We start from the raw sequence: 56,538 nt of genomic DNA on the forward strand, positions 1-56,538 counted from the left end.
AACAAGGCAGAATGAGCTTGTTTAGGGGCTAAAAGTACCGAAGTGAGTGACTTTTTGTGGTTTTTAACCAAATTAGGCATTCTGGGCACAATGCGAATTCTTAATCGCAGTTTCCCAAGCCAAGCAGCATTAAAAGACAAAAAGCCACAAATAAGCTCACCGAATATGTCACTCCTTAAAAATCTTATTGTGGTTATTTCTTCACCTATTATTAATGAAGAGGGCGAATACTTTGGATTTATCGGTGGTACGATTTACCTAAAAAACTTCAATATTCTGAGTAAAATTTTGGGTGAGCATTATTACGAAAATGGCTCCTATATTTATGTTATCGATGAAAATAAAAATGTGCTTTATCACCCTTACGTTGAAAGAATAGGAACGCAAGCTGGAAATAACAGCGGTATTGACGAGATGCTAAGTAAAAAGGAGGGCGGAATGGTCCTAACCAACAGCTATGGCGTTGAAATGCTGGCAGGGTATTCTACTATTCCTAGCACTGGTTGGATTATAGTTACACAAAGCCCTGTCGAATCCAGTTTAGTACCCCTTACAGGGATTATGCAGAAAGTCATCATTCGAACATTGCCTATGGCATTTATTGTTTTCATTTTCATTTGGTTCTTTGCTCGCGCTATATCACGTCCACTGCAGCAGTTAGCTGACAAGGCCAAATTGTTAAACAGCCCAACCGTTGGCAAAGAAATCAGTGGTATTCGATCTTGGTATGTGGAGAGCATAAAGCTGCAAAAAGCATTATTAACGAGCGTAAAACTCATTCAAGACCAAATTATGGATTTACGCAAAGACGCCGAAACGGACCCTTTAACTGGTGCCAGTAACCGACGAGCATTAAAACTAAAACTGGGCCAATTAAGCCTTTTGGAAACGCCGTTTAGTATTTTGGCGTTGGACATAGATCACTTTAAACACGTAAATGACACCTTTGGTCACCCAGTTGGCGATGAGGTTCTTAAGCGAACCACGTATGTTATAAATACTTTTTGTCGTGAACACGATTTGGTGTCTAGAACAGGCGGCGAAGAGTTTGTTTTGTTGCTTACCAACACGACAACAGACGATTCGCTGTTGATTGCGGAACGCTTACGCCTTGCCATCGCCAATACCAAATTTAAAACTGTTGGTCATATTACCGTGTCGATTGGTGTCGCATCATGGAAAAAAGAAACCACGGCGACGTATGAAGAAACCTTGTCTGTGGCGGATGAAGCATTGTATGAAGCAAAAGGAAATGGCCGAAATCAATGTGTCTATAAAGAATAAAAAAGCTATTTAACAGGCCAAAAGGCCTGTTTTTCTAACATTATACTATTTCCGATAATAACATTTATCGGAAATAGTGAGTGTATATTCATATGAGTAAATACCTCTGTTGATACCTTTGCCTTAGATTTTATCGATTTTAGTTTTGTATCAGCACGTCGTGCAATTGTTTTAATGAACTCACTTGAAATGTCGGTGCCTTGTTTTCAGTTAAGGTGTTTTCTGGAAGTAATTTGTTGTGATGATTAAGCCAGCAAGTATCCAGGCCTATTCGATTACCTCCAAGTACATCGGACTCCAGTGTATCTCCTACCATGAGAACCTGATGTTTTTCGGGGTTACCCATTTCTATAAGCGCTTGTTCGAATATTCTGGGATGAGGTTTAGCAACACCAACTAATTCAGAAATGATCACAGGAGAAAAATACGGCAAGAAACCTGTTTTTTCTAAACGTATATGCTGCAGCTGTTTAAAGCCATTAGTAATGATGCCCATACGCACGTTATTTTGATGCAAGTAAGCCACCAGTTCTCGAGCGCCGGCTAAAGGCTCACAAATATCAGCCATAGCATTTAAAAATTGTGTATTTAGTGTGTGCGTGGCGATGTTCAGTCGATCACTCCATTGCTGGAATCGTCGTGTTTGAAGCTGTTCTGCGCTGATCGTACCGTTTTGATACTCTACCCAAAGTGGTTTATTTAGTGACTGATATTCATCGAAGTCTTGCTGTTCAAATGAAACGCCATGAGTGGCAAACATGTGTCGTAACCCAGAAAAATTGTCAAAAGAAAACAAGGTTTCATCGGCGTCAAATAGAATCCACTGGTACTTCATTGCTGTCCTTTAAAATCGTTAGTTTGTGTAATGCTCTGGGTGTAATACAGGCGCTAAGGCAAGTACCAAAGCCTGCGTATAAATGCTCTGCCTAGTCGCAACATTATTGGTCAATAAACCGATCGCGCCGCCCTTTTGTTTTATGTTGCTGGTTTTAAACGCATCGTCCATCAGTGACCCAAGCTCTTCGTTAGCACATAAGCGCTGATAAAACGGCTGAGGTAATGGCAAATTAGCGGTACGACCAGTTAATAATCGACCGCTTTTGTCTAAAATAGCCACATAGGCAAAGGTTGCTGGCCCTTCTTCGAATAGATCAACGCCCCCTTCCATCGCTACGTAAAAATCACTTTTGCTTTGGCTATCAGCTTGCAGACAATAACGAATACGGTTTTGTGCGCCAAGCCGTGTTTCGGCCTCAGTCATTGGTTGATCTGACACACCAGATAATGCATTGATGCCGTCACAATCCAGCGATACTGTAGGAAACATAAGCTCAAAAGCTTCCTTTGCGGCTCGTATTTTTACTGGGTTAGTTGAGCCTACACAGATAGAATAAGTCTGTGTTGTCATGTGTTTGACCATTGAATTTATTATATAAAAAAGTGAATTTAGACAGCGAATCATCAACAAAAAAAGCCGTTATTATTGTCAATAACGGCTTTTAATGATCAAGCATTTATTTACGCTTGACCGTTAATAATCGGCGTCGGGCAAACGACGTCTGCGTTTTGGCCTCTGTGTCGCAACAAATGATCCATTAGGGTCAAAGCCAGCATGGCTTCGGCGATGGGGGTAGCTCGAATACCAACACAAGGATCGTGGCGTCCTTTGGTAATCACATCAATCGCTTGTCCTTCACGATCGATGCTTTTCCCTGGGATAGTAATACTTGATGTAGGCTTTAATGCCATGTGTACGACAATATCCTGACCCGATGAAATGCCGCCTAATACGCCACCGGCATGGTTGGACAAAAATCCTTCTGGGGTCATTTCGTCACGATGCTGGCTGCCTTTTTGCTCTACGACATCAAAGCCGTCGCCAATTTCCACGCCTTTAACCGCGTTAATGCTCATAATAGCCTTGGCGATGTCCGCGTCTAATCGGTCAAAAACAGGCTCGCCTAAACCAGGCATGACATTTTTGGCGATAACCGTGATTTTTGCCCCGACCGAATCTCCCTCACGACGAAGCGCCGTCATGTATGCTTCCAGTTCTGGAATGGCATCAGGATCTGGGCTAAAAAAGCTATTGTCATACACTTGAGTTAAGTCTTTTACGGCCAACTTAATAGGGCCAAGTTGAGACAAGAAGCCTTGAATTTCAATACCAAATTGTTGCTTTAGGTATTTCTTAGCGATGGCACCGGCTGCCACCCGCATGGCGGTTTCGCGCGCCGAAGAACGACCGCCACCACGGTAATCTCGAAAACCATATTTCTGATCGTACGTATAGTCAGCATGGGCGGGACGAAAAGTATTGGCTATGTTGCCATAATCTTTCGAGCGCTGATCGGTGTTTTCAATTTGTAAACCGATAGAAGTGCCTGTGGTTTTACCTTCAAATACACCAGATAAAATTTTGACTTCGTCCGCTTCACGGCGCTGTGTGGTGTGTTTTGATGTGCCGGGTTTGCGTAGATCGAGATCTCTTTGTAGATCCGCTTCGCAGATTTCAATTCCTGGAGGACAGCCATCAACAATTGCACCCAACGCGATGCCGTGACTTTCACCAAATGTGGTGACCTTAAACAGTGTTCCAAATGTATTACCAGACATAGGTTCTATTTACTCTTGTAATAGTTCGATAAGTTGTTCTTTTGTAAGAATAAAAACGCCGTTCCCACCCTGCTCTAACTCAACCCACATAAAAGGGACATCGGGGTAAGCCGCTTGTAAAGCCACTTCTGAATTGCCGACTTCGTAAACTAATATGCCGTTATCTTGCAAATAATGGGCGGCTTGGGCTAAAAAAGCCCGCGTAAAATCTAAACCATCTTCACCCGATGTCAGGGCCAACTCAGGCTCATTATGAAACTCAGCGGGGGCGCTATGAAAATCATTTGCATCCACGTAAGGCGGATTGCAAATAATCAGGTCGTATTGTTTTCCAACTAAGCCGGCAAACATATCCGATTGAATCGTTTGTACTCTATCTTCCACTTGATGTCGCTGAATATTATCATTTGCGACCACAAGCGCCGCCTCACTAATATCGCTTAAATCCACTTGAGCATCGTCAAAGACTAAGGCAGCCGCTATGCCTAAACAGCCCGACCCAGTGCACATATCTAATATATTGAGTGGATAATGTGCTAGCCAAGGTGCAAATTCACTCTCAAGTAATGAAATAATAGGCGAACGCGGAATTAAAGTATCTTTGGTCACTTTGAAAGGCAGGCCCATAAACCAAGCTTCACCCAACAAATAAGGCAGTGGTTCACGTTGTGTAATTCGGCGGTGAACTAATTTCAAAATATGTTTTTTTTCATTATGAGTGAGCGAGCAATCTAGCATGTCACGATCAAAATCTAGCGGTAGCTTCAGCGCTCCCATGACTAATTGAACGGCCTCATCCCATGGGTTATCGGTGCCATGACCATAAAATAAGTTTGAATGCTGGAAACGGCTGAAGGTCCAGCGAATAAAATCTTTAATACTTGATAAATCTTTAATGGCAGATTGTTTGTATCTCATGGTCTCTTCTTATTGATGATAACGCAATGGCGGTATTATATCGGTTATTGTTTCTCGTCTCTATGTTTGCCTTGATCGCTTTTGAGGGAAGCCGTCAATGCATCGAGCTTCTCAGTCATCAATTGCCAATGCTCATCAATCTTAATCGCATGCTTTTTTGTTAGTTTATCCAATAAGGATTCTAAGCGTCGGTTTTCAGATGTTAACAGTGAGAGCTTAGCGTCTTGCTTTGCCAGATCAACTTCTTTTTGTGAGAGGTTCAGTTGCAGCTCAGCACTCTGGCTTTGTTCTTGTTTTAATTGCGCGTTAACCACTTTATTTTGTGACAGTAGGTCTTGGTATTGCTGTTTAATATGGCTGTTTTGTTCTTGGCAAACAGCAAGCTTCTGCTCTGTAAGCGCAAGCGCATTTTGTGTTTCGTTATTTTGAATGTTTAATGCGTCCAGTTGATTTTGCGTTTCGACCAAAGCTGAAGACAAAGAATCATAGCTGCCATTGGCCGCATCTTGTTTGTTCGCATGATGCATTTCTATTTCAGCATTTTTTTCATCGAGTAATTGACCTAAGTGTTGAGTGGCCTCTCGCGAAAAACGCTGGAAGACGGGCAGTAACAAAGTATTCAGTTCTTGAAGTTGATTTTGCTGATGATTAGCGTAACTTTCTTCCCATTCTGTGATGGCGTTAAGAAAAGTGGTGTTCGAACAGCGGCGACCATCTTTTTGTAAAAAATGCTGGGTTAATCTTGGAATATTGGGGAAGCGATTCGTCTCGATCAGCTCCCAGCAGGCCTGGTGTATTTCTTCCTTGGAAATGTTTGCTTTACGCGCCATGAGATTATTAAAACCTTTTTATAAATAATTAAAGTATATATATTACGTATTTTATCTTTATAAATAAAGTACAAACTAGCTGCGTCGATTGAAAGAACACAACCCGGTAACGATGTCATAAAAAAAAGCCCCCGAAGGAGCTTTTTCTATAAACAAGAGCTTATTAGCTCGATTAATGAAGTTGAGGGTTACTCAGTACTTTTGTGGCTATTTTAACCCCCAACTCTTTAGCCAACACTTCCCACGCATTTTCACTTGGGCGGTAGAAGACCGGCAAAGCGTTAGGGAAACGATTGTTTAACAGTGTGTTCACACTGGATAAACCATCAATCAAACCAATGTCCACCGCTTGCGCGCCGGTAAATACCATGCCAGAAAATACATCGTCAGTGACCGTAAGGCGTGAGCCGCGCCCTTCTTTTACTGCACTGATAAACTGCTGATGTGTTTCGTTTAATACAGCTTGCCATTTTTGTTGCGCCTCTTCTGTCATAGGGGCAAACGGATCCAAAAAGGCTTTGTTGCGTCCCGCGGTAAAGGTACGACGCTCTACACCGATTTTTTCCAGTAATTGGCTGGCATCAAAACCTGATGAGATAACACCGATTGATCCAACTAAACTGGCCTTGTCGGCGTAGATTTCATTAGCCGCCGATGCAATGTAATACCCGCCAGAAGCCGCCATATCTTCAACAACAACCAAAATAGGAATCTGCGGATACGCTTGCTGCTTACTTCGAATAGCATCATAGATAATGCCAGAGTGAACAGGACTTCCGCCTGGACTGTTCATTTCAATGACTACACCTTGTAAAAAATGGTTTTGATAAGCGTCATCCAATAAATTCACAAAGGTAGAGGCCTCAATTGCAGCTTCGGAGCCAATGACACCACGCATTGGGATCATGGCCACCACGTCTCTTTCCAAACTGACTTCTTGAAAGTTTGCTTTTGCAAACCAGGCCGCGCCGGCGGCAATTACCAGCATGAATGTGAATAACCGAAAAAATATTTTCCAGCGACGCGCCCTACGCTTCTCAATTAAATTCTCACTAAGAGTCTTTTCAAGCAAACTCCATATTGCTTTATTTGGATCAAGCTCAGCACGTTCTTCTTGCTTTTTGCTAGCCTCGTTGTCTGTAGAGGCGTCTTGATTTGAGGCTTGCAGCTCAGCTTTTCGGTCTTCGTCTTCTGTCCAACTCATTATTTACAATCCTAAAATACGCGGTAATTGAGTAAAATCCTCGATAAGCCCCATCGGCTGGCACGCTTTGAGACGCGCTTCTTCATGTGCGCCGTACGTTACGCCAATACTTTTGATACCCGCATTGCTCGCCATGTTCAAATCATATTCTGTATCACCAACCATGACTGCCTCTTCAGAAGAAAGAGAAAGTTCATCTAGTAATTCATTCAGCATCAAGGGATCAGGTTTGGAGAGCGTTTCATCGGCACAGCGCGACGCAATAAAATACGCTTTTGTTTGGGTTAACGAAAATGCACGCTCTAACCCTCTGCGACTTTTGCCGGTAGCAACAGCCATTAATACGCCGGCCTCTTTGAATTGGTTCAGTACAGACATTACACCAGGGTACGCGCTCGGTGGCGTTTGATCAGCAGACACATAAAGTTGTTTGTAATGCTCTACGATACACCCTTGTTCGCGCAAGGAAAGTTCCGGCCAAACAACAGCGACGGCTTTATCAAGCGATAAACCGATGATATTTTTAATATCATCCTTATGCTTTACGGGGGCATGGGCCAACTCACCGGCTTTTAGCATGCTGTCACAGATTGTATCAATGGAGTCGAACAAGGTTCCATCCCAATCAAAAATCACCAATTTAACCATAGATACCTCTTAAGAATACGGCGACGAAAGTGTACCATAACGCAAAATGACACAATAAGGATTAGCAATGACTTCAGGTTATACATTAGAGCAACTGTCGATTGATCAGAGCGTTGAGTATCGTAAGATTGTTACACAAGAAGACGTACAGGCATTCGCAACCATAACAGGAGACACTAATCCTGTTCATTTAGATGCAGAATACGCGGCCACAACATCGTTTGGCCAACCAATTGCACATGGCATGCTCACTGCTGGGTTTATATCAGCGGCCATCGGCACCCAACTACCTGGGCCTGGCTGTATTTACCTAGAACAAACGTTGAAATTTCGAGCGCCCGTGTTCATTGGTCAAGAAGTTGTCACTGTTATTACGGTTACCGACATCAACACACGCCGTCGTCGCGCTACATTAAAAACTGTGTGTGAGTGTGATGGAAAAACAGTTGTTACAGGTGAAGCAACTATTATGTTACCCGCTTAAATGAATAAAAAGGTCTCTTAAGTGAATCTTTGTTCTGACATAATCGCACCAAAACAGATTGGATAGAGGAAAAAACTGGTATCTTATAAAAAACGCTGTGCTTTAGAATAAAGCGAGCTTATATTAAAAGCACAGCCAATGATTGAGATTGCCATGAAAATTCAGTTACTTATGATTATCGCCGTGATTGTATCGTCTTTATTGACGATCTCTCAGCGCGTGCATGGTCAAGAAGTAAATCAATTTCGTTGGCTTGAACCCAGTGTAGAGCAAACATTTGACAAATTAACTGCATCAGATAAGGAAACGGAATCTGATAATAGCCATATTCAAATCTCTACAAACAAGCATCTTGTTGGCAATAGACTCCAGATCGCTTTCGCGTCAAATACGGTATTTGCTACTGCAAATCGTTTCCGTAACACCATCAACCCAAGAGCTCCTCCGTTTTCATCGATTTAACTCATCCTACTCTTCTTTTTTATTATTAGGATTTATCATGAAAACATTAACTTATGTATCAACTAAAGACGTTAACGCATTAACTTGGCCTGTTGTTGTCAACGACATAACACTTTACAGCCCAGCAGTGTCGGTGTTTACAGACTTTGAAAAAGCGGGACCACGCGTAATAGAGGCTAACACTCGCGCTGATGAGCTTGTTCTGCTAATGCGCAAAGAGCACGTAAGAATGAAGCTGGTTGTTGATGCTACCAATCGCTTCATTGGTATCATCAGTCTTGAAGATTTATCGGAAGATATTTTTATCACAAAAGTAGCCGATGGTTTCACTCGATCAGAGCTCTTAGTCGCTGATTTAATGCGGTCAAAAGATGTGTTATTAGCGTTGTCATACACGTCTTTGAAACATGCGGACATTGAATCGTTATTGTTCAGTCAACGTGCTAACAAATTACAACATTTACTAGTCATTGATGAAGAAACCAAGGCTATACGTGGCGTTATCTCATCAAACGATATAGCACGCCAGCTCAGAATAGATGTAGACACGGCATTTTCCAATTTTGCCACACTTTATGAAAGTGTTGTCATGTCGCCAAATGAAAGAGAGCAAAAACGCAAAGTAGCTTAAGCCCTTTAAAACCAGCCTAGGCGCATTGCTTAGGCTGATTTTATTTACTTTTCTTTTCAATCCAATAGTAATACGTGCTCTCTTCCTGCTTTTGCTCTAAAAGCGTATGCCCAAGAAATTGACAGAATTTTGGAATATCCCGAGTTGTCGAAGGATCGGTTGCGATTACTTTTAATACGTCTTTCCCTGCTAATTTTCTCATCTCAACATGGAGCAGCATGACGGGCTCAGGACAAAGCAATCCTGTCGCATCCAATATGGCTTTATGGTTTATCACTCTTGTAATCCTTATTCCTTCGATTTGATGTTGTTCAAATTAGTGTGTGTAAAGCGTTTATGTAATTAAAGCCTGCTTTTCAAGCCAGCTCTCAACAACCGATGCCAACTCATTAACGATCTCTTGTTCACTTTTATTGTACTTTTTCAGCACTTTAAAGTCATGATCAGCACCTTCTATCCAAACTATTTTAACAAGCTCAGGAAGCGCTTGCATGCTTACCCATTCAAAAGCCCCCAACTTATCTCTAGTACCTTGAATGATGAGACAGGGCTTTTCTAGATGTTCGAGAAATGCCAGACGATGTTTTTCAGGCTTACCTACCGGGTAAAAAGGAAAGCCAAAGCACACTATTGCCTTCACGGATGGTAAATGGCTAACCTGAGTAGCTACCCTTCCCCCCATTGATTTACCAGCTATAATACAGCTTTGCTCATCAGTAATGGCATGTTCAAACTCTGGAATGAGAGTAGGAAACTTTGGTGGCGGGCGCTTTTTCCCTGTAATTTCTTGGTCTTTCATATAACCAAAGGTAAGGGGGGTAACGCGAAGTCCATTTATACTTGATAGGGCTTTACTAAGTCGGGTCAAAAAAGCACTTTGATGTCCCGCTCCTGCTCCATGCGCAAGATAAAAAGAAGATGATTCCATAGAAGCCTACTAATTTAATTATCATTAAAACAAATCGTGCCACAAAATGAATGTAACCAGAAGAAACTGTGCATTCTTTTGGTTCTTTTCTCATAACATACAAAAAGCTTTGATATGAATCAGAAAGCGATGATCAGCCAAAGAGTAGACTTCCATTAGAAAATTTAATAGGAATAACATCATGATCTGGGATTCTTCACTCATAGCAAAATACGATTTGTCTGGCCCCCGCTACACATCTTATCCAACCGCACCACAATTCAATCCATCCATCAGTAAATTTGCTCTAATCGATAAAATGCTGATGCCATCTTCAGCGCCATTGAGCTTATATTTCCACATCCCTTTCTGCGCTAATCTTTGCTACTACTGTGCCTGCAATAAAATAGTCAGCAAACAATACAGCAAAGGTGTGGAATATGTTGAGTTGCTTGGAGAGGAAATGCGCCTGCGTAGTTTGATGTTAGATCACACCAGAGAAGTCACGCAATTGCATTTTGGAGGCGGTACGCCCACTTTTTTAACAGAAGACCTTATACGCACACTTTTCGATACGATTAAACAGCATTTCACTTTGGTCAACGATGGCACTCAAGATTACAGTATTGAAATCGATCCAAGAGAAATCAGCCGATCAAAGCTTGAGTTATTAACTGAAATGGGCATCAACCGAATCAGTGTGGGCGTGCAAGATTTTGATATCAAAGTTCAGCAAGCCATACATCGTGTTCAGCCTTTGGATATGGTCAAAACCCTCGTCGATGACGCTCGCGAACTGGGCATTAAATCCATCAACTTTGATCTCATTTATGGCCTACCTTTCCAATCTATGGAAGGGTTCAGACAAACATTAGACCAGGTAATTGCCTTATCACCAGAGCGAATTTCACTGTTTAACTACGCGCACCTTCCTGAGCGATTCAAAGCGCAACGCCGCATTACAGACGACAGCCTGCCCATTTCCAGTATGAAGCTAGAACTGTTAAGAATGAGCATCGAGTACTTGATCAACGCTGGGTATGAATATATCGGCATGGATCATTTTGCTAAACCAGATGACACCCTTGCTCAGGCACAAAAGAAAGGTGAATTACAACGTAATTTCCAAGGTTATACGACTCATTCGGGTACTGATCTAGTCGCTTTTGGTGTATCTGCTATTAGCGATTTGAATGGTGTTTATATTCAAAACCACACAGATCTTGACGATTACCGAAACAGCATTGAAAAAGGCCAACTCGCTATTGCTAAAGGGTATATCAGCAATGGGGATGATCATATACGGCACGACGTGATTATGACGCTCATTTCACAGTTCAAACTCAATGTCGCTGACATTGAAGAAAAATATAACATTCAATTCTTTGAATATTTCGCAGTAGAAGTAGACAATCTAGCGCCTATGCTTGATGATGGGATGTTGAACATTGACCAAAGTGGAATGCAGACCACTTTATACGTTACAGAACGAGGAAGATTATTAATTCGCTGTATTTGTATGGTCTTTGATAAATATTTAAATAACACCATAAAGTATTCCAAAGTGATATAGGTAGAGATCAGGGAGATTCCAATGTCAGCCACACACACACAAACACGTTTCAACAGCACGCTTACGTCGCAATGTCAGAACTGCAGCTTAAGTGCACTTTGCCTTCCACTTGCACTTGCAGATGAAGACATTAATAAACTGGACCAGATTATTGAACGGAAAAAACCTCTCAAGAAAGGGGAATTCCTGTTTCGCCAAGGTGAAACATTCGACTCAGTCTTCGCCGTACGTTCAGGCACACTAAAAACCTTTAATATTACTTCCTTAGGAGAAGAGCAAATTACAGGATTTTACTGCCCAAGTGAGTTGGTTGGTTTGAGCGGTATAGATGAAAACATCTACCCTGTGTCCGCCAAAGCACTGGAAACGACGACCGTATGTGAAATTCCTTTTAGCCATCTTGAAGAATTGTCTTCACACATCCCTTCTTTAAAGCGTCAGCTGTTCAAAGTGATGAGTCGTAAAATTTCTGACGACCAGCAAATGATGGTGTTGCTAGGCAAAAAAAACGCCGATGAAAAAGTCGCGTCTTTTTTATTAAACCTGTCTAATCGCTTTAAAAAACGTGGTTATTCTGCAAGTTCATTCCGTTTATCCATGTCTCGTGGCGAAATTGGCAATTACCTGGGTCTAGCGGTTGAAACCGTCAGTCGAGTGATTACCCGCTTTCAGAAAAATGAGTTGATTCATGTAGACGGCAAAGAAATTGAAATCATCAACTTCCCAGAAATTCAAAAACTCGTTGGGGTTGCCAGTGATTGTGGTAAAATAGCTCATATTTAATTGATTAAAAAGGCTTTTATAGCATGCTATACGATGACTTCTATGTGAAATCCCTAATCCAAACTATCGAAGATTGGCCAAAACCTGGTATCAGTTTTCGTGACATCACCCCTATTTTCAGCGACCCAAAAGGTATGAGGATGGTGGTAGATGCTTATGTACACAGATACATGGCATCAGATATTACTCACATAGCTTGCATTGATGCTAGAGGATTTTTAATTGCCGCAGTATTGGCTTATGAGCTTCAAAAGCCTCTTATCTTGATACGCAAGAAAGGCAAACTTCCAGGCAAAACTATCTCTCAGAAATACGCACTGGAATATGGCGAAGCAGAATTAGAAATTCAACAAGGCGCGGTTAAATCAGGCGACCAAGTACTCTTGTTTGATGATCTTATTGCAACCGGCGGTACTCTTTTTGCGGCCATTGAATTGTTAACCAGCCAAGGGGCAAACATTAAAGAAGTCGCTGCGATTATCGACCTACCCGATCTAGGCGGCAGTCAAAAATTAATCGACAGTAACGTATCAGTATTTAGCCTTTGTGCTTACGATGGCGATTGATTCGACATAATTCCGTTGGATGCTAAAAAGGTGGCCTTGGCCACCTTTTTGTTTTTTACAGAACCTAAAATCAGTTCTTAGAAACTCACCGTTGCACCAACAGCTAAGTTATCGTCTGATTCGTTGCGGCTACCATCGTCATAAACGGTAACGGTTTTACCGTAGCTAACATAAACACGTGCATTTCGCATGGTCATGTATTCACCACGGAACTCATAGGTGTACATATGATCTAGATCGCCAAAAGACAGAACTTCAGGAGAGTAATACAAAGAACCATAAATACTGACACGGTTAGCTTGTGGAAGAGTGTATCGGTACCAACCACCCAAGCTTAACGCCATGGAAAAGTCGTTATCGTCTGCGCGGTTTTCATCAATGGCATAGACACGTGCACCCAAGCCCGCTTGCAAAGGACCACTGGTGTCAGAATCTTCCACCGTGACACCAGCATAAGCAGTAGAAGTGTCAGCATCATCGTCTCGCGTAATACCGGCATTCACCCCAAAACTGCCCATACTTAAATTAACATTACCTTTGACAGTCTCATTCGTTAAACTAACGCCAGCCGAAGACGCCATAATAACAGAAGAACTGAAAAGGCCAGCGGTCAATAACAAGGTTTTACAAGTAAATTGCTTCATAACTATTATCCTATAATGAAATAATATTTAGTCGATCAAAGGCCTCTTTAGACTGCTTTAATCCTTTAAAATCAAATAATTCCGTATCTGCCAAATGAGATGGAACCACATTTTGTATTGCAGAAAACATTGTCTCGGTACGACCCGGAAACTCTTTCTCCCACTTTTGTAGCATGTCTTTTACTACCTGACGCTGTAGGTTTTCTTGAGAGCCACAAAGGTTACAAGGAATGATTGGGTATTCCTTAATGGTCGCAAACGCCTCTATGTCTTCTTCCTTGCAATACGCCAATGGACGAATCACAATGTGTTTGCCATCATCGCTGAGTAACTTAGGTGGCATGGATTTTAACTTACCACCAAAGAACATATTCAAAAACAAGGTTTCTAGAATGTCGTCTCTGTGGTGTCCAAGCGCAATCTTAGTCGCCCCAATTTCTTCAGCAAAGCCATACAAAGAGCCGCGACGCAAACGCGAACACAAACCACAGGTAGTTTTCCCTTCGGGGACAATCTCTTTGACGATGCTGTAAGTGTCACGCTCCAATATGTGAAAATCCACACCGATGCTTTCTAGGTATGCAGGCAAAATATGCTCTGGAAAACCAGGCTGTTTTTGATCTAGATTAACCGCAATAAGCGTAAAATTAATAGGCGCACTGGCTTGTAAATTTCTTAAAATTTCAAGCATGGTGTAAGAGTCTTTACCACCTGATAAACACACCATCACCTTGTCACCTTCTTCAATCATATTGAAATCGGCAATGGCTTGGCCTGTCAATCGACGAAGGCGTTTCTGGAGCTTATTCAGCTCTAATTTTTCTTTAGGTCGGTTCGATAAATCCATCATAAATACGCTATAAACAAAACGATGCCATAATACTATAAGCATGCCTTTATCGCATTAAAAATGAAAAACAACCTACAAAACGACTTAAAAATTCATTTTTTAGAGACAAACTTTAAAACACAACGACAGCGTTTACAGATGTACTCTGTCCCTCGCAACGCCTTATTGTGGCGCAATTTGCTAAATTGATGCGTCTGGCAGTCACATTGATACTGAAAACTCTGTTTTGGCGGAGGCACATCAAAAGTGTGGGTTCTATCAGGCGACTGATCGTATACTTTACGCATCACAGCTTGCCATTCTTTGCCATGAGGCTTGACCGAATTGCCATAGATTTGAAAGACGATGATATGGGCGACTTCATGGGGTACGACGGATTGTAAAAATTGATCGGGGTGTTGTCGAAACATGAAATGGTTGAATCTAAGCTCATTTTTATGCAAGTGGGCCGTTCCTGCCGCTCTGCCCCTTTGTTTTAAATTATAGCTCGGCATTTTAAAACGATGACCAAAAAAAACATTTGCCTTACTCATGCATTCAGCCACTTTTTGCTCGATAAGAGCCAAGTCTTGCGCTTGATCATAGCTTAATGATGAAGAAGCAGTGGTCATACTGCAGCCTTTTCTTCAAAAAGATTTTTTGGATGTAGAAGAGCCAGAAGATCTTCCGCAAAATCAGCAATCGATTCTTTTGGTAAGCCTGTTATTCTGCTCAGACCAGCTACATTGGTGGGTTTGTGCAAGCAGATCATCCGTAGCTGACTTTCACTGATGCTTAAAGGACGAGCCGTATATTTCCAGGCTAAAATTTTGTGCCAATGCACACTGTCCACGGCCAGTTGATCTTCTTCAAGTCTTGGATAGTAATGCTCTGCTGCAATAATCACCTGCTTTTCACCACGTAAAATGGCGCGTGATGTTTCGTTCAATTGCACGGTAAAAAGGGTTGAATGACCAATGGTGATGTATTCAAAGGCAATTAGGTGTCGAACAACCGATTTCCACTGACTCTCACCCAGCTCTTTTCCCTTGCCGAATAGGGCTAAACTCTCGCCTTTAATCTCTTTAACTGGCTTACTCTTCTTCCCAAGTAATATCTGAATCAATACAGAAAAAGGCTGAACTCCCTTGGTGTAATAAATCAGCGACAACAACTTCTGGCTGGCAATGGTGACATTTTGCTCTGACTGGTTCGACTGACAGCGATCACAGTTACCACAGTCAGAGACTCTTTCATTGAAATGAGACAACAAATTATGACGACGACAGCCCCTCTTCTCCAATACTCGAAACAAATCACCTAGGTGACGAGCTTCCTTTACCGCAGACTGAGGTTGAGAGGTTGCCAACTGTCGAGCTTGAAGCATATCTTGAAGACCGTAAAGCAGTAAGGCCTTAGCGGCCTGCCCATCACGCCCTGCTCGACCTACTTCTTGAAAGTAAGCCTCTGGGCTATTCGGTAAATCCATGTGGACAACAAATCGAACATGCTCAATGTCGATTCCCATGCCGTATGCGGTGGTTGCCACCATGATAGAGCCTCGTTGAGAGACAAAAGTAGCATGGCTGTGTTGTTTTTCCTCATCGCTTAAAGCGGCATGATAGCAAACACTTGGAAACCCTAAGCCATTTAGCCAACAGGATAATTCTTCGGTCTTCTTACGAGATCGACAATAAATGATACCGGTTTGACCTGCTACTTCGTGGTGTAAAAAATAGAGAATTTGCTGCTTGGCTTTTCGTTTTTGTGCAATATGCAAATAGATATTGGCTCGATCAAAACTGCTTCGTAGCACCAAACAAGAAGACAATTTAAGGGACGATTGAATGGTATCAACGGTGTTTTGATCCACCGTTCCTGTTAAAGCAATAATAGGAACAAGAGGAAACGTTTCTCTTAATTGCCCAAGCTGACTGTATTCAGGTCGAAAAAAACCACCCCACTGGGCAATACAATGGGCTTCATCGATGGCAAAAAGCGCTATGTCCATACCCTGTAAAAAACGAATCACGCTAGGCTGAGTCAATTTTTCTGGTGACAAATACAACAAATCAATGTGGTCAGAGTGCAACGCCCACGCGAGATCGTCCTGCTGGTCTAAATTCAGGGTTGAGTTTAAAAACTTGGCTCGAATGCCTTTTGTATTTAATTCTTCTACTTGCTGATGCATAAGTGACAGCAGAGGACTCACAATCACGGCCACCCCAGTGCGCATTAATCCTGCCGCTTGGTACACCAAAGATTTACCGCCACCCGTAGGTGCTGCAAGCAATACATCCTGCCCAGCAACCAAAGCATCGATCGCCTCTTCTTGCAAAGGACGAAAGTCTGAATATCCAAATCGTGAAAGTGTCTGTGTCTTTATGTTCATATTAGAATTATCTCTTAATGCGTTGCTTTCTGCATCGATTTTTCATCGCCTTTTCGCTAGAATCGGTGACTTAATCTGCATTAGGAAAACACGAATATGGCACATCAACCGCTTGATGATCTTGAGTTAGAAACATTAGAAGCTTTTTTGGAGTCCGATCAAGTTCATGAAGAATGCCAGAACTTTGTCATGGCACACGGTTTTTTAACCGCTTTAGCTGTTTGCCCTTCTCATCCCCCTGAAGAGCAATGGCTTCCTGTTATTTTCGAAGACACGCCACAGTTCGACAGTGAAAAACAGGAAAAGCAAATCCTTCAGTTTTTATCCCGTCTGTTCGTTGATATTCAAAAGGAGCTGGAATCTGAAGATGAATTTTTAGTGCCTTGTGAACTTGAAATGGGTGAGTCAGCCGAAGAATTAAGCGAGCTGCAAGAATGGGCGTCTGGTTTCATGGAAGGGGTTTTCATGACAGAGCAACATTGGTTCGAGTCTGAAAAAGAAGAAGTAGTAGCCGAGTTGCTATTGCCTATTATGGTGGCTTCTGATCTTTTTGATGACGAAGAAGTCATTCAAATACGCTCTAGCGAAAAGTTAACGCAATCTTGCATCGATCAAATCCCTGACGTGATCACCGATCTGTTTTTAGTGTTGCGCACCGAGCCAGAAAAGCGCCCTTTTCCAAAGCCACAAGCTAAGGCTCAAAGCAAAGGTAATAAAAACAAAAAAAAAGGCGGTAAGAAATAACCGTTTTATAAAAAAGAGCTTCTGAGCGCAACAAGGGTGATGTCATCCAGTTGCGCTGCATCTCCACGGTATTCGGCCAACACACGCTCTGTTTTTTGTTGGGCAAGGATTAAGTCTTTATTTGCGTAGGCTTCAGTAATCAATCGCTCAACCTTGTCGTCACCCAGCATGTCACCCTGAGGGTTTTTTAGCTCTAACACACCGTCCGACACAATAATCAGCGTATCACCTGGATTTAAGTAATGGCTGTGTAAGTCAGCTTCGAATTCATTGGCTGGCAAAATGCCTAAAGGCATGTGACTGGATTGCAAATAGTCTATGCTGGCATCCGAACGCCGAATCAACGCATTTGGCATGCCACCACCCCAATACAATAAATGCCCATCTTTACTCATTAAAATCAAATAACCCGCGCAAAACATATAGTCTGGCAAGATACTGAGCAATATTCGATTGATACGCTCGGCTAACTCCCCCATTTCGACCAGCTCGTCAACCGCATCAAAGAATACCTGCATGACCGGTAAAGCCCCAATCGAAGCGGGTAAACCGTGGCCTGTAAAGTCGCCCACAAATACCAAGCGAGCCCCATCGGAACGGGTTTTAACGAGAGCCAAATCACCATTAAAACTGGCCGCTGATAAACGTGTAATGGCCACATGCTGGGAGTTTTTTTCGCTGCGCGTTTGGATATGATCCAGCACATGATGAGCCATTTCATGCTCGCGCTCGATCATGGTTTGATAATAGGTCAAGGCTTTGTTTTTTCGATACATTTCTTTTATTAAAGCAATGTGACGCATATGCGTTTTTAATCGAATGTTAAGCAATACTTCGCTAAAGGGCTTGGGAATGAAATCGTCTGCGCCGTACTGAAAACATTTGTCCATCACAGCATCAGCGGTATCAGAAGCAAGACAAATTATGGGAATGAAACGACTACCAGATGCTTGTTTTAACACTTTCACCAACTCAAAACCGTCTTTGTCCTCCAGCAACACATCAAGCATGACAATATCGGGGATGAATTCCTCAAAGGCCCTTACAGCGGCATCAAAGCTCGACTCGCATCTTACTTTAATGCCTTCTTTTTCTGCGTACAAAGAAATAATGTCGCGATAAACCAACTCACTGTCTACGCACAATAATTTCATTTATAAGCCCTTATTGGATGTCAAAACGTTTATCGAAACGCGAAATCATTAAAATATTTTTAATAAAGTCATTAGCGCCTTTTAATTCAATCGGTAAGGTCGCATCAATTGCGTTTCTCATGCTCAACAGCATACCGAGTGCTGCGCTGTCTAGATACTCCACCATGCTCATATCAATCACATAACGCGAATAAGCATGAGGCAAATCAGAATACGCCGCACGAAAATCATTAAACAGAGAAAAGTCAAAGCTCCCCATGATACTAATGACAACGTAGTGTTCAGAGTCGTTTGCAGTAACGGTAATACTCATAAAATCATCGAGCGAAAGGTCGAAACCTTACTCGCCCCCTTTACATGGTGGCGATAGAGGCACAGCTTCTGCTCGATCTTGCCATTCTTTCACCGTATGCAAATGCATCGCCAGCGCGTGAAATTTCGGCATCTCCTCTTTTAACGTGGCGTACACAAGCTGATGACGCTGCACCATGCGTTTGCCTTCAAAAGCATCGCTTACCAATACTAATTTGAAGTGCGTTTCACTGTTAGCTGGCACGCTGTGCATGTAACTCTCATTTTCAAGAGTCATAAAGTGGACTGTCATAGCATCTTGAAGACGTTGCTCGATTTGCGCTTGGATCGTCATAATAATCTCGTTTATTCTGCTGTTGTAAGGGTATCAGATTGACCGTTTAACAAAGCTTGGCCTTTCTCTTTTGGGTAAGCCACATCAATAGACACAGCACCACCTTCACGCCATACACTAATAATAGTGTCCATGTTGGCTGCCATCACGGCTCGCTTATCGTCTGGCGCAGCGGCAATCACTTGTAAGCCAATGTCTTTCATAAAACCCATACAAGTAGATGTTTTCACCATGTCTATTTTATTAAAGGCCTCATCAAACATGGCCAACGAGAAACCACCGACGATTTCTCCTTCAGCGGTTTCGTGCAACCGATACGTAGTAGACAGCGCGGCGGCGATAGCTAAGTAAAACGGAATTTGATGCTCACCACCAGACCCTGTTTGAATACGCTGACTTAAGGTGGTTTTTTTGTTCCCTTCAGCGTCTAAAATATCCACTTCAAAGTTGTAAAATTTGCGGTAGTCAGCTAAATCTTGCTGTTTCTCTTCGCTCGATATTAGGTCTTGAATCGCTGCGATAGCACGCATATGTTCAGGATCTTCACTAAGATGTAGGTCAAATAAGCCACCTACATTAGCTTGGTCTTGCGAGCTAAAACGTTCTACCAAATTCAAAATATCTTTCATGTCTCCATTTGGATAATAACGGAATTGATAGATCTCTTGGTTAAATGGCCGACGCTTTAAACTGTGATTCAACTCACGAATGATATGCGCTACTTGATCAAGGGAATCTTTCAGCTTAGACACATAGTCAGACCGAAAGGTCTCTTCCGCTTCTTTACGGGCAAGTTCGGCACGCTTCGCGTATTTCGCCAGCTCAGTTTCACTTAACACATTTATTTGATAGGTAACGTAATGTTCAAACTCTTCAAATTTAGACTCTAAATAATCAAGTTGAACATCGTCATCAAGATTGGCTTGATGGTATTTACCGTAATGATCTGCTACTTCTTTACGCACTTTTTGGTCATAACTACGTGCTTTTTCGTTGGCCTTTTCGGCTCTACTCATGGCTTCTTTGTAAATGGCAGCGCCATTTACCATGCTATTTTCAAGCAGTGCATAGCGTTCACTGGCGTATTCTGCATCGTATTTAGGGTTAGACGTTAAGCGATTGCGCTCTTCATCAAGGGCCGACAGAGCGGAACTTAATTGGCTTTTCTGCGTGTTTAGCGCCCCGAACTGCTCGGCAATTTGCTGGCGTTCGCGATCAAGTTTTTTCTGCTCTAGTTCAACGTTAGCAATACGCCCTTTCAAGGCTTCTATGCGCTCTTGTAACTCGGTGTCATCGTGCTGCTGTAGCTGGGCAATTTCTGCTTCCACCGCTTCAAGCTCTTGCACCAAGCGGGTTACCGTGTGGCTTGCATTGTTTAACGTATCAGCATCGAACTGATTATTAGCCATCACGCGACCTAACAAAGAGTCTGCCTGCTCCAAACGCTGATCTGCTTTAAGAAAGTCCATTAACTCCGCACTCAACGTGGCTAACTGCTGCTCGCGAGACTCACGCATGCCTTCGATGTTAATACCCACCATCATCGGCGGTACAAAACGAATGGTAGATATAGTACCGGCCAGTTTTAACATGCCGTCGGCTGTCATGGCACTGTCTTCACGCAATAATTCGCGTTCTGTTTCAACCGGTTTAATGCCACCTAATCGACGGTTCAAATAAGCTTGAGCATGATCATTATTACAACGAATAAAACGCAAAGCAGAACGCTGGTCACCTCTATTCAACCAAAGTCGAGTTTGTGTGGTGTCGATGACTCGACAGCCCATTAGCTGACGTCGGTGGGCTCGGAAAATACGAATCGCCTCTTCTGCGTCTTCTGGCTCAACAATTAACGCCTCACGTTGTGCCCCAAGGTAACCCTCAATGGCATCTTGCCATTTACGATCAGTTACTTCCGCCAGATGGCTTAAAGGCGTCGCCGTAATGTTGGCATCATTGAGTAACGCAATAAGACGCTTGGTATTTTGAGACAGTGGACTAACGCCACCTTTCAACGAAGAGACGTCTGACTCTAGCTGCTTGCATTCGTCTTTTAAATTCAAAATACTGCGATGCAATACTGAACGCTGGCTGAACACCTGAGATTTTTCTGTGTCTAACAAAGCATTTAACGCCACCAATTTCTGCGTTAACGGCTTCAAGCTAGCAGAAACACGACCCTCCTCGGAAATCAGCCCGTCAAACTCCGCAAAGGATTTAACCAGCGCAATGGTATCTGCCGACAGCAAATCCTCGAACGACAACAAGGTCGATAATAAGAGGGTAAGTTGTCGTACTTGCAACACCGCTTTTTGATCCTGCTGACCTTGCAATACCAACAGTTTTTTATTTTGTTCCAACTGTTGCAACTTAAGACCAACATCTGAATGCTCGTACTGTTGTTCGAATCGCAGCAACTGACTTTGCAATTGCTTCAGAAGGCTACCTTGCGTGGCTAACTCTTCTTCAATTTCTTCTTCGCGTTCTTTTTGCAGCTCATATTGATCCTGAATATCGTCCTGCTTGCTGCCAAGTTCATCAAAGCGCGCTTCTGTTGCAATCCACTGATAGTTCACCGCACTTTGTTCTTGCTGATGTTTTTTCGAGCAATCTTGCTGAATCAATACCAAATCGTCGATGCGCTTTGATACTTCAAGGGTTTTTGCTTCAAGGTGACGATATTCATTGAGCGATTTCTGGTAAGCGCCAATCTGCAATGGCGCTTCAGCCAAAACAAAGTCTTGTACAAATCGTGTTGGTGAAGCAATGGGAACGAATTTTAGCGCGTTCTTAAAGTTCTTTAAAAAGCTGTCTAACGTGATCAACTTCTCGGAACTTGGGCTTAGTTCTTCCAAGTAACGATTAATATATTGCGTCGCTGAGGCACTGCCTGACTTAATGTAAGGGTCTAGGCAGGTTTTCTTCATGGTTTCGCGAACTTCGATCCATGGCTTGGCCTGATAGCTTTTGCCTTCCATTGCATCAATGAAATCTGACTTTCGAACACCAACATTCGACAACACAAAACGCCCAAGCACGTCTTCTTCTGGCGACGCCAAAGACGCACTTAACGCCAAGCCCACGGTGGATTCTTTTTGCGTAATGCTGTCTTCAAAGACTAAAGCCAGATAACTGGTGGCGTCTTGGCGAGGCTGAGTGCCAAACACCTTCGCATTGGCTTGCCCCGAATCAATCATCCCAAGAATATACGAGCGAATACTACGACCGCTGGCTTTACCGTCGTTTGCACTGGCGTTGTAATTAAGGTGGCGCTTACTTGCCCCCGTTAATACAGTTTGAATAGCATCCAGTAAAGAAGACTTACCTGAGCCCGTTGGCCCAATGATCGCCGTGTTACCACGAATATTGATCTCTTCCGCGCCAAGCAAATACCAATTGACTAGTACAATTCGATTTAATTTTTTCATGTCTTGGCCCTAGTCCTGATTTGCGTCTTGTGTGGTGTCTGAGTCCGATTCAATGTCGTCTTCTTCAGGATCTGCACCATTAAATGACTCTAATTGACGCAAATAAGCCTCTGTAACAATAAGCCTAACAACGGGCGTGATATTGATTATTTGGTTTTTGCTGTCTTCTTCGTATGTTTTACCGCGAATCAAAACGCCGTGACGACTTAATAGCGCCAGAATGTCTTTAAATCGTGTTTCATTGGGCACTTCGCGCTTAATCAGCTGCACAAATCTGTCTAAAATCGTACGTGTGTTAGTGGCCACAAAGCCATTATCGACTTCGAAGTTCTCGATCTTTTCCTCGTATATTTGACGAAGAATCAACAAAAACAGGGTTTCGTCGGTTTTGAGTCGAACAAAGGCTTCTTTCTGAACCGGCAAAACACCCGCCAAACGCTCATTTTCATTGACGTAAAGTTTCATGCCAAGAGCATCAAATAAGCGGCTAAAATAATCTTGATAAGACTCAAGCAATAAATAATGTTTTCGTTGCCCGTGTTTATAGGCACTAGCGAACTGGTTAGCAATGACAAAATTGGCGGTTTGCTGGAACTCTTCTACGTCTTTACCAGACTCTTCCACCACTTTTTTTAATTCTCTAAGCATTACGCTTTGCTCCTACGCACAACAGTAAATTCACGACATTCAACGAAACTGTGCACGTCCAGATATTCATTGGTAAATTGTATTTCATAGGCTTCTTCGAGTTTTTTAGCCGTCACGCCTAAAGAACCCACATAACGCAAATGATCAAAGCAGACAAAATCTTCTACAGACTCAATGGTGAAATCCAAAATATGCTTGCTGTCGTTCGACAATAGCTGCTTGTCTAAATAGCTTTGCATTTTTGGCAAAGTCACCTGACGCGCTTCATGGAAACGTCGTTGCTGGTCACGGAATTTAATTGCTTCTGCGGACACTTCGGCAGGCGTCATGACTCTTGGTGGTGGCGGTTCACGTCGTTTAGAAGGCTGTGCCGCTGAAGCCATACCCACAAAGCGCGCGCCTATCATTTCCTTGAGCACGGGCGGTGTATCGTATTTCGCCACGTCTGAAATAATGCCAGCAATTTTATTCGCCATGCCAGGACGTGAGCTGTCCATGTAACGAGCGGTATCTGCAGCGCGTTTTTCGAGACGATAACGATATTCATCGATACGCTCTAGCCGCTGCTCAATATTGCTGAACGTCTGGATAATATCGCGACAATCTTTCTCGACTAGCTGCTCAGCTTTAGTAAGCGAAATCAGCTGTTGATCCGCGTAGCATTGTGCCACTTGCTGTAAGGTATCGGATTGACTTAAAAATGACTGTGTCAGCTCTAATATCTGACGTCTAAAACGAAAAGGGTTATTACTGGTTTTCAAGGTTTTGTAATCGGCGATCAAAATACCCTCGACAAACAAATCAAAGAACCCCGCCACAATCGCCTTTGGGTCACGGCTTTCAAACAACTCACGTTGTAGGCTACGAATACCAAGCAAAATTTGGTTAAGGTGAGCCGAAAAGTCACGCGCCGCTTCAGCCGTTTGGCTCAAGGTAACGCCCCGTTCTGTCGGGTGCTTAGCAACAGACTCTAAATTGCTTAAAATGCTTAATACAGTCGCGCCGTAGTTACGCTTACCATGCTGACTAATATCGATGAAAGAACGCAGCAACATGGACACTTGAGGCGTCATCAACACACTGACACGATACAGCTCTTGCTCTTCAACCAACCAACCTGTGTTTACCAAACGATGGTAAATGCGCAAAGCATAGTCATGGATGGTTTTAGGAGAATCAAAAGGCTCTTTTTGCTCATCATGCCAGGCCAATGTATCCAGCTTATGCAGAGTATCTTCAATGCATTCTATGATGACCGATTTGTCTTTTATAGGGTCATCAGCGTGATCATAGAAAACGCTGGCAAGATCAGTTAGTACCGCCTCGATCAAGGCACGATTAGAACCACTTAGTGCCTGAAATATTTCATCCGGCAAATGTTTAAACAGCATCCGTGTGGCCCCAAGCAGCAACAGTGAAAACAATTATATCAGCGATAAACTCGATCATAGTTTACCTAGATGATTGGCAACCACGGTTTGCATTGCCTCTTTGACAATCACATCGTCGCCGATTGGAGGCAACAAGGTAATATGTAAATCATCACGCTGTAACGCTGTAATCTGTGAAGGCACATCTTGTCTCAAATGGCGACCTACTGCGAGAAAAAGAGGCAATACCGCAAGCTGATGAACATCGGCACTAAGAGCCGCGACGGAATCTTCTAATGATGGAGTCGTGAGTTCCATGTAAGCCAAACTGACATTGCCTTCACCGTAGGTTTGGACAACGTTATTATACAGCGCTTCAAACGGTTTTTTCCAAAGAGGATCTGGACTTCCGTGTGCAAGGAGGATGACGTGATCGAATTCTTTGCGTAGCATTTTAATACCTAATGTTTCGAGATCTTGTCATTTTAGCCATCCTCCGACAGAAAAAGAAGGTGCAGACCAAAAAAGCTGATAATCTTCTGATTTTACTATCAAAAATACCGAATAATTATAGAGGCCACGCCCACAAGCAAGGCGAAGACATTGATCTCATTCTTTACTTAAATCGTAACCCATGTATCACATCATCAAGAGAGATTTGTATTATGAACATTCTACTGACCGGCGCGACTGGTTTTATCGGACAATCGTTACTAAGATCGCTGCCTCTTGATGAGCATCGTGTTTTCGCTCTTGTCAGAAAAATAGACAATCGATTAGACACAAAAATCACTCAACTCACACTTGACACACTGCCTAAGTTAAATGAACAGATCGACGTGTTTATTAACCTTGCTGGTGAAAACATTGCCAGCCAGCCTTGGTCAAATGGCCGCAAGAAAGCGCTTTACGAAAGCCGTGTTACTTTAACAAACTCGATCCGTTCTGCATTACAGGTTCCCCCATCTTTAGTTATTTCCATGTCTGCAGTTGGTTTTTACGGCGTAACACGTGATGGCATTTACGACGAAAACACCCCTCCTGCTCCTGGTTTCGCCCATGAGTTGTGTAATGCATGGGAGTCCGCAGCCAATGCTTTTAACAGCAACGATACCCGTGTAGTCATTTATCGCTTAGGCGTTGTGCTTGGTAAAGGCGGGGCGTTAGAAAAAATGCGTTTACCGTTTAAGTTAGGTGCTGGAGGCCCCATTGCAGGCGGTGATCAGTGGTTTGCTTGGATTCACATTGACGATGTTGTTAAGGTAATACTGACAGCGATTGACAATGAAGCTTACAGAGGCACTTACAATCTAGTAGCCCCTCAGACCATTACACAAGCGCACTTTGCAAAAGCCTATGCCGCATCACTCGGGCGCCCTGCTGTGTTACCAACGCCGAAATGGCTGATGAAATTAATTTTTGGAGAGATGTCGTCCTTGTTAACAGAAGGTCCTCAAATCATTCCTAAGCATCTTGTCGATCAAGGTTTTGCTTTCCAGCATAAAACCATTGAACAGGCGCTTGATCACATAAACTGGTAATTAACGAGGCTTCTTTGGGACAGGAATACCTTTGTCATCGTTCAGTGTGTGGGTGCAAGCAGGATAAGTAACGCACCCCCAAAAATAGCCATTTTTACTTTTCTTCCTTATTAGATAATGGCCACAAACACGGCAAGGGTATTTTTTGGTGCTAGCTGGCACGCCTTTGTCGTCTTCCACTGTGGTTTTGCATTCTGGGTAACGGGAACAGCCCCAAAAGACATTGTCTTTAAAAGTTTTTTTACGCAGTGGAGCTTGGCAAGTAGGACAAAGGTAACGTTTAGCACGAACCGGCTTCCCTCCTTCGTTATTGGCTGTGTAATCGCACGTCGGATACGATTCACAGCCCCAGAAGTCACCATTAGCGCCTTTTTTTAATAAAAGCAAACCGTCGCATTTAGGGCAACGGTAGCGCACTTTGGCTGCAGTAATGTGAGAGTCACCCTGCTCTAAGAACTCTTGCTCCCAGTGAGTGTGATGGGATTTATCATCCAACTCAGACACGAATTATTCTTCGCCTTTGTTGCAAAAAGGGTTGCTCGCACTGCAGTCACTTGAATTGATGTATTCTTTGACTTTTTCGGCGCCTTTTCTCGCGCCTTCAACTGTTGCTGCGCCAACTTCTTTCATTTTTTCCCAAGCAGCTTCGCCCGCTTCCTCCGGGTTTTCACTTATTTCGGATGCTTTTTTAGAAGCACTTTCTGCCAATTCAGCCGTTGTTTCTTTGGTTTTTCCCCACAAAGATTCAGCGCCACTTTTGGCTTTATCGAACATACTCTCATCGGCCTGGACCAATCCAGTTTGCAATGAAATCAGAAAAACTAGGGAGGTTAACAGTAATTGACTTATTTTTTTCATGATACAGCTTCCATTTTTTGGTGAGTTGGCAATTCAAGCCAATCAAGTAACTCTGACGCGTCATTTAATGTGGTTAACTGCGGATAATGTTTCAATGTCTCTTCATCCACCTGCTCATGCGCCCAGGTACTGTGATAAGAAATATGTAGTGCTCGCGCACCTATGTCTAGCACAGGCAATATATCTGACTTAAGAGAATTTCCAACCATTAAAAATTGACTGGCATCGCACTGATAGCGCTGCAAAATTTGCTCGTAGATTTGCGGTGTTTTTTCGCTTACGATCTCAATACCGTCGAAGTAATCGGCTATACCTGATCGTGCCAACTTACTTTCTTGATCGAGCAAATCGCCTTTGGTAATCACCAGCAATTTATATTGACCTTTTAACTGATCTAGTACAGTTTCGATATGATCTAGCAGCTCCACAGGCGACGCCAGCATGCATTTAGCGAGCTGGATAATCTGGTGAATTTCGTTTCCTGATACACTCCCTTCAGTGAGCTCGATGGCGGTTTCAATCATCGACAAGGTAAATCCCTTGATGCCATAACCAAAATGAGACAAGTTGCTGATTTGCATTTCACTCAAATGATCACGTATAAAGATTTCATCTTGGTATGGCAGCAAAAGACGAATAAATTCATCTTGGGCATGGATGAAAATGTCTTCATTGCGCCATAAGGTGTCGTCGGCATCAAACGCAATGGTGGTGATCGGTGTTTTTTCCAATATCATCCCTGAGTCCATTGTTTGGTATTTTGTTCAATTAAATCTAGATACAATGCCACTTGATCATCGGAATCGTTCAGCGCAGGAATGTAATCAAACGCTTCTCCGCCACTGTGTTTGAACTCGTCGCCTAACTCAAACGTAATTTCTTCCAAGGTTTCAATACAATCAATTGAAAACGCAGGACTAATAACATTGATGCGCTTAATGCCTTTTGAAGGAAAGGTTTTTAAGGTTTGGTCTGCATAGGGTTTCAGCCACTCTTCTCGTCCAAAACGAGACTGATATACATGCGTCCATTCGTCTTCGTTTAATTCCAACGCTTCAGCCAGTAATTTACTGGTGGTGTGACAACGTCTTGAATACGGGTCGCCATTCGTCACATAACGCTTGGGAATGCCATGGTACGAAAGCACGAGATGGCGCTTTTCACCTTGAGTTTCCCACTGTTTACGAACCGCATTGGCAAGCCCTTGGATGTATAGCGGGTGGTCTGCGTAATCGTGTAGCAACTGCAAAGCAGGCCAATGAGGACATCTCTTTAAGGAAGCCATGAGCCTGTCGTAAGCCGCCGCCGTGGTCGTTGCTGAAAACTGCGGATACATGGGCATCACGAGAATATTTGTCACCCCTTGTTCACGCAAAGCGTTAGCGGCTTTTTCGACGCTTGGGTTTCCGTAAGTCATTGCCAGCTCGACTGGAACATCATGGCCGACTTTTTCCGCCAAGGCTTTTTTAACACTGTTTTTTAGTCGCTGACTCAGCACTAATAAAGGCGAGCCTTCGTCCATCCAAACTTGTTGGTACACCTTAGCCACTTTGGGTGGACGTATGGTCAAGATGACTAAATTTAAAATAGGTTTCCAGAGTAGCGGATTCAAATCCACTACTCGTCCATCGGAAAGAAATTCTCGAAGATAACGGCGAACATCCGACGTTTGCGGCGCATCGGGTGTGCCTAAATTCATCATCAAAACGCCATACTTACTCGTGTTGTTCATGTCATGCCTTTCGGTATAAAAAATACATTCGTTTTAATAAAATGGGGACACTGTTACTGAAAACCAAGTTCATTCGTCCATTTACACTTTATCACTGTGTTCTTTTGTTTACTCATAAAACGTCAAAATAGATCTTTTTGGCAAAGAATTACGCTCTGGCCATAACGCTAACGGCGTTACACCCAAAAGCGAATGATAGAGCAGCCAATAAATGCCGCCAAACTGAGCGATAAAACCCGCCTATCCAACGCATTCCCCTTGCGGTCGCAAAGCCAGAAAAACACACCATGGCTTACTGCCAAAATACACGCTGAAGGAAGATGGATAGCGCCAACAAAACCCGCCATATCACTGGCTGTTTGCGCCTGAGCAGGAAACAAGAAGCCTACCATGGCCGCAAACGAAGCAAATACTACCAGCCCTTCCATAGTGCCGCGCTTTTGTAATGCGTCGCTTTTATCGCTGTGATCATCGTGACTGGCTATGCCACTAACCGACTGTGTGGTGTTGCCCGATACCACAGCCAGAGTACCAAATAAAAGCCCAACAGGAAGTCGAATGAATCGACTGACTTCTGCCTGATTAAACAAAGCAAAAGGCACGGGGCGCACCAAGTTTATCAAGGTTAATAAAGCGACTAAGGAAAAAATCGCTTTGAAGACAGATACATCCATAAAAGATAAAAGTTGTGCGCCAATCACGCCCCCCATGGCGACACCAGAAGCAAATTGTGTCAAACGTTGAATGTCCACATCACCTTTGCGCATGGCTCTAAACCAAACGAAACAATGTACGGGCAGAAAAGCCGTAAGACTCATCGCCATAACAGGCAACAGCCATTCATCAAAAGACAAGCCCAGCACGGGAAAGAAAAAAAACATTCCTGGTATTGCAATCACGGCAGGAGAAATAGAAAGCAACGACGTTGTCGAACCTGTCGCAGCCCCTATTAAAAGCAGCAAAAGGATGAGGTCAATACTGGGCATGAAGTGTGTGTTCCTCTTATGTTCACCATTAAAAAAGCAGACTCAGGTCTGCTTTTTATTACATAGATATTATTGGTGCAATACCACCAGCCTATTTATGCTCGATCACACTGCGGATGCGATCTTGAATCAAAGAGGCTAACTTATCCGGTTGGAACTTGGATAAAAAGTCATCACAACCTACTTTTTGCACCATGGCTTTGTTAAAGCTACCACTCAAAGAAGTGTGCAAAACGATGTAGAGATCTTTCAATCTTGGGTCTTCACGAATTTCACGGGTAAGACGATAACCATCCATTTCTGGCATCTCGGCGTCTGTGATTAGCATAAGCAGTTTTTCTGGCACAACTTCACCGTCGGAAGCCCACTTTTTCAGTTTTTCAAGACCACGTTTCCCATCTGTCGCCTCATGGACTTTAATGCCCATATAATCCAAGGTAGAACGGCACTGAGCAAGCCCCACAGATGAGTCATCAACCACCAGCACTTCTAATCCTTTGGTGTGTTGTAATAATTCTTTATCAATCACATCGTCACTGACACGGCTATCATATGGGGAAATTTCCGCCAACACTTTCTCAACGTCAATAATCTCAACAATGCGCTCGTTTACTCGCGTGATGGCGGTTAAATAATGTTGACGACCTGTGCCATCTGGTGGCGGTAAAATCTCATTCCAGTTCATATTGATGATGCGATCCACTTCACCCACCATAAAACCTTGAACGGTGTTGTTGTATTCCGTCACAATTAAATTACAAGGTTTGGTGCGATCAATTGGTCGCATGCCGATGGCTTCTGAAAGGTCAATAACAGGCACAGTTCGACCACGAAAATGCGTCACCCCTGCGACAGAGGAATGGCGATGCGGCATAAGATTGAGCCTTGGTAACTGCACCACTTCTTGAACTTTAAAGACGTTTATTGCAAACATTTGCATTCCGCCAAGTTGGAACATCAAAAGTTCCAAACGGTTTTCACCCACTAACTTGGTTCTTTGGTCTACAGCGTCTAGCATGCTTGCCATATTTTACTCCAAACATTTTTAATTTAAGGCGTTCATCCTTTTCCTCCATGATATTGTATTCAGGTAATCGTTACAGTATTTTTTTGTGCTAACTGCGTTTCAAGTCATGTTTTTAGCCATACAAACAACGCCAATTTTTCAAAACCATCTTGATATTAGGACAACCATGATCGACATAGGTGTCAACATTAATCACAAATATTTCCTTGATGACCTGCAAACCACATTGCAAGACATGCAAGAAGCAGGGGTATCAGGCATGATATGCATCGCTTCAGACCTTGACGAAAGCCTACAGATTCAAACGTTGAGTGAGCAATATCAAGGCATTTGGAACACATTAGGTTGTCACCCACATCAAGCCAAAACATGGGGATCTGAAAGTAAAGCACAATGTACTTCTATGATTAAAACCCAAAGACCGGTCGCCATAGGAGAAACGGGGTTAGACTTTAACCGAAATTATTCGACACCAGATGAGCAAAGAGTCGCTTTTCATAGCCAAATTGAATTGGCGACAGAGCACGAACTGCCGCTGTATTTGCATGAACGCGACGCCTATGAGGAAATGATCGCCACATTAAAACAACATCCTGCCTTACCGCAGCGTTCAGTCATTCATTGCTTCACGGGGAGTCAAAAAGAGTTGGAAGCCTATTTATCGCTTGGTCTATGCATTGGCATAACAGGCTGGGTATGTGATGAACGCCGTGGCGCGGATTTGCAAGCATCGATTCCGCATATCCCCCTCGACCGATTATTGCTTGAGACAGACGCGCCGTATTTATTGCCACGTACTATTCGTCCAAGACCGAAGAGAAATCATCCTAAATACTTGCCTTGGGTCGCGCAAGAAGTTGCCCGACTAAAAGGTATTCCATTGGATGATTTAATCAAGGCGACAATAGCCAATACAAACAGGGTCTTTAATCTGAAATAAAGCATAGGCCAAAACACTAACTAAAGCAGGAGAATTAGAGCAGAGAAAATTGCTGGGACAAAAGCGAAGCCATGTTGGTTTTGAAAAAAGGCAAGATGCTATCGGCGATGGGTTCGATTTGCTTTTCTATATAGTGCTCATAATCCAAATCCACCAAGTCCTTGTCACCTTCATACGGCACTACGCCACTTCGTTGATAAAGATACGATACGCGCTGTCGTCCTTTGTTGTATTCCAGTGGCAAACCTTGCTCGGCGCGTTTTTGGTCGATCATGGCCGCCGCGCGTACATGCGGTGGTTTGTTTTTGGTGTAGGACGACAAAGGTCGACTGAGTTGCTTGCTATACACCAATTGATCATCGTATTTTCCGGCACGAAGCTCGTCTAAAGTGAACTGGATGAAATCCACTGGGTTTTCATCGTGAAAGATTTTCTCAAATAACGTTCGTTGAAATTGTCTAGCAAGGGGTGTCCAATCAGTACGTGCCGCTTCCAATCCCTTAAATACCAACTCGCCCGAGGACAGTCCCGCATAGCGTTTTTTGCTGCCCTCTTCTTGACCTCGAATAGTGGGCATAAAAAAGCGCTCATAAACACGTTCAAACTCTAACTCGAGGTGTGAATCTAGGCCTGCGTAGTCTTTGCACCATTTGGATAATTTTTCATTGATGTCGTCTCTTAAGCGCTCACCTTCAGTTTGGGGGCTGTTATCGGACGGCGTGTTCAAAATCACAAATAAGGAATCGGTATCGCCGTAAATCACTTTCGCGCCACGGGCTTCTATCCATTGTTTGGTACGTTCAAGTAACTCATGCCCGCGCATGGTGATCGAACTCGCTAATTCGGCATGATAGAAACGACAGACATTGGAGCCAAGCACCCCATAAAACGAATTCATAATGATTTTGATCGCATAACTCAAAATCCCATTATTCGATGCTTTGGCGCTTTCTCGTGCGGCGGCTAGCTCGCCAACTAGGGTAGGTAGGATCGCAGCGTGACGATCAAATCTAGCGCCAAGAAAACCAGGCACCAAGGGCACTTTATTGGTCGCATCCATTTCTGCTGCATTTTCCGTTGCATGCTGAGCCGACACTCTTGCTAATGGGTCTACGTGGAAGGTACGAATAATACTCGGGTACAAACTTTTAAAATCAAACACCAAGACATTTTTATACAAGCCCGGCACAGACGACATCACAAAACCGCCTGGGCTTGGCACAAACTCCTCGTCACGCCAAGCCGGAGCCACCCAACCTGCGCTGTGTAACCTTGGTAAATAAAGATTTTCAAATGCGGCTACCGAGCCGCCCGTTTGCTCAAAAGGAATGCCCGTTAAATCCACTCGGGTCTGCTGCAAAGGTATAAGTTGTAGCTTATCGAATATGCGAAGCACTAGATCACAGTCTTGCAAGTTATAGGCAACAAACGCGGTTAAATCCTCCCTGTGTAGCCGCTCTATTTCTTGCCAACGTTCGCTCCCATGCAACAGTTTGCCATCATCGAGAATTTCTCGACTAACATTATTCAGACTATAGGATTCGAAGTGATAACCACCCACTTTTAACAAAGCGATACCGTCTAGGGCGACACGACCGGGAATGGTGGCGAAGTATTTGCCTTGATTGTCTGAGGAACGAATCGTCCAGCTTTCGCCATTAACACCAAAAGCGGGGCGAATGCCCAACACTTGGCAGCGCTGATCGATAAAATTCAAATCAAAACCGATCAGATTCCAACCGATAAAGATATCAGGTGAGTGGGTTTTCACATAACGCATAAACGCCAGCAAAAGCGACTTTTCGTCGTCGAAAGCAAGGATATCGGCAGAGGGGCTAGCTTGTGAGGTCACCACAAAAGCAACGCGCTGATCGGTTGACGTAATGCCAATGGACAAAAGCGTATTGCTGGACACAGAGGTTTCAATGTCCAGCGACCAAACTCGCCAATCGGGTTGCCAATCTCCTGGAATAACTCGAGCTTGCTGGAAGGTTTGTTGTCCGCTGTCTGGCTCACCAATAAAACGCACCGCACCACGAACATTTCGCTCCATTAAATAGCGGTTATGCGCCTTGATGTCTTCTTCGAACACATCATAACCGCCTTGTTTGACCAGCTTCACCATTTGCTGGTGGAGCAGCAAACTACTCGATTGCACCATGGTCACGGGTTTGTGATCAAAAGACCGATAATGACAGGGTTTGAAATCGACACCCGTTAAGTGAGCCGGCAAATCGCAAGATGCAAAATACGCCAACGGCGCATCGGTAAAGAACACACTTAACTGCCTATCTGGCAGCACCTTAACCGTGCCTTCAGGTGTCTTGATGAACAGGCTCATTTCAATATGACCATTCGCATCACGAGTATGCCGCGTTACCAAGTACCCTTTTTTTTCCACGAACATCGACATACCCTAATAGACTCTACAGGTCTCGCAATAGCAACATAGGCGGCACTTTTAGCACAGTTCGACTAGCGAATATACCTATGGTCGCAATCACCAATACGCCAATCAAAGGGCCTAATAGCCACAACAATGGATGAAAACTGGCCTCTGCGTTGAAAACAAACACTTGCAACCCATACAAACAGGTCTCAGCGCCAATGGCCGCAATCAACCCCGCAAAGAACCCTAACGCGCCAAATTCCACCAGCAAGGCTTGGCGTACCAAAGCCGCCCGAGCGCCAAGCACTCGCAACAAGGCACCTTCTTCTAAACGCTCTTCCAATGTCGAACGAACGCTGGCCAGCAATACCAAAGCACCGGCACTTAGTATGCAGAAAAGCACCAACTGTATGGCTTTAGACAATTGCCCAATAATGGTTTGCACTTGTTTTAACACGTCACCAACATTCAAGATCGACACGGTAGGAAACTCGGCCATCACTTGATAAAAAGGTTGTGCTTCTTCCGGGCTAACAAAAACACTACTAACAAAATTAGCAGGGTAATCTTCCAACGCACTCTTCGGTAAAATAAGATAGAAGTTGGGTTGCATAGAACCCCAGTCAACCGTGCGAATAGAGGTGATCGGCAAGGTGACCAAGTTACCACCAATATTAATGGTTAAGATGTCGCCCATTTTTAAGCCGGCTTCTTTCGCCGCACGTTGTTCAACGGATAGCCCTTCGGCGGTAAAATCCCCTTCTACCAATTCGTTACCCTTGCCTAACGTATCCGACCAAGTGAGATTCAACTCACGATCATACAATTCAGGCTCACCACGACCATCTGGGTACATGGATTCAATGGTCACATCGTTAGCGATCGTTACTCGCCCTCGCACCATAGGGTACCAATCCGATTTGGCGACGCCGAGCTGTTCGGTTTTTTCGTTGATTGGACCAATTTGATTGGCTTGCACGTTAAACAAGTAGTGGTTCGGCGCGTCTTCCGGTAACTGTTGCTGCCAATCGGCAATCAGACTGGATTTTACGCCAACAAGAATCAGCGTCAGCATGATGATCAAGGTAAACACCAAAAGTTGAAATAAGTTCGGCACTAGGCGTCGATACAAGGACGCCAAACCAATCTGCCAACCACTGGTCGCGCCAGACGTTAAAGAGCGCCCCAGCTTAAACGCCACCCAACCAATAGCCGCCACTAGCAAAGCAATACCAGCAATCGCCGCCGTCATAATGCTCGGCAATAAAAAACCCTTGGTATAAATGCACATTAAGCCGTACATACCAACGAAACCTATCAGGTAAATCACAAAGGTGTTCAGTTCGATCTTGGCATTAGGCTGTAACACAGACAGCGGCGAAATTTTAATAAGATGCGCCATCAACGGGAAACAAAACACCAACATGGAAATCAAGCCCGTCGCCGCCCCTAACCAGAGGCGCCCTACAGAAGGTTCAGGTAAAGCCGTCGACATTAAACCCGACAACAAAGACGCTATCAGCTCCTGTATCGCCCAGCCCACACCAAGCCCGATCCCCGCCCCTACTACAAATAAGGCAAATAACTGCTGGAAAAACACCCGACCAAGCAACTTAGGCGTTGCCCCAAGTGTTTTCAGGATAGCCACCTGCATCAAATGGCGTTTGACAAATCGTGATGACGCTAGCGCCATAGCCACGCCCGACATGATCACCGCCAAAGTACCCGCCAGTAACAAAAAGGATTCGGCTCGACCTATGGTGTCACCAATACGATCCCCTTGTTGAGTTGGGGTTCGCCAGCGCTCACCTTCTTTTAATTGCGGCACAATCCATTGCTCGTAATCATCAAGGTTGCTTCGCTCACCGGCTAATAATAAGGAATAGCGAACACGGCTACCTGGGATGATCACATTCGTTGCCGCTAAGTCCGCCATGTTCATCACGGCTCGCGGAGATATCGCAAACGCCGAGGTGCTAGAACCTGGGTCGCGCACCAAATATTTACTAACAACCAAGGTGGCATCGCCGACTTCCACCTGATCGCCAAGCTTAATATTCAATAAGCTGGCTAACCGTGACGACACCCATACCTTGCCTGGTTTTGGCGTTTCTGCCAGCCCATAGCCAGTCCCGAATAACTCATCATCCACCAGATAAGCGCCTTTAAGCGGATAAGCGTCGCTGACTGCACTAAGCTGAGAAAGCTGTAGGGCGTTGTTGGCAAACATCATGGTCGTAAACGACGTCCGCTCTGCGTATTGCAAAGACTGAGCCGTCGCCTCTTCTTTCCAGTTCATTGGAATGGCATCGTCAGAGCGCACCAAGCGATCGGCCGCCAGCAAGTTGGCCGATTCTTGTTCAAACGACAGCTGCAAACGATCGATAAACAATCCAATAGAGGTTACGGTGCCCACCGAAATTACCAGCGCCAACAGTAGTGTTAGCAAATCGCCGCTGCGCAGATCCCGAAGCATTAATCGAAAGGTAAAACTCATAGGGCTTTTTCCGTCAATTGGCCTGCAGACATGACCAACTGTCGGTCACACATTTTCGCTAAATCATTATCGTGGGTCACCATCACCAAGGTTGTGCCTTGTGATTGGTTCAAATCAAACAATAACTTAATCACCAAATTGCCGTTTTCTTCGTCCAAATTACCGGTAGGTTCATCGGCAAACAATATCTTAGGATTCGATGCAAACGCACGGGCAATGGCGACGCGTTGCTGCTCCCCTCCTGACAATTGGTTGGGGTAATGGGTTAATCGATGAGATAAGCCAACTTTTTCCAATAACACTTCGGCTTTCTTACGCGCGTCTTTGTCGCCTTTTAATTCCGCTGGCAACATGACGTTTTCAATTGCTTGCAAGCTAGGTAACAGATGAAAAGACTGAAACACGAAGCCCACATATTGTCCACGAGCCAAGGCGCGCTCTTCTTCGGTTTGCTTGGAAAATATTTGATCGTAAAGCTGTATATCACCGGAAGTATTCACATCCAAGCCAGCCAGTAAACCCAGTAAGGTGGATTTCCCTGAGCCTGAAGAACCCACAATGGCCACCGACTCACTTTCTTGGATTTGCATATTAATTCCTTTCAATATGGTTAAATCCCCTGTATTCGATGTCACAGTATGGGTTAAATTAGATACTTTAATCGCGGTGTTACTAGCCATGATGATTCACTCTAAAAGGGTTACTATGTTTTTTAAAAGACAATTCAAACAGCTACTCACAATGACATTGGTGCTGCTTTTCAGTTCGATGGCCTCGGCGTCTACTTTACTGGTGATGGGCGACAGCCTAAGCGCGGCGTATAATTTACGACAACAAGACGGTTGGGTAAGTTTATTGGAAACACAACTTTCTCAGTCTCACCCTGATATCAAGGTCATTAATGCCAGTGTCAGTGGTGAAACAACCCAAGGCGGCCTATCGCGCTTCAGCTCTTTACTGTCGTCTCACCAACCAGATTTTGTGATATTGGAGCTTGGTGCTAATGATGCTTTACGAGGCTACCCCTTAGACCAGACCACCCAAAACCTAGAAACCATGGTGGAACAAGCACAAAATGCCGGCGCAACCCTGTTACTGGTCGGCAACCGAATTCCACAAAATTACGGTAAACGCTACACCGACATGTTTTTTAACTTGTATCAAAATGTGGCTGAGAAGTACCAGCTTGCTTATCTACCATTTATGCTGGAAAACGTAGCGCTCAACCCTGACTACATGCAAAATGATGGCTTACACCCTAATAAAAAAGGGCAACCTGTTGTACTTAAAAACATTCTGCCACATTTATTACCATTATTAGACAAAGCGAATTAGAGAATAATAAGGAAACACAGAGATGAAAGCGGTATTTCTCGACAGAGCCTCCTTTCCAGATCAGATCAATTTTCAGACTCCAGCCTCTATAAGCGAATGGGTTGAATACAAGAACACCTCGCCTGAGCAAGTGATTGAGAGAATCAAAGACGCCGATATTGTGCTGACCAATAAGGTGTCCATCAACGAAAGTGCCATTCAGCACGCACCCAATCTCAAGCTGATTCAAGTCACCGCGACAGGTATTAACAATGTGGACTTAGCGGCCTGTGAAGCACACCATATCGCCGTACAAAATGTCGCGGATTATTCAACGATCAGTGTGCCTGAACACACCTTTGCCATGCTGCTTACATTGCGTAGAAATCTCACCTTATATTTGGATGATGTGAAAGCCGGAAAATGGGCCGATTCAACTCATTTTTGTTTTCTGGATCATCCCATTAAAGACCTTTCTGGCAGTACCTTAGCCATTATTGGCGGTGGCACGCTAGGAAAAAAAGTCGCTGATATTGCTCGCGCCTTTGGCATGACGGTGGTGTTTGCCGATCGCAAAAACGGCCAGTCGCTTCGTGAAGGTTACTTACCTTTTGCTGAAGCTCTTCGCATTGCTGACGTTATCAGTATCAATTGCCCACTCACCGATGACACAAAAAATCTTATTGGTGAGACCGAATTTGCACAGATGAAACCAAGCTGTTTACTACTGAACATCAGTCGCGGAGGCATTGTCGACGAACAAGCTTTAACCGATGCCTTACACCAAGGTACCATTGCCGGCGCTGCGTTCGACGTGGCCACGCAAGAACCGATGCCAAAAGACCATCTTCTACAGTCATTGACTCAATTACCCAATTTCTTACTAACGCCGCATATTGCTTGGGCCAGTGACGAAGCCATGCAAACTCTTGCTAACATGGCCATAAACAAGATCTCGACGTTTTTAGATTCAAACGCATGATTTTAGACATTCTTTATCAGGATGAGCACCTCGTTGTCGTTAACAAGCCAGCGGGCTTATTAGTGCATCGCACCCATCTCGCCAAAGACGAGGAAGACGCTGTGGTGCAAAGACTAAGAGATCAAACGGGGAAATGGGTGTTTCCTGTTCATCGCTTAGATCGTGGCACCTCTGGGGCGCTTGTCATGGCCTTTTCGCCCGACATAGCGAGTGGCTTGGCACTCCAATTTGCAGAGTCGACCACCAGTAAAACCTACCATTGTTTGGTCAGAGGATTTTGTGAAGAAAAAGGGACCATTGACCACCCGCTTGCCAAACTCAATGAGCAAAAAGGTCGATCTCGTTTTAAAATTGAAGGCACCGAAAAAGCCGCCGAAACTCATTTTACGCGTCTGAGAACATTTGAGTTGCCCATACCGGTTAGTCGTTATGACAGCTTGCGATTAAGCTGGGTTGAGGTGTCACCGAAGCAAGGTCGAAAACATCAAATAAGACGTCATTTTAAGCACCACTTTTACCCCTTAGTCGGTGATTCTTGTTACGGGTGTCGACACGTTAACAAGGTGATGAAAGAGCATTGGCCAGATGACTTCCGTTTGATGCTACACGCCTCTCGGTTGGTGTTCCAACACCCAGTCACCAATGAAACCCTTGATATTGCCGCGCCATTAAGTGAGCAATTACAAAATATGTTAATCACCTTGTCTGAACACGCTTGCTAAAAGCTCATAAAGAACAAGCAAATTAAAAAAGGCTACAAAAATCATGAAAAAGAGAAACTTAGTGTATTCTACCGATCAAGGTCGTTTATGCTCTGAATGTGAGTCCCCTATTGACGACTGCCAATGTAAAACCACTCAGGTGATTGGCAACGGTAAGGTGTTAATCTCATTGGAAACAAAAGGCCGAAAAGGGAAAGGCGTTACTGTGATAAAAGGACTACCCTTAAACGAAGAAGCGCTGAAAACATTAGGCAAAAAACTCAAGACTCAATGCGGTACAGGGGGTGCGGTAAAAGAAGGTCAAATTGAGGTGCAAGGGGACAATCGTCAAAAGGTAAAAGAGTTACTTGAAAAAGAAGGTTTTCCGAGTAAATTTTCTGGCGGCTAATAGCTATTATTACTGAATCGTCTTACTATATCATTGTTATATAAGCATTATATTCAAAGAATAGTCACTTACCAATGAAATAGGACGTCTCGGTAGTAAGTCATAGAGCAGAGGTTCTAATGTTTCAACATATTACGAAACAAGCAAATGCGTTGATGAATGCAGCCATACCCTTAATGGCGAAATTAGATGTGCCCCCTACGCCCTCTGATTATGGCTTGTGGTATGAGTATGTGTCGAATACCAATCCAAAACTGAATAAAGTCGTAGATAGAGCTTTACGTCGGTTTGGTAGCCTGCCAGATTTCGTTTCTAAAGAATTGTTCAATGAATTTCTGTTACCTGATGAGTTTCAGCAGACGCCACGACAAAGCAAAACATTGAACTCATTGACAGAATCTTTAACCAGCGAATCTGGCCAATTATCAGAAGACATTGCGGCTTTTAGTCATCAATTAACGACAGCAAAGAAAGCGCTAAAGTTCACCAAAGAAGCTGATCAACTAGAAAAGCTGGCTGAATTTTTAGAGCATAGTACAATCAATGCTAGCCATGCAATTCAACAATTTGATCAGTCGCTCACTAAGGCTCAAAAAGAGCTAACTGCTTTAAAAGCTGAACTGGCAGACCTTAGAAAAAGTTCCGAACGTGACCCTCTCACTCTACTAAACAATGAAAAAGGCTTCGAGCGAGCTTTGTATTCTCGTATTCCCTACGCTGAAGACGACCTGTCATTGTTGCTCATCAATATTGATGGTCTTGGCAATATCAACCAAGAATACGATTTCAAAGCCGGAACATCTCTAATTCGTTATATGGCCAAGCTATTATCCAATCAATTACCTGAACAAGCCTCTATTGCTAGGCTCGAGGGTGGCTCCTTCGCTATTTTATTATGTGAAACTGAATTGAGTGATGCGACAAAGTTCGCTGAGTCCCTTCGTTTAGACATTTCCAATCAAAAAATACGTTATAAAAATACCAAGGTGCTACTTCGTCAGGTCACCGCCTCCATAGGCGTGGCAACTTTATTGGGCGACGAAGGGCCCGAAGCACTAATTGAGCGGGCACGCCATTATTTAATGTACGCAAAGAGATCGGGCAAAAACCAAGTTGCCCATCATGAACAAATTTAAGCGTATTTGATCGCATATAAAACGGAGCAGGTATTGAAACAGTTACATCATACACAATTTATTGTTCGCGATTATGAATGCGACATGCAAGGCATCGTTAATAATTCTGTTTATCAAAACTACCTTGAACACGCACGACATCAATTTCTCCACTCTCGCGGATTGGATTTTGCAGCAACCACTTTTCAAGGCATTAACTTGGTTGTTATTCGTGCTGAGCTTGATTACAAACGCTCTTTACGAAGCAACGATGAATTCTATGTTGAAACACGTGTGGAACGTGAATCCAAATTGAAGTTTGCCTTTTATCAACACATTTATCGCTCCAACGACAAACAACTCATGTTAAAAGCCAAAGTAACCATCACCTCCACAACACCAGAAGGTCGACCTATTGTGTTCAAAGAAGCTGAACGCCTTCTTGATCGTACCTCAGATAATATTTAATGCATTTTTTATAACTCCCCTTCACGCTTTCTTCACGTTTGAATTGATTAAATCTCTTTAAACAACTCAATCATGTTAGGAGAAAGACGTGAAAAAGAACCTGATAGCAATATCCATTTTCAGCTGCTGCAGCACAGTTTATGCTCAGCCTTACATTGGTGTTGAACTTTTCAAGGCAAGCACCAGTACTGATAAAAGCGAATACGAAAACATCACTGTTGATGGGCAAAACCTAAGCCTTGGAGATGACTCAGAAGGTGGTAATCGCCTCTTAATCGGTTATCAATTCGATAATCGCTTTGGGGTTGAATTAGGTTACACCCACTTTGGCCGTGAAGCCGAAAGAGAACGCCAATTGTCTTATCTGCAGGAGGAAGAGTGGAATGCTGACCTTGATATTGAGCAGCTGGAACTTTTACTCACCTACACACTCCTTATCACAACAGATTTACACCTACAGCTTGCTGGTGGCATGGTTTGGCATAAAGCCGATTTAGATTACAGTCACCAATACGATAATGAAAATGCGCCTGACCAAATACTCAGTTCCGGCGGCAGCTCTGACAAGGCTCAGGGTGTCAGTGCTAGACTGGCTTTACAGTACAATGTGTACAAATCGTTTGCTTTTACAGGCGGCTATCAATACAGCACGAGCGAACTAATCGATAGCTCAGCCCTGTTCGCTGGCGTTCACTATCAATTTTAAGGGAGTCATTAAATGAAACGTATTTTATGGGTCTTCTTACCTCTGGCTTTCACTTTAAACCAAAACAGTTTTGCACAATATGTTGGTCCGAATGCTGTGATTAAAACAGATTTGACTCAAATCTTGGCCGATCCCGTTGACGATGAATACGTCAAGCTACAAGGGTATTTGGTTAAGAAATTAAGCAGTGATAAATATTTATTCAGCGATGGCACAAAAGAGATTCGAGTCGAAATCGATCAGTTTCTTTTTCCGGCGCAGCCTTTTGATGATAAAGACCTTATTGAAATCGAAGGAGAAGTAGAAAAAGACTTCTTAGAGTCTGCTGAAATTGACGTAGATCGTTTGACGATTGTAAACCAATAACCCAAAAGTATTCACTTAAGGCTGCTCACCATGAAAATACTTATTGTCGAAGACAACCGACAGATTATGGAAACCTTATGCGACATTCTGGAGCTTAAGGGACATATCGTCGATTGTGCTTGGAATGGTGAAGCGGCCGTTACCTTGATACAGCAAGGCATTTTCTTTGATGTCATTATCATGGATATCATGATGCCCAAGCTAGACGGCATTCAGACAGTCCAGCAAATGAGACAAGAACATCACTTGAATACCCCTATTCTCTTTTTAACCGCTAGGGATAGCCTATTGGATAAAACGGCGGCTTTTGAGGCTGGCGGCGATGATTATCTTGTAAAGCCCTTTGCGATGGAGGAGCTAATCTTGAGATTAGACGCGTTATCGAAAAGAGGGCCTAGACACCAAGACAACATACTTAGCGTTGGCGACCTACAACTTAATATAGAAAATCGTCATGTAAAAAGGTCAAACGAGGCAGTTAAATTAAGCAGCATTCAGTTTCAAATCCTGACCCTTTTGATGAAACGATATCCAGCCATAGTAAGCAGACAACAATTGTTTGATTCAATTTGGCAAGGTGACGAACCAGACAGCGACGCCTTACGCAGTCACATCTATGCCCTGCGTAATAGTATTGACAAGGGATTCGAGAAGAAGATGCTAGAAACCGTTCATGGTCAGGGGTATCGGCTTGTCACATCATAAAAAACCAAAACTGTCCTATAAACTGATCTTAATGACAGGTTCATTAGGCTTTGTTTTTATTTTGTTTTTTTGGATGGTTATCGTAGTTGCTGAAGACAAAATGGAAATGATAAGCCTACAACATTGGCTTGAATCTGAAGCCAATATGTATGAACAGGATTATGATCGGGAAGGTAATCAAAAAAGCCTTCCAAACCACTATGAATTTGATATGTATTTTTCCACAGAACAAATGCCGAGGTGGCTAACCCATTATGATACGCCTGGGCTTTATGAGCATCATTTAGGGCCTGAAGATAAGCATTTTTTAGTCAGAACGATGCCCTCGAAAGAAGGCCTTTACTACATTGTTTTTAAAGATGACGCGGATGATTACCTCGATGCGTATGAATCCACCTTACATCTTGTGACCCTTGTACTGGGCGGCATTATTGTTATTTTGATGTTTGTTTATGGCACATATTTAGTGTTACAAATAGCGACGCCACTCCAAAAAGTTCTAAATAAAATCAGACACATGCCCCCTGATCAGCCAGATTTTCCTGTTGATGCAAAGTACCAAGAACTCGCCATGATTGAGCAAGCGCTTTGCGACAGCAAAATACGCATTGCACATTTTTTTAGACGCGAACAAGAATTCAGTCGATTTGCAGCCCATGAAATTCGTACGCCTCTCATGGTATTACAAGGGTCGGCTGAACTGTTGAAAGAGCTTAATCTTAATGCACCGTTGGCCACAAAAGCATCGAACCGTATTCTTCATGCTTGTGCAGATATCAGCCTACTCACCGATACCTTCTTATTACTCGGCAAAGAACACATGGACGACAGTTACTTTCAGGAACTAAACCTGATGGGGGTGCTATCTGAACAATTGCGGGACATCAGCGCACTTTTTCCTGACAGTGGCATTCATTACACACTGGACAACAAACACTCTCCTACAGTGAAAGCTCCGCCTAGTTTTGTTGTGGTTTTGATCAACAATTTACTGAAGAATGCGTACAGCTATGCGAAAAGCGAATTGAGCATTCAACTTCATGAGGAGAAATTAACCATCAGGAATGATATTGACCCACAAAACAGCCAAGGGGGATATGGTTATGGTTTAGTGATCATAGACCGAATTTGTGACCGTCTAGGCTGGCATACCACAAAAAAAGTCACTGCGTCTCAATACAGCGTCACCCTGTATTTCACATAAGTTGATCATAACTTGACTTTGAGCCACACCGATCCTTAGTTATCATGGTGATGAAAACTGAATGATAAAACAAAAACAGTCACTTTTTTGAGGATGATCATGCAGGTAATTGCCGGCCCTATTTTACGGAGAATGACTCAAGATAGGCTAACATTTTGGCTGATGACAACGGAATCCGTAGCGCTTTCTTTAGCGCTTTTTGATGAGGGCGCGAAGAAAAATAATCCTGATGTATTTGTCGAACCGGAACGCCAAACACACAGCCATACTGAGTTAAAAGCAGGCAAGCATTTTTACATACAACTGCTTGATATTAAGCTAGAGACTCAACTTCCCCTAAACACTCCGGTTTACTACGATTTACGTTTAAATGGCTTAGATTGGACGCATTGGGCTCCTGATATTGTATATCCGGGACACTGCTTCCCTTTTTTTATACTCAAGCCCAAAGTAAGCAGCCTTCTGCATGGCTCTTGCCGCAAGCCCCATCACCCAAGCCAAGATGGTTTATTACGTGTTGATCAGCTACTACAAAACACACTGCCACAAGATTGGCCAAGTTTATTGATGATGAGCGGCGATCAGATTTACGCCGATGACGTTGCAGCGCCTATGCTAAACGCCATTCATCGATTGATAGCTCACCTTCAACCCCACAACGAAGACTTACCCTGTATCGATGTAGAACATTCAGAGCAACTGCACACGGTGTCTCCTCACTACTTCACTAGAGACAGGTTACTGCCAGAAAATGAACACAATGAAGGCTTGCTGAATCAGTTTTTTGGTGGTGTCCGAAAGCCCATATTCACCACAGATACGGCTCAAAACCATCTTATTTCGTTAGGCGAAGTGCTGGCCATGTATGCTTTAGTATGGTCACCGCAAGGTTGGAAGATCCTAAATTCTCAGCATAGCGACACTATGCCCTCGGACCTAACCGAGGCCCAGACCGAAAAGTACAATCAGCAACAAAAGATACTCGATCAATTTGTTAAGGGCCTGCCTTTTGTTCGTCGCGCCATGGCACACCTGCCCGTCGCGATGATTTTTGACGACCATGATGTAACGGATGATTGGAACCTCACGGCTTCGTGGGAAGAAATGGCTTATGGCCATCCTTTTTCAGCGCGCATCATTGGCAATGCTCTGTTTGGATACTTACTTTGTCAGGGATGGGGCAACGCACCAGAACGCTTTCATGCCGAAATACTCGATAAAGCACAACAAGCATTAAGTCGTCCAGGGCGTGAAGATCATGAAGAACTCATTGATGAATTATTTCATTTCTCAAAATGGCACTACACATGGAAAACAACGCCCCCTCTCATTGTGCTGGACACACGAACTCAACGCTGGCGCTCTGAGGTATCTTTGAATAAACCATCAGGCCTGATGGATTGGGAAGCCTTAACCGATTTACAACACAAACTTAAAGGCTTAGACGCCGTGATACTGGTATCCCCTGCCCCCATTTTTGGCGTCAAGCTGATCGAAGCCGTTCAAAAGGTGTTTACATGGTTTGGCAAGCCTCTCATGGTGGACGCTGAAAACTGGATGGCGCACCCAGGATCAGCCTACACTCTCATGAATACCTTTAGACATAAAAAAACACCTAAGAATTTTGTGATCTTATCCGGTGATGTTCATTACTCCTTTGTCTATGACATCCAGTTAAGAGGAAAACAAGGTGGGCCCGATTTGTGGCAAATCACCAGCAGTGGTATCAAAAACGAATTCCCCATTCGCTTACTGGACAGCTTCGATCGACTTAATCGTTGGCTCTACTCACCAAAATCCCCGTTAAACTGGTTCACACGGCGCCGTAGCATGAAAGTCATTCCTCATAAGCCGGAAACAGCGGAGCATGGTGAACGCTTGCTGAACGCCTCTGGCGTAAGCTTGGTGTGTTTGAATGACGACGGCTCACCAAAGTCAGTCACGCAACTTTGTTCAAATGGCAAAGATGTCGGCTTTATCTTGTTGGAAGAGGATGCAACCTGGGAATAAGCATCAAACCACCAAGCAAAAAGTAACCTCTTACCAATTAAATGCCAAAAAACAGCGGGTACCAAAGTACCCGCTGCTTTTTCATTTTTAACACTTAGAAACTATTTGTTATCTTATTAGTGTCTAAAGCTCGGCATCAATGCTGGAATGCCTGGCAACAAGCCAACCAATGCCATCACGCCGGTTAGAATCAAAAACATAACCAAAGGAATAATCCAACGGCTCATGCTGCTTAGCTTAGCGCTACGCTCTTTACAACCGATCAAACCTAGGTTGTCTAACAGCATAGTTAAGGACCAACCGAATGCAGGGTTTACCAAAGTAGAAGCAAACACAACAATAGCAGCGGACTGTGTGGTTTTACCTTCACGAGTCATTTCCATGCCCGCCTCAAGTAATGGAATAAACACACCCACAATAAGTGCTACACACAATACAGGCTGCCAAATGGCCAAATCCATTGGGTAACCCCAAACGCCAGCAATGATACAAAAAATAGCGGTTAATATAGCACCTGCAGGAATTGGGCGTTTCGCAATGGCCGCAGGAACAATGTAAGTGCCCCATGAAGACGAAAAGTTAGCGCCACCTAAAAGAGAACCAAAAGTCTGTCTTGTTGCAGCAGACAGCATGGTGTCATCGATGTTCATTTGTACTTTTTCAGTACGCTCTGGATAACTGATTTTCTGAAAAACCTGATGTCCAAGAAAATCAGGAGACCACATAGCTACCGCTAAAATAGCAAATGGCAATACAACAACAAAACTTTCAATCGTTGGTAAGCCTAGCATCCAGCCAGTGTCATCGCCCCACCAGTACATTGGGTTCATATTTGGCAAACCAGGAGCTGTTTGAAACTCAAATGGCGCACCAAGGAAAAAGGCGACACCACCACCTATAAGGCAGCTCAATGGTACAGCCAACCAACGCTTTTTAAAGTGTTCAAGGACAGCATAAAGCACAATCGTGGCTAAAATGACAATGAAAGCGATATGGGACATATCAATGGCTTCAGCCCAAGCAAATAGTTTTTTCACTTGAGAGATGGTACCAATAAAGCCAAGGTACAGCAGTAAACCACCACAAACCCCTTTACTGGTGAGGCTTGCGAGCAAACTCCCCCCTTTACTAAAGGCCAGAATTAATCCAAATGCCCCGATCAACAAACCAAAGGCCATAGGGTGCCCGCCAGCCGCTACCACGATAGGAATCAAAGGAATCAATGGACCATGAGTACCGGCTAAGTTTGCTGTTGGCAAGATAAACCCTGAAAATAACAGGATAAACACCGCCACAATAAGGAGTTCGTAACGAACATTTTCTAGTATAAAAGATTGGTCTAGGCCTAAAGGGCCTGCAAATGTCGCCGCAATCGCACCAACCATAACCACTTTACCAATAGTGGCTGCCATGGCAGGAATGGTGTCCTCTAATTCAAAGCGATAATCTCTGAAAGGTAAATTAGGACGCCAGCGTTTGGGCTTCATTATTTGGAGCTCGTGCTCTAGGTATTCATCTCGACTATTGAATTCGGAACTTGGTTTATGGAGGCTCTCATAGCTCCAGTTGTCAATACGATCGTACTTCGCCTGGTCGGCTTGAAGGTCATCTCTTGAGTTGGCGTTCATATGTACTCCAGCAACATAATCGTTGCTCAAAAAATAAAAAGCAGCTTTCCGGAAAAAGCAAATAATTGTTATGCAGGCAATACTATACCAAGTGCACAGCCATTTCGATTAGACGAAAGTCTTGTATACAAATTTTCGGTAAGTGATTGTTACCAAAGCAAAAACAGTGTGTTTTTTAAACAGCTTATTTGGCCAAATACGTTTAATATTGGTAAGTTAAAAAAGAAATTCACTGAAGGCAATAAAGGCATTAGGAACACTCCTTTAGAGCATCCCTAAGATAATGACGACTCTTTATTTTTTTTGGAAATCCAACATACGCTGCAAAGGAATAAGTGCTTTGACTCGAGTTTCTTCCGGCACATGAATTTCGCCAGAAAGATCTCGTAGTGAATCTCGAAGCATTTCTAAGCTGTTTAACGCCATCCAAGGACAGTGAGCACAACTCCTACAGCTTGCTCCAGAGCCTGCGGTTGGAGCTTCTATAAAGCGCTTATCAGGGGAAGCCTGGCGCATTTTATAAAAAATCCCCCGATCTGTTGCCACAATAAAAGTACTATTTGACATTGACTTGGTTGCGTTTAACAACTGCGAAGTGGAACCGACTACATCGGCTATCTCAACAACAGATTCTGGCGATTCAGGATGAACAAGCACTGCTGCATCAGGGTAAATCGCTTTAAGGTCTAGAATTCCTTTGGCTTTAAACTCTTCATGAACGATGCAAGCGCCATCCCACAGGATCATATCTGCGCCAGTTTCTTTCTGAATATAGCCACCAAGATGTTGATCTGGCGCCCAAACGATCTTTTCACCTTGATCCACCAAATGCTCTACCACATCCAGTGCAATACTAGAGGTGACCACCCAATCTGCACGCGCTTTAACGGCAGCAGAAGTGTTTGCATAGACAACCACTTTACGATCTGGGTATTGATCGCAAAAAGCTGAAAACTCTTCAATAGGACAACCAATATCCAATGAACAGGTAGCTTCAAGTGTCGGCATAAGCACTGTTTTTTCTGGGCTTAAGATTTTAGCTGTCTCGCCCATGAATTTCACCCCAGCGACAACCAAGGTTTCTGCAGGATGCGTCGCCCCAAAACGAGCCATTTCTAAAGAATCTGCGATAACGCCGCCAGTTTCTTCGGCGAGTTCTTGAATGGCGTCATCGGTATAGTAATGCGCAACCAGAACAGCATTGTTTTGTTTCAGTAGGGATTTGATTTCTTCACGAATCGCTGCGTTGTCAACGGATTGAACTTCGAGACTTTTTTCAGCTTCCGATAGATACTTTTGAACTGTATTGCGAAGTGCCGCTTTATTTGCAACGCCAGACATGTCATTACCCCTTTAGAAACTGGGAGTGAAATGAGTGTTTTTGGTGGGTCGTACTGGATTCGAACCAGTGACCAATTGATTAAAAGTCAACTGCTCTACCAACTGAGCTAACGACCCAAAAATCACAAGGAGAAAGAATAAACGTTGGTGGGTCGTACTGGATTCGAACCAGTGACCAATTGATTAAAAGTCAACTGCTCTACCAACTGAGCTAACGACCCAACGGGTTGCGTATAATACAGAGCCCGCAGGATAATGCAAGCTATTTAACTTTACTTAAATAAGCGGAAGATAATTTCGCTGCTTTGGTATCAGGAAAACGACGAATCACATCTTGTAAATACCCTTTCGCTTTTACAGTATCACCTAGCTGATCACTGACGGTACCAAGCTTATACAAAGAATCCGGCTCTTTATTATGCCCCGGAAAACGTTGAATCACCGTCGTGAAAGCGGTTAACGCCTCTCTTGCTTTACCCTGAACCAATTTAACTTCTCCAAGCCAGTAATAGCCATTACCAGTAAGGGAGTTGTTTGGGTAAGTTTTAACAAACTCAGCTAAAGAAACCTCTGCGTCATCAAAACTTCTTTGTCGTATAAGACCATAAGCATCATTGTAAGCTTTTTGAGACATTTCAGACGGCGGCTGAAGTGTAACTGGAGTTAGTGGTGAGGTAGGCAAAGCACTACTAACAACAGCGGCTGTTTCTTGAATAACAGGTTCAGATGGTACAGGACTTCCAACAATAGCGGTCGGCTGAGGGGATGAAGCCGGTGGCGCGGTCATTAATAAAGAAATACGTTTATCTAAATCAATATAACGATCTCTTTGACTTGATTTCATTAATTTAAGTTCATGCCCCTGCTCTTCTAACTGACCACGAAGGCTTTGCACTTCCTGCTGCAATGTTTCTAATTGAAACAACAAGTCAGCCGCCGCACTGGGTGTTAAGCCAGCACTGGATTCAGCAAGTGCAAATGGCGCTGTGAAATACAGCGCCATTGCGAAAGAGCGAACTTTGATATTTTTGACAAGCATTATTCGTAGCGAACTTCAACGCGACGGTTTAACTGCCAAGCGTTGTTATCGTGACCAAAAGCAACAGGTACTTCTTCACCGAAGCTGACTGTTTCAATTTGTGACGCCGCAACACCCTGGATAGTTAAGTAACGACTGATCGCTTTAGCACGACGCTCACCAAGAGCCATGTTGTACTCACGAGTACCGCGCTCATCAGCGTGGCCTTCAAGAACAATACGTGCATCTGGGTTTGATACTAAGAATGAAGCGTGCTTAGCCAAGGCCTCACGAGATTCTGGACGAACAATAGACTTATCAAAATCGAAGTAGAATACGATTTGTACACCATCTAGTGGGTCAACTTCTGGCTGTTGAACAGCAGCAGCGTCTTCAACGATAACACTTGTTACTGTATCCCCTTCACCGGCGCCGTAGGCTTGGTCAGTATTTGCTGCTGCATCAGCTTGCTCAGCCATAGCTGCGTCTTCTGCAACAGTAGACGTGTCTGTGTCAGACGCTGTCGTACTACAACCTGCAATCCAAGCGGCAGACAAACCAATAACCGCGAACTTACCTAATTTATTTACACTCATTATTCACTCCTCAATGACTCTATTTGAAGTACGGTGACCAAGATGGCTCACGTACATCACCTTCTGCTGATGGTAACCTATATTTAACAAGACCATCAACGGATACTACGGCTAAAATGCCCTTGCCTTGATATGTAGTAGCATACATAACCATACTACCATTTGGTGCAATACTTGGCGATTCGTCTAAATAGGTTTCCGTTAGAGTCTGCACACGCCCTGTATTCATATCTTGTAACGCAACATGATAGTTGCCGTCGTTTTTTTGCACCGTCACCAGATAACGCCCATCTGGTGTCATTCTTGCTCTTGTATTCAGCTCACCCTCAAAGGTAACTCGTTCAACCCGCTTTGAGCCCGTATCTAAGCGATAAATTTGAGGGTTTCCGCCACGATCAGAGGTGAACACAATGCCTTTGCCATCAGGTTCCCAGCTAGGTTCTGTATCAATGGCATAATGATTCGTCATACGCTCAAGCTTTTGCGTGGCTATGTCCAATGTATAAATTTCAGGATTGTTATCTTTCGACAAAACCAAAGCAAGTTTCTTGCCATCTGGCGACCAAGCAGGAGCACCATTTAACCCTCTAAATTGAGCGATTTGCTGACGTTTTCCTGTAGCTAGCTCCTGAATAAAAATACTCGGACGTCGATTACGAAACATAACATAAGCAATATTACGACCGTCCATGCTCCATGAAGGTGACAATATGGGCTCTTTGGATTCCACTACAACTTGAGGTCGATGGCCATCTGCGTCGGCAACTTGCAGCTTAAACAAAGGCGCTTTTTTATCTCCCTCTGCAGTAACATATAATATTCTGGTACTAAATGCGCCTCTAGAACCTGTCAAAAGTTCGTAAACTTTATCACTGATGTAATGGGCCGCATCCCGGAAATTGCGCGCGCTCACATCAATCGACGCGTGTTTTTGTACTGGCTTTTGACTAAGCACATTAAGCAATTCAAAGCCTACTCGGTATTGATTATTAGGCAATTTGCTGATGCTGCCAATTACCACGTAATCGCTTTTAAGAAGACGCCAATCACGATAAAAAACATCCGCTTCTTTTGAAGGCATGCTCAGCATATTGGCTCTTGGAATCGGCTGAAACAGACCACTACGCGCTAAATCATTCTCTACGATTTGCGCGATGTCTTCAGGCAATGCCTCCACGCCAGTGTAGCCAAAAGGAACGACAGCAATAGGAAGGAGTTGGTCTGCACCACTGGTAATTTCTATCACTAACTGTGCTTTTGCCGTACCAACAGATAACACGCAGGCAAACACAACACTTAACCATTTTTTTAACATCATTAATTTCTCAAATCTTGCGGGTTAAAAATTAAATCTACTTGACGGAAATTACGCTCAAACACATAAGAGTCCACTTCAGCCAGTTCGTCTATTTTTCTGACCTTATACACAGCGTCAACTGCTCTTTGATCAAACAACGCATCACCACTTCCTCTGGTGATTTGAACATTCATAACCTCACCGTTAGGCAAGAAATAGATGCGTAACTGGGTTTTCATATTGTTCCTGGCGCTTGGGGGTCGTATCCATGCCGCTGTAACACGGTTGTTAATTAAGCTACTGATAGACTGGACCATTTGCGCTTCTTCTGCCGCTTGCTGTTTAGCTTCCTCGGCAGCTGCGGCTTCTAGCGCCGCCTCTTCTTTGGCTTTTTCTTCTGCTGCAATTCTAGCCGCTTCTTCTTGGCGCTTGCGTTCTTGTTCCGCCACTCGATCCGCCTCAGCCTTATCCGCTAAGGCTTTACGACGTTGTTCATCGGCCAATTTTTGCTCTGCCTGACGTTTCTTTTCAAGTTCTTGAGCTTGCTTTTTAGCCGCTTCAGTTTTAGCAAGCTGCTCTTTTCTAGCGGCCTCTTGCTGGCGAGCCTGTTCTTTTTTGGCCGCTTCTGCTTTTTCTCTGGCTTGTTTGGCTTGGGCTAATTGTTTTTGCTTCTCTTCAAGCACTCTGCGCTCGGTCTCTTTTTTCTTTCTCGCCTGCTCAGCGTCTTTTTTCTTTTTATCTGCTAAAGCCTGGGCTGCACGCTGTTGTGCCGCCCTTTCTTCCGCTTCACGCTGACCAATAATGGTTTGAGAGACATCGACTACAGTCGCATTAACGATGGGCAGCCTTTTGGGTGCAGGCGCATCATTGGAACTAAAATCGACCGCAAACAAACTGACAGCAACAATACCGCCGTGCAAGCCAATAGCTAAAGCAATAGGAAGATGATAACTGTCTGTTTTGAACCACTTCATCAATTTTGATCCGGCTCAGTGACTAAACCTACATTAGGCACCCCAGCACCTTGCAACGCCACCATCAAACCAATGACATCTCCGTAAGCAACGCTTTTATCTCCTCGAACAAGGACAGACGTGGTTGGACTTTGCGCAAGCACCTTCCTCACTCTGTCTTGAAGTTGAGGCAAGGTAATAGACTCTTGGTTACCACCAATATCGATGTAAAAACGACCAGACGCATCGACAGAAGCAATGATCACTTCGTTGTCGCTGTCTTGCATAGGTGCTGCATTCGCACTTGGTAATTCAACATCCACACCTTGTGTCATCATCGGTGCAGTAATCATAAAGATCACCAGCAACACCAACATCACATCAATATAGGGCACCACATTGATCTCCGCCATAGGGCGGCGTTTGTTTCTTCGTCTTGAGCGTGCCACTATGCCGCCCCTCCCTCTCTCACGTGTACTTTACGGTGTAAAATACTGGTGAACTCATCGGCGAAGTTTTCATAACTGGCGCCTAAAGATTCTGCCGCGGTAGAGAAACGGTTGTACGCAATGACCGCTGGAATCGCCGCCGCCAAACCAATGGCTGTCGCAATCAGCGCCTCGGCAATACCGGGTGCGACCGTCGCCAGCGTCGCCTGTTGAACCTCCGCTAGACCGATAAACGAATGCATAATCCCCCACACAGTACCAAACAAACCGATATAAGGACTGGTTGAGCCCACGGTTGCTAAAAACGGCAAATGCTTGTCTAGCTTTTCTTCTTCTCGGTAAAGTGCGACTCGCATGGCTCTTTGCACACCATCCATAATGGCATCTGGCATCACATCATGACTTTTACGCAACCGAGTAAACTCTTTAATACCAGAAATAAAGATGTTCTCCATGCCAGCGACTTTTCGCCCATCTTGGGTCAGCTTCTGATACAACTGACTCAAATCGATACCAGACCAAAAACTATCTTCAAACGTTGAGCTGACTTTTTTCGCTTCTTTTAATACTCGAATCCGCTGAAAAATAACAATCCATGAAAAAACGGACGCAGCAAGCAAAATCAACATAACCAGTTGAACCACAATACTCGCACTGGCGATAAGTCCCCAAATTGACATTATTAACCTCTATTTAAAATCGGTAGGTAGTTGGTAATTAAAATGTTCATACGCTCGCTTTGTTACCTGACGCCCTCTTGGCGTTCTGATCACAAAGCCTTGCTGAATCAAAAACGGCTCGATGACATCTTCGATGGTGTCTTTGTCTTCACCTAATGCGGCAGAGACACTGTCTAGACCAACTGGCCTTCCGTCGAATTTTTCGATCATAGTCAATAACATACGTCTGTCTAGATGGTCGAAACCTTGACTGTCTACACTTAACATATCAAGCGCTCGTTGAGCAACCTTTTGGCCTACTAAGCGATCACCACTCACTTGCGCTACATCCCTAACACGACGTAACAGACGATTGGCGATACGCGGTGTACCTCGTGATCGCCTCGCCACTTCAAAGCAGCCAGGGTGATCAAGCTCCATGCCCATCTTACTTGCCGAGTGGGCAACGATCGTGGTCAGGGATTCTACATCGTAAAACTCTAACCGTTGGACTATGCCAAAACGGTCACGTAATGGCGATGTCAATAGTCCTGCACGGGTTGTTGCTCCGACAAGAGTAAAAGGCGGGAGTTCAATTTTAATTGACCGTGCCGCAGGCCCTTCTCCGATCATGATATCCAACTGATAATCTTCCATCGCTGGATATAGCACTTCTTCAATAGCAGGGCTAAGGCGATGTATTTCATCAATAAAAAGAATGTCGCCTTCATTTAGATTGGTGAGCAGAGCAGCCAAATCCCCTGCTCTTTCAAGAACCGGCCCCGAAGTCGTCTTTACTTCAGCCCCCATTTCATTACCAATGATGTTCGCCAATGTGGTTTTACCCAATCCAGGTGGGCCGAAAACCAAGGTGTGATCCAAAGGCTCTTCTCGCTGACGCGCTGCCTCAATAAAGATCTCCATTTGCTCTCTGACCACTGGCTGCCCAATATACTCAGCCAAAGATTGTGGACGAATAGCGCGATCCACTTGGCGGTCATTGCCTTTGAGTTCAGCCGAAATAATACGATCTTGTTCAATCATGGTTTATTTTCTCAACATCCCTTTCAAAGCCGCCTTAATAACATCTTCACTGCTGGCCGCATCAACTGGCACACCAGCAACAGCTTTTGCCGCTTCTTGAGGCTTATAACCTAACGAAATAAGTGCAGCTTCTGCTTCCTGCCGAGGATCGGCTTGCACCTGACGCAACACCGCAGGCGTCGAAAACAAATCGTTCTTTGCCGCTTGACCGAGCTTATCTCGAAGCTCAATGATCAATCTTTCAGCAGTTTTTTTCCCGACTCCAGGAATGCGAGTCAACGCTGTCACATCCGATTCTTGAACATTGGCAACCAACTCTTCAGAAGACATGCTTGACAAAATAGCCAGCGCCATCTTTGGGCCTATGCCATTCACCTTGATCAACACGCGAAACAAAGCCCGCTCACTTTTATCAATGAAGCCATATAAGGTGTGCGAATCTTCTTTCACCAGCATGTGCGTATGCAAAACAACCTGACCGCCCACGGGGGGCAAATCATAAATCGTTGTCATAGAGGCGCTGACGTCATAACCAACACCTGCCACATCGATAAGTAACTCGGGGGGTGTCTTCTCTACTAATGTGCCGACAATTCGTCCGATCACAATGTTTTCCTTACATCTTGTTCAGTCCAGCGCTTAGAAGTTCGCCCTGCACGTTTACCAACGCCATATTCAAGGCCACCAGACGTTCGTGTATTGGCATGACATAGAGCAATGGCCAGAGCATCGGCCGCGTCGGCCTGAGGTTTAGAGGTCAAATTCAACAACAACTGAACCATCATTTGCACCTGGGTTTTATCGGCGTTACCGTTACCTACTACCGATTGCTTAACGCGCCT

General features: G+C 44.0%; 62 protein-coding genes and 2 tRNA genes (1 of these 64 only partly in view). 22 read left to right on the plus strand and 42 right to left on the minus strand.

The genetic code is table 11. The features are described 5' to 3' along the window. The first annotated feature begins 42 nt into the window (after nt 1–42). On the plus strand, nt 43–1,284 hold the full coding sequence (locus J9B83_RS05610; RefSeq protein ID WP_211535765.1) for a sensor domain-containing diguanylate cyclase: 1,242 nt from the start codon (nt 43–45) through the stop codon (nt 1,282–1,284). A gap of 139 nt (nt 1,285–1,423) precedes the next feature. On the opposite strand, the gene yjjG is transcribed toward J9B83_RS05610, so the two are convergent. The 7 genes from yjjG to J9B83_RS05645 all read right to left on the minus strand — a co-directional run bounded on the left by yjjG (nt 1,424) and on the right by J9B83_RS05645 (nt 7,500). Continuing rightward, entirely contained in the window at nt 1,424–2,119 is a 696-nt protein-coding gene (yjjG, locus tag J9B83_RS05615; protein ID WP_211535766.1) for a pyrimidine 5'-nucleotidase, read from the minus strand. 18 nt (nt 2,120–2,137) lie between these two features. Then, complete coding sequence (gene yjjX / locus J9B83_RS05620) at nt 2,138–2,692, minus strand: inosine/xanthosine triphosphatase (RefSeq protein ID WP_211535767.1); 555 nt, start codon at nt 2,690–2,692, stop codon at nt 2,138–2,140. Nucleotides 2,693–2,802: 110 nt separating this feature from the next. Beyond that, nucleotides 2,803–3,900 (minus strand): chorismate synthase, encoded by a 1,098-nt coding sequence (aroC, locus tag J9B83_RS05625; RefSeq protein WP_211535768.1) that lies wholly within the window; start codon nt 3,898–3,900, stop codon nt 2,803–2,805. Nucleotides 3,901–3,909: 9 nt separating this feature from the next. After that, complete coding sequence (gene prmB / locus J9B83_RS05630) at nt 3,910–4,818, minus strand: 50S ribosomal protein L3 N(5)-glutamine methyltransferase (protein ID WP_211535769.1); 909 nt, start codon at nt 4,816–4,818, stop codon at nt 3,910–3,912. Between the two features lie 44 nt (nt 4,819–4,862). Further along, complete coding sequence (locus J9B83_RS05635; protein WP_211535770.1) at nt 4,863–5,648, minus strand: hypothetical protein; 786 nt, start codon at nt 5,646–5,648, stop codon at nt 4,863–4,865. Between the two features lie 172 nt (nt 5,649–5,820). Next, a complete protein-coding gene (gene sppA, locus J9B83_RS05640; RefSeq protein ID WP_211535771.1) occupies nt 5,821–6,852 on the minus strand; it encodes a signal peptide peptidase SppA in 1,032 nt (343 codons plus the stop codon). A gap of 3 nt (nt 6,853–6,855) precedes the next feature. Then, nucleotides 6,856–7,500, minus strand: a complete 645-nt coding sequence (locus J9B83_RS05645) for an HAD-IA family hydrolase (RefSeq protein ID WP_211535772.1) — start codon at nt 7,498–7,500, stop codon at nt 6,856–6,858. A 67-nt stretch (nt 7,501–7,567) separates the two neighbouring features. On the opposite strand from J9B83_RS05645, the gene J9B83_RS05650 reads away from it, so the two are divergent. The 3 genes from J9B83_RS05650 to J9B83_RS05660 all read left to right on the plus strand — a co-directional run bounded on the left by J9B83_RS05650 (nt 7,568) and on the right by J9B83_RS05660 (nt 9,077). Next, the gene (locus J9B83_RS05650; protein WP_211535773.1) at nt 7,568–7,984 is read left to right on the plus strand and encodes a MaoC family dehydratase; all 417 of its coding nucleotides are present in this window, start codon (nt 7,568–7,570) and stop codon (nt 7,982–7,984) included. A gap of 153 nt (nt 7,985–8,137) precedes the next feature. Then, complete coding sequence (locus J9B83_RS05655) at nt 8,138–8,446, plus strand: hypothetical protein (RefSeq protein WP_211535774.1); 309 nt, start codon at nt 8,138–8,140, stop codon at nt 8,444–8,446. 37 nt (nt 8,447–8,483) lie between these two features. Then, complete coding sequence (locus J9B83_RS05660; RefSeq protein WP_211535775.1) at nt 8,484–9,077, plus strand: CBS domain-containing protein; 594 nt, start codon at nt 8,484–8,486, stop codon at nt 9,075–9,077. Between the two features lie 40 nt (nt 9,078–9,117). Here J9B83_RS05660 and tusA read toward each other — a convergent pair whose 3' ends face one another. Together tusA and J9B83_RS05670 are read right to left on the minus strand one after the other, a co-directional pair. Beyond that, complete coding sequence (gene tusA, locus J9B83_RS05665) at nt 9,118–9,351, minus strand: sulfurtransferase TusA (protein WP_211535951.1); 234 nt, start codon at nt 9,349–9,351, stop codon at nt 9,118–9,120. Between the two features lie 60 nt (nt 9,352–9,411). Further along, nucleotides 9,412–10,005: an alpha/beta family hydrolase gene (locus J9B83_RS05670; RefSeq protein ID WP_211535776.1), complete on the minus strand. Its 594-nt coding sequence runs from the start codon at nt 10,003–10,005 to the stop codon at nt 9,412–9,414. A 181-nt stretch (nt 10,006–10,186) separates the two neighbouring features. Here J9B83_RS05670 and hemN point away from each other — a divergent pair, with 181 nt between their 5' ends. From hemN to J9B83_RS05685, 3 genes are read left to right on the plus strand one after another with little or no spacing between them, the layout of a single operon-like run. Next, nucleotides 10,187–11,557 carry an oxygen-independent coproporphyrinogen III oxidase gene (gene hemN / locus J9B83_RS05675; protein ID WP_211535777.1) on the plus strand — a complete coding sequence of 457 codons (1,371 nt, stop codon included), beginning with the start codon at nt 10,187–10,189 and terminating at the stop codon, nt 11,555–11,557. A gap of 21 nt (nt 11,558–11,578) precedes the next feature. Then, complete coding sequence (fnr, locus tag J9B83_RS05680) at nt 11,579–12,340, plus strand: fumarate/nitrate reduction transcriptional regulator Fnr (protein ID WP_211535778.1); 762 nt, start codon at nt 11,579–11,581, stop codon at nt 12,338–12,340. 23 nt (nt 12,341–12,363) lie between these two features. Continuing rightward, nucleotides 12,364–12,906 (plus strand): adenine phosphoribosyltransferase, encoded by a 543-nt coding sequence (locus tag J9B83_RS05685; RefSeq protein WP_211535779.1) that lies wholly within the window; start codon nt 12,364–12,366, stop codon nt 12,904–12,906. Between the two features lie 77 nt (nt 12,907–12,983). Here the strand turns inward: J9B83_RS05685 and J9B83_RS05690 are convergent, their stop codons facing one another. The 4 genes from J9B83_RS05690 to J9B83_RS05705 all read right to left on the minus strand — a co-directional run bounded on the left by J9B83_RS05690 (nt 12,984) and on the right by J9B83_RS05705 (nt 16,771). After that, a complete protein-coding gene (locus J9B83_RS05690; RefSeq protein WP_211535780.1) occupies nt 12,984–13,550 on the minus strand; it encodes a YfaZ family outer membrane protein in 567 nt (188 codons plus the stop codon). Nucleotides 13,551–13,560: 10 nt separating this feature from the next. Beyond that, nucleotides 13,561–14,400, minus strand: a complete 840-nt coding sequence (gene ttcA / locus J9B83_RS05695; RefSeq protein ID WP_211535952.1) for a tRNA 2-thiocytidine(32) synthetase TtcA — start codon at nt 14,398–14,400, stop codon at nt 13,561–13,563. Between the two features lie 92 nt (nt 14,401–14,492). Beyond that, nucleotides 14,493–15,011, minus strand: coding sequence for a SprT family zinc-dependent metalloprotease (locus tag J9B83_RS05700; protein WP_211535781.1), 519 nt, complete (start codon nt 15,009–15,011; stop codon nt 14,493–14,495). Then, nucleotides 15,008–16,771 carry a RecQ family ATP-dependent DNA helicase gene (locus J9B83_RS05705; RefSeq protein WP_211535782.1) on the minus strand — a complete coding sequence of 588 codons (1,764 nt, stop codon included), beginning with the start codon at nt 16,769–16,771 and terminating at the stop codon, nt 15,008–15,010. The genes J9B83_RS05700 and J9B83_RS05705 overlap by 4 nt, the downstream gene beginning before the upstream one ends. A 96-nt stretch (nt 16,772–16,867) precedes the next feature. On the opposite strand from J9B83_RS05705, the gene J9B83_RS05710 reads away from it, so the two are divergent. Next, complete coding sequence (locus tag J9B83_RS05710) at nt 16,868–17,515, plus strand: UPF0149 family protein (protein WP_211535783.1); 648 nt, start codon at nt 16,868–16,870, stop codon at nt 17,513–17,515. Between the two features lie 5 nt (nt 17,516–17,520). On the opposite strand, the gene J9B83_RS05715 is transcribed toward J9B83_RS05710, so the two are convergent. Genes J9B83_RS05715 through J9B83_RS05745 form a run of 7 tightly spaced genes read right to left on the minus strand, consistent with a single transcriptional unit; the run spans nt 17,521 to nt 25,214 of the window. Then, a complete protein-coding gene (locus J9B83_RS05715) occupies nt 17,521–18,669 on the minus strand; it encodes a SpoIIE family protein phosphatase (RefSeq protein WP_211535784.1) in 1,149 nt (382 codons plus the stop codon). A gap of 10 nt (nt 18,670–18,679) precedes the next feature. Next, entirely contained in the window at nt 18,680–18,982 is a 303-nt protein-coding gene (locus J9B83_RS05720) for an STAS domain-containing protein (RefSeq protein WP_211535785.1), read from the minus strand. Nucleotides 18,983–19,009: 27 nt separating this feature from the next. Beyond that, on the minus strand, nt 19,010–19,315 hold the full coding sequence (locus J9B83_RS05725; RefSeq protein ID WP_211535786.1) for a BolA family protein: 306 nt from the start codon (nt 19,313–19,315) through the stop codon (nt 19,010–19,012). 11 nt (nt 19,316–19,326) lie between these two features. Further along, a complete protein-coding gene (locus J9B83_RS05730) occupies nt 19,327–22,743 on the minus strand; it encodes an SbcC/MukB-like Walker B domain-containing protein (RefSeq protein WP_211535787.1) in 3,417 nt (1,138 codons plus the stop codon). Between the two features lie 9 nt (nt 22,744–22,752). Continuing rightward, a complete protein-coding gene (locus tag J9B83_RS05735; RefSeq protein ID WP_211535788.1) occupies nt 22,753–23,391 on the minus strand; it encodes a DUF4194 domain-containing protein in 639 nt (212 codons plus the stop codon). Then, on the minus strand, nt 23,391–24,782 hold the full coding sequence (locus J9B83_RS05740) for a Wadjet anti-phage system protein JetA family protein (protein WP_211535789.1): 1,392 nt from the start codon (nt 24,780–24,782) through the stop codon (nt 23,391–23,393). Before J9B83_RS05740 ends, J9B83_RS05735 begins: the two co-directional genes overlap by 1 nt. A 54-nt stretch (nt 24,783–24,836) precedes the next feature. After that, nucleotides 24,837–25,214: a sirohydrochlorin chelatase gene (locus tag J9B83_RS05745; protein WP_211535790.1), complete on the minus strand. Its 378-nt coding sequence runs from the start codon at nt 25,212–25,214 to the stop codon at nt 24,837–24,839. 212 nt (nt 25,215–25,426) lie between these two features. Between J9B83_RS05745 and J9B83_RS05750 the strand changes: the two genes are divergently transcribed. Further along, a complete protein-coding gene (locus J9B83_RS05750; RefSeq protein WP_211535791.1) occupies nt 25,427–26,302 on the plus strand; it encodes a TIGR01777 family oxidoreductase in 876 nt (291 codons plus the stop codon). Here J9B83_RS05750 and J9B83_RS05755 read toward each other — a convergent pair whose 3' ends face one another. From J9B83_RS05755 to J9B83_RS05780, 6 genes are all read right to left on the minus strand, one after another. Beyond that, nucleotides 26,303–26,806, minus strand: a complete 504-nt coding sequence (locus tag J9B83_RS05755; RefSeq protein WP_328797697.1) for a DNA topoisomerase family protein — start codon at nt 26,804–26,806, stop codon at nt 26,303–26,305. It abuts the gene before it with no gap. A gap of 3 nt (nt 26,807–26,809) precedes the next feature. After that, nucleotides 26,810–27,160 (minus strand): hypothetical protein, encoded by a 351-nt coding sequence (locus J9B83_RS05760; RefSeq protein WP_211535792.1) that lies wholly within the window; start codon nt 27,158–27,160, stop codon nt 26,810–26,812. Further along, a complete protein-coding gene (locus J9B83_RS05765) occupies nt 27,157–27,897 on the minus strand; it encodes an HAD family hydrolase (protein WP_211535793.1) in 741 nt (246 codons plus the stop codon). The genes J9B83_RS05760 and J9B83_RS05765 overlap by 4 nt, the downstream gene beginning before the upstream one ends. Then, the gene (gene hemH, locus J9B83_RS05770) at nt 27,894–28,892 is read right to left on the minus strand and encodes a ferrochelatase (protein ID WP_211535794.1); all 999 of its coding nucleotides are present in this window, start codon (nt 28,890–28,892) and stop codon (nt 27,894–27,896) included. Before hemH ends, J9B83_RS05765 begins: the two co-directional genes overlap by 4 nt. Before the next feature lie 176 nt (nt 28,893–29,068). Continuing rightward, complete coding sequence (locus J9B83_RS05775) at nt 29,069–29,878, minus strand: sulfite exporter TauE/SafE family protein (RefSeq protein ID WP_211535795.1); 810 nt, start codon at nt 29,876–29,878, stop codon at nt 29,069–29,071. Nucleotides 29,879–29,969: 91 nt separating this feature from the next. Beyond that, the gene (locus J9B83_RS05780) at nt 29,970–30,905 is read right to left on the minus strand and encodes a chemotaxis protein CheV (protein ID WP_211535796.1); all 936 of its coding nucleotides are present in this window, start codon (nt 30,903–30,905) and stop codon (nt 29,970–29,972) included. Nucleotides 30,906–31,071: 166 nt separating this feature from the next. Here J9B83_RS05780 and J9B83_RS05785 point away from each other — a divergent pair, with 166 nt between their 5' ends. Further along, nucleotides 31,072–31,845 carry a TatD family hydrolase gene (locus tag J9B83_RS05785; protein ID WP_211535797.1) on the plus strand — a complete coding sequence of 258 codons (774 nt, stop codon included), beginning with the start codon at nt 31,072–31,074 and terminating at the stop codon, nt 31,843–31,845. Nucleotides 31,846–31,879: 34 nt separating this feature from the next. Here the strand turns inward: J9B83_RS05785 and J9B83_RS05790 are convergent, their stop codons facing one another. The 3 genes from J9B83_RS05790 to J9B83_RS05800 are packed head-to-tail and all read right to left on the minus strand — an operon-like array spanning nt 31,880 to nt 37,411. After that, nucleotides 31,880–34,252 (minus strand): DNA polymerase II, encoded by a 2,373-nt coding sequence (locus tag J9B83_RS05790; RefSeq protein ID WP_211535798.1) that lies wholly within the window; start codon nt 34,250–34,252, stop codon nt 31,880–31,882. 19 nt (nt 34,253–34,271) lie between these two features. Then, nucleotides 34,272–36,731, minus strand: a complete 2,460-nt coding sequence (locus J9B83_RS05795) for an ABC transporter permease (RefSeq protein ID WP_211535799.1) — start codon at nt 36,729–36,731, stop codon at nt 34,272–34,274. Continuing rightward, on the minus strand, nt 36,728–37,411 hold the full coding sequence (locus J9B83_RS05800; protein WP_211535800.1) for an ABC transporter ATP-binding protein: 684 nt from the start codon (nt 37,409–37,411) through the stop codon (nt 36,728–36,730). The genes J9B83_RS05795 and J9B83_RS05800 overlap by 4 nt, the downstream gene beginning before the upstream one ends. 25 nt (nt 37,412–37,436) lie before the next feature. On the opposite strand from J9B83_RS05800, the gene J9B83_RS05805 reads away from it, so the two are divergent. From J9B83_RS05805 to J9B83_RS05855, 11 genes are all read left to right on the plus strand, one after another. Continuing rightward, entirely contained in the window at nt 37,437–38,066 is a 630-nt protein-coding gene (locus J9B83_RS05805) for an arylesterase (RefSeq protein ID WP_211535801.1), read from the plus strand. Between the two features lie 22 nt (nt 38,067–38,088). After that, the gene (locus J9B83_RS05810) at nt 38,089–39,027 is read left to right on the plus strand and encodes a D-2-hydroxyacid dehydrogenase (protein WP_211535802.1); all 939 of its coding nucleotides are present in this window, start codon (nt 38,089–38,091) and stop codon (nt 39,025–39,027) included. Beyond that, entirely contained in the window at nt 39,024–39,749 is a 726-nt protein-coding gene (locus J9B83_RS05815; protein ID WP_211535803.1) for a pseudouridine synthase, read from the plus strand. Before J9B83_RS05810 ends, J9B83_RS05815 begins: the two co-directional genes overlap by 4 nt. Nucleotides 39,750–39,792: 43 nt before the next feature. Next, nucleotides 39,793–40,137 carry a stress response translation initiation inhibitor YciH gene (yciH, locus tag J9B83_RS05820; RefSeq protein WP_211535804.1) on the plus strand — a complete coding sequence of 115 codons (345 nt, stop codon included), beginning with the start codon at nt 39,793–39,795 and terminating at the stop codon, nt 40,135–40,137. 119 nt (nt 40,138–40,256) lie between these two features. Beyond that, a complete protein-coding gene (locus J9B83_RS05825; protein ID WP_211535805.1) occupies nt 40,257–41,273 on the plus strand; it encodes a GGDEF domain-containing protein in 1,017 nt (338 codons plus the stop codon). A gap of 33 nt (nt 41,274–41,306) precedes the next feature. Then, nucleotides 41,307–41,720: an acyl-CoA thioesterase gene (locus J9B83_RS05830; RefSeq protein WP_211535806.1), complete on the plus strand. Its 414-nt coding sequence runs from the start codon at nt 41,307–41,309 to the stop codon at nt 41,718–41,720. Nucleotides 41,721–41,808: 88 nt separating this feature from the next. Beyond that, complete coding sequence (locus J9B83_RS05835) at nt 41,809–42,426, plus strand: outer membrane beta-barrel protein (protein WP_211535807.1); 618 nt, start codon at nt 41,809–41,811, stop codon at nt 42,424–42,426. Between the two features lie 12 nt (nt 42,427–42,438). Further along, complete coding sequence (locus J9B83_RS05840; RefSeq protein ID WP_211535808.1) at nt 42,439–42,792, plus strand: YgiW/YdeI family stress tolerance OB fold protein; 354 nt, start codon at nt 42,439–42,441, stop codon at nt 42,790–42,792. A gap of 30 nt (nt 42,793–42,822) precedes the next feature. Continuing rightward, nucleotides 42,823–43,497: a response regulator transcription factor gene (locus J9B83_RS05845; protein ID WP_211535809.1), complete on the plus strand. Its 675-nt coding sequence runs from the start codon at nt 42,823–42,825 to the stop codon at nt 43,495–43,497. Further along, nucleotides 43,484–44,701 (plus strand): sensor histidine kinase, encoded by a 1,218-nt coding sequence (locus J9B83_RS05850; RefSeq protein WP_211535810.1) that lies wholly within the window; start codon nt 43,484–43,486, stop codon nt 44,699–44,701. The genes J9B83_RS05845 and J9B83_RS05850 overlap by 14 nt, the downstream gene beginning before the upstream one ends. 99 nt (nt 44,702–44,800) lie before the next feature. Continuing rightward, a complete protein-coding gene (locus J9B83_RS05855) occupies nt 44,801–46,711 on the plus strand; it encodes an alkaline phosphatase D family protein (RefSeq protein ID WP_211535811.1) in 1,911 nt (636 codons plus the stop codon). A gap of 116 nt (nt 46,712–46,827) precedes the next feature. Here J9B83_RS05855 and J9B83_RS05860 read toward each other — a convergent pair whose 3' ends face one another. Then, nucleotides 46,828–48,339, minus strand: a complete 1,512-nt coding sequence (locus J9B83_RS05860; protein ID WP_211535812.1) for a DUF3360 family protein — start codon at nt 48,337–48,339, stop codon at nt 46,828–46,830. Between J9B83_RS05860 and J9B83_RS05865 the strand changes: the two genes are divergently transcribed. Then, complete coding sequence (locus tag J9B83_RS05865; protein ID WP_211535813.1) at nt 48,340–48,618, plus strand: hypothetical protein; 279 nt, start codon at nt 48,340–48,342, stop codon at nt 48,616–48,618. Nucleotides 48,619–48,633: 15 nt separating this feature from the next. Here J9B83_RS05865 and nadA read toward each other — a convergent pair whose 3' ends face one another. From nadA to ruvC, 12 genes are all read right to left on the minus strand, one after another. Further along, nucleotides 48,634–49,680 (minus strand): quinolinate synthase NadA, encoded by a 1,047-nt coding sequence (nadA, locus tag J9B83_RS05870; RefSeq protein ID WP_211535814.1) that lies wholly within the window; start codon nt 49,678–49,680, stop codon nt 48,634–48,636. A 41-nt stretch (nt 49,681–49,721) separates the two neighbouring features. Continuing rightward, nucleotides 49,722–49,797: transfer RNA gene (locus J9B83_RS05875), tRNA-Lys, on the minus strand. Between the two features lie 28 nt (nt 49,798–49,825). Further along, nucleotides 49,826–49,901, minus strand: a tRNA-Lys gene (locus tag J9B83_RS05880). A gap of 41 nt (nt 49,902–49,942) precedes the next feature. Next, the gene (ybgF, locus tag J9B83_RS05885; protein WP_211535815.1) at nt 49,943–50,719 is read right to left on the minus strand and encodes a tol-pal system protein YbgF; all 777 of its coding nucleotides are present in this window, start codon (nt 50,717–50,719) and stop codon (nt 49,943–49,945) included. After that, nucleotides 50,719–51,294: a peptidoglycan-associated lipoprotein Pal gene (gene pal / locus J9B83_RS05890; protein ID WP_211535816.1), complete on the minus strand. Its 576-nt coding sequence runs from the start codon at nt 51,292–51,294 to the stop codon at nt 50,719–50,721. The genes ybgF and pal overlap by 1 nt, the downstream gene beginning before the upstream one ends. A gap of 19 nt (nt 51,295–51,313) precedes the next feature. After that, on the minus strand, nt 51,314–52,612 hold the full coding sequence (gene tolB / locus J9B83_RS05895) for a Tol-Pal system beta propeller repeat protein TolB (RefSeq protein WP_211535817.1): 1,299 nt from the start codon (nt 52,610–52,612) through the stop codon (nt 51,314–51,316). After that, nucleotides 52,612–53,565 carry a cell envelope integrity protein TolA gene (gene tolA / locus J9B83_RS05900; RefSeq protein ID WP_211535818.1) on the minus strand — a complete coding sequence of 318 codons (954 nt, stop codon included), beginning with the start codon at nt 53,563–53,565 and terminating at the stop codon, nt 52,612–52,614. The genes tolB and tolA overlap by 1 nt, the downstream gene beginning before the upstream one ends. After that, entirely contained in the window at nt 53,565–53,993 is a 429-nt protein-coding gene (gene tolR / locus J9B83_RS05905) for a protein TolR (protein WP_211535819.1), read from the minus strand. Before tolR ends, tolA begins: the two co-directional genes overlap by 1 nt. Continuing rightward, nucleotides 53,993–54,673 (minus strand): protein TolQ, encoded by a 681-nt coding sequence (gene tolQ, locus J9B83_RS05910; protein WP_211535820.1) that lies wholly within the window; start codon nt 54,671–54,673, stop codon nt 53,993–53,995. The genes tolR and tolQ overlap by 1 nt, the downstream gene beginning before the upstream one ends. A gap of 9 nt (nt 54,674–54,682) precedes the next feature. Further along, nucleotides 54,683–55,696 (minus strand): Holliday junction branch migration DNA helicase RuvB, encoded by a 1,014-nt coding sequence (ruvB, locus tag J9B83_RS05915; RefSeq protein ID WP_211535821.1) that lies wholly within the window; start codon nt 55,694–55,696, stop codon nt 54,683–54,685. Between the two features lie 3 nt (nt 55,697–55,699). Then, complete coding sequence (ruvA, locus tag J9B83_RS05920) at nt 55,700–56,302, minus strand: Holliday junction branch migration protein RuvA (RefSeq protein ID WP_211535822.1); 603 nt, start codon at nt 56,300–56,302, stop codon at nt 55,700–55,702. Then, nucleotides 56,299–56,538: the final stretch of a crossover junction endodeoxyribonuclease RuvC gene (gene ruvC, locus J9B83_RS05925; protein ID WP_211535823.1), read on the minus strand. It continues 318 nt past the right edge of the window; the window shows 240 of its 558 coding nt (coding positions 319–558); the start codon falls outside the window, past its right edge; the stop codon is at nt 56,299–56,301. The genes ruvA and ruvC overlap by 4 nt, the downstream gene beginning before the upstream one ends.

The organism is Marinomonas vulgaris (genome assembly GCF_018145875.1).
Taxonomy (GTDB): domain Bacteria; phylum Pseudomonadota; class Gammaproteobacteria; order Pseudomonadales; family Marinomonadaceae; genus Marinomonas; species Marinomonas vulgaris.

What these genes read in the sequence shown, in the direction of transcription:
- yjjG (WP_211535766.1), bottom strand. Translation starts at nt 2,119, where the DNA reads ATGAAGTACCAGTGGATTCTATTTGACGCCGATGAAACCTTGTTTTCT.
- yjjX (WP_211535767.1), bottom strand. Translation starts at nt 2,692, where the DNA reads ATGACAACACAGACTTATTCTATCTGTGTAGGCTCAACTAACCCAGTA.
- aroC (WP_211535768.1), bottom strand. Translation starts at nt 3,900, where the DNA reads ATGTCTGGTAATACATTTGGAACACTGTTTAAGGTCACCACATTTGGT.
- prmB (WP_211535769.1), bottom strand. Translation starts at nt 4,818, where the DNA reads ATGAGATACAAACAATCTGCCATTAAAGATTTATCAAGTATTAAAGAT.
- J9B83_RS05635 (WP_211535770.1), bottom strand. Translation starts at nt 5,648, where the DNA reads ATGGCGCGTAAAGCAAACATTTCCAAGGAAGAAATACACCAGGCCTGC.
- sppA (WP_211535771.1), bottom strand. Translation starts at nt 6,852, where the DNA reads ATGAGTTGGACAGAAGACGAAGACCGAAAAGCTGAGCTGCAAGCCTCA.
- J9B83_RS05645 (WP_211535772.1), bottom strand. Translation starts at nt 7,500, where the DNA reads ATGGTTAAATTGGTGATTTTTGATTGGGATGGAACCTTGTTCGACTCC.
- J9B83_RS05650 (WP_211535773.1), top strand. Translation starts at nt 7,568, where the DNA reads ATGACTTCAGGTTATACATTAGAGCAACTGTCGATTGATCAGAGCGTT.
- J9B83_RS05655 (WP_211535774.1), top strand. Translation starts at nt 8,138, where the DNA reads ATGAAAATTCAGTTACTTATGATTATCGCCGTGATTGTATCGTCTTTA.
- J9B83_RS05660 (WP_211535775.1), top strand. Translation starts at nt 8,484, where the DNA reads ATGAAAACATTAACTTATGTATCAACTAAAGACGTTAACGCATTAACT.
- J9B83_RS05670 (WP_211535776.1), bottom strand. Translation starts at nt 10,005, where the DNA reads ATGGAATCATCTTCTTTTTATCTTGCGCATGGAGCAGGAGCGGGACAT.
- hemN (WP_211535777.1), top strand. Translation starts at nt 10,187, where the DNA reads ATGATCTGGGATTCTTCACTCATAGCAAAATACGATTTGTCTGGCCCC.
- fnr (WP_211535778.1), top strand. Translation starts at nt 11,579, where the DNA reads ATGTCAGCCACACACACACAAACACGTTTCAACAGCACGCTTACGTCG.
- J9B83_RS05685 (WP_211535779.1), top strand. Translation starts at nt 12,364, where the DNA reads ATGCTATACGATGACTTCTATGTGAAATCCCTAATCCAAACTATCGAA.
- J9B83_RS05690 (WP_211535780.1), bottom strand. Translation starts at nt 13,550, where the DNA reads ATGAAGCAATTTACTTGTAAAACCTTGTTATTGACCGCTGGCCTTTTC.
- ttcA (WP_211535952.1), bottom strand. Translation starts at nt 14,400, where the DNA reads ATGATGGATTTATCGAACCGACCTAAAGAAAAATTAGAGCTGAATAAG.
- J9B83_RS05700 (WP_211535781.1), bottom strand. Translation starts at nt 15,011, where the DNA reads ATGACCACTGCTTCTTCATCATTAAGCTATGATCAAGCGCAAGACTTG.
- J9B83_RS05705 (WP_211535782.1), bottom strand. Translation starts at nt 16,771, where the DNA reads ATGAACATAAAGACACAGACACTTTCACGATTTGGATATTCAGACTTT.
- J9B83_RS05710 (WP_211535783.1), top strand. Translation starts at nt 16,868, where the DNA reads ATGGCACATCAACCGCTTGATGATCTTGAGTTAGAAACATTAGAAGCT.
- J9B83_RS05715 (WP_211535784.1), bottom strand. Translation starts at nt 18,669, where the DNA reads ATGAAATTATTGTGCGTAGACAGTGAGTTGGTTTATCGCGACATTATT.
- J9B83_RS05720 (WP_211535785.1), bottom strand. Translation starts at nt 18,982, where the DNA reads ATGAGTATTACCGTTACTGCAAACGACTCTGAACACTACGTTGTCATT.
- J9B83_RS05725 (WP_211535786.1), bottom strand. Translation starts at nt 19,315, where the DNA reads ATGACGATCCAAGCGCAAATCGAGCAACGTCTTCAAGATGCTATGACA.
- J9B83_RS05730 (WP_211535787.1), bottom strand. Translation starts at nt 22,743, where the DNA reads ATGAAAAAATTAAATCGAATTGTACTAGTCAATTGGTATTTGCTTGGC.
- J9B83_RS05735 (WP_211535788.1), bottom strand. Translation starts at nt 23,391, where the DNA reads ATGCTTAGAGAATTAAAAAAAGTGGTGGAAGAGTCTGGTAAAGACGTA.
- J9B83_RS05740 (WP_211535789.1), bottom strand. Translation starts at nt 24,782, where the DNA reads ATGCTGTTTAAACATTTGCCGGATGAAATATTTCAGGCACTAAGTGGT.
- J9B83_RS05745 (WP_211535790.1), bottom strand. Translation starts at nt 25,214, where the DNA reads ATGCTACGCAAAGAATTCGATCACGTCATCCTCCTTGCACACGGAAGT.
- J9B83_RS05750 (WP_211535791.1), top strand. Translation starts at nt 25,427, where the DNA reads ATGAACATTCTACTGACCGGCGCGACTGGTTTTATCGGACAATCGTTA.
- J9B83_RS05760 (WP_211535792.1), bottom strand. Translation starts at nt 27,160, where the DNA reads ATGAAAAAAATAAGTCAATTACTGTTAACCTCCCTAGTTTTTCTGATT.
- J9B83_RS05765 (WP_211535793.1), bottom strand. Translation starts at nt 27,897, where the DNA reads ATGATATTGGAAAAAACACCGATCACCACCATTGCGTTTGATGCCGAC.
- hemH (WP_211535794.1), bottom strand. Translation starts at nt 28,892, where the DNA reads ATGAACAACACGAGTAAGTATGGCGTTTTGATGATGAATTTAGGCACA.
- J9B83_RS05775 (WP_211535795.1), bottom strand. Translation starts at nt 29,878, where the DNA reads ATGCCCAGTATTGACCTCATCCTTTTGCTGCTTTTAATAGGGGCTGCG.
- J9B83_RS05780 (WP_211535796.1), bottom strand. Translation starts at nt 30,905, where the DNA reads ATGGCAAGCATGCTAGACGCTGTAGACCAAAGAACCAAGTTAGTGGGT.
- J9B83_RS05785 (WP_211535797.1), top strand. Translation starts at nt 31,072, where the DNA reads ATGATCGACATAGGTGTCAACATTAATCACAAATATTTCCTTGATGAC.
- J9B83_RS05790 (WP_211535798.1), bottom strand. Translation starts at nt 34,252, where the DNA reads ATGTTCGTGGAAAAAAAAGGGTACTTGGTAACGCGGCATACTCGTGAT.
- J9B83_RS05795 (WP_211535799.1), bottom strand. Translation starts at nt 36,731, where the DNA reads ATGAGTTTTACCTTTCGATTAATGCTTCGGGATCTGCGCAGCGGCGAT.
- J9B83_RS05800 (WP_211535800.1), bottom strand. Translation starts at nt 37,411, where the DNA reads ATGGCTAGTAACACCGCGATTAAAGTATCTAATTTAACCCATACTGTG.
- J9B83_RS05805 (WP_211535801.1), top strand. Translation starts at nt 37,437, where the DNA reads ATGTTTTTTAAAAGACAATTCAAACAGCTACTCACAATGACATTGGTG.
- J9B83_RS05810 (WP_211535802.1), top strand. Translation starts at nt 38,089, where the DNA reads ATGAAAGCGGTATTTCTCGACAGAGCCTCCTTTCCAGATCAGATCAAT.
- J9B83_RS05815 (WP_211535803.1), top strand. Translation starts at nt 39,024, where the DNA reads ATGATTTTAGACATTCTTTATCAGGATGAGCACCTCGTTGTCGTTAAC.
- yciH (WP_211535804.1), top strand. Translation starts at nt 39,793, where the DNA reads ATGAAAAAGAGAAACTTAGTGTATTCTACCGATCAAGGTCGTTTATGC.
- J9B83_RS05825 (WP_211535805.1), top strand. Translation starts at nt 40,257, where the DNA reads ATGTTTCAACATATTACGAAACAAGCAAATGCGTTGATGAATGCAGCC.
- J9B83_RS05840 (WP_211535808.1), top strand. Translation starts at nt 42,439, where the DNA reads ATGAAACGTATTTTATGGGTCTTCTTACCTCTGGCTTTCACTTTAAAC.
- J9B83_RS05845 (WP_211535809.1), top strand. Translation starts at nt 42,823, where the DNA reads ATGAAAATACTTATTGTCGAAGACAACCGACAGATTATGGAAACCTTA.
- J9B83_RS05855 (WP_211535811.1), top strand. Translation starts at nt 44,801, where the DNA reads ATGCAGGTAATTGCCGGCCCTATTTTACGGAGAATGACTCAAGATAGG.
- J9B83_RS05860 (WP_211535812.1), bottom strand. Translation starts at nt 48,339, where the DNA reads ATGAACGCCAACTCAAGAGATGACCTTCAAGCCGACCAGGCGAAGTAC.
- J9B83_RS05865 (WP_211535813.1), top strand. Translation starts at nt 48,340, where the DNA reads ATGTACTCCAGCAACATAATCGTTGCTCAAAAAATAAAAAGCAGCTTT.
- nadA (WP_211535814.1), bottom strand. Translation starts at nt 49,680, where the DNA reads ATGTCTGGCGTTGCAAATAAAGCGGCACTTCGCAATACAGTTCAAAAG.
- ybgF (WP_211535815.1), bottom strand. Translation starts at nt 50,719, where the DNA reads ATGCTTGTCAAAAATATCAAAGTTCGCTCTTTCGCAATGGCGCTGTAT.
- pal (WP_211535816.1), bottom strand. Translation starts at nt 51,294, where the DNA reads ATGAGTGTAAATAAATTAGGTAAGTTCGCGGTTATTGGTTTGTCTGCC.
- tolB (WP_211535817.1), bottom strand. Translation starts at nt 52,612, where the DNA reads ATGATGTTAAAAAAATGGTTAAGTGTTGTGTTTGCCTGCGTGTTATCT.
- tolA (WP_211535818.1), bottom strand. Translation starts at nt 53,565, where the DNA reads ATGAAGTGGTTCAAAACAGACAGTTATCATCTTCCTATTGCTTTAGCT.
- tolQ (WP_211535820.1), bottom strand. Translation starts at nt 54,673, where the DNA reads ATGTCAATTTGGGGACTTATCGCCAGTGCGAGTATTGTGGTTCAACTG.
- ruvB (WP_211535821.1), bottom strand. Translation starts at nt 55,696, where the DNA reads ATGATTGAACAAGATCGTATTATTTCGGCTGAACTCAAAGGCAATGAC.